Source organism: Galbibacter sp. L-19 (assembly GCF_056857615.1).
In genome coordinates, this window is the sequence record NZ_JBSXNL010000072.1 from 288356 (window position 1) to 346026 (window position 57671).

A 57671-nucleotide genomic window follows, 5' to 3' on the forward strand; every position below is an offset into this window, starting at 1 on the left:
ATATATTACTCCAGTAACCGAGAGTAAAAGTATAAATGGAAGCGAAACAAGGCCTGCAATAAAATGCCATTTCCAAAGCCACTTGTTGAGTTTAGTGTTTTTTTTCATCTGTATTAAAATTTATAACGAATTCCTACATGAAAAGCACGCGGATTTCCAATGCTGTAATTATTTTCTTTACTGTATTGGTTAAAAGACGCCCTTGTAGAATAGAGGGTATCGAAAATGTTTAAAGCATGTGCCCAAATTTCAAATTGTTTGAGTTGGTAGCTAGCCCGTAAATTAAAAATATTATGTCCATCATAGGTTGCGGTGCTAAAAGTTCCATCGCCATTATCTATTTGGTTTTCGAAACTAGTATTGTATTTTCCTACCAATTCATATTCTAAACCAAGCATAAAATTTTTAATGAAATTAGGGTGATAATTTATTTGAGTGTTCCCTAAAAGACTAGGAGCCGTTTCTTGGTCGGTGTTAGAGTAATCTATACCCCCTTCGTAAAATTTAATGTAGCGATGCTTTGCAAAACTTCCATTGTGGGTTAAGCTTAATTCTGGAATTGGTTTATAGGTTATTCCATATTCAACTCCGTAAGAGCGTGTTTCTCCAGCATTGGCATTGTAAAATTCATCGTTAGTATCTCGCAAGGTTACTAAGGTGTTTTTTCCGTCTAAAATGTAAAGTGCAGCATCCAGTTTCCATTTTTCAGATACAAAATATCCACCTATTTCATAATTGTCATAGTGGCTAGGCTTTAAGTCAAAAACTTCTCCACCAACACCTACATAACTATTTCTGTATAAAGTAGAAGTCTGCGGGGGTGTAAATCCGTTTGAATAATTAGCATAGACACCAGAACGGTTTGTAAAGTTGTAATTAAAACCAATTTTAGGAGCAAAATTATCATAATTATTTTCTGAATCTTTAGGCCCTGCCTGCCCGTCTAACATATTATTGTAATCATAATCAAAGCGGTCGTAACGTAATGCAGCTGTAATTTTTAAGTTTTCAATAGGGTTAATTTCATACTGAAGAAAACCAGCATAATTAAATATATCGGCATTGTAATTAAGGATGTAATCTCCATTGTTTGAATTATAACCAGTATTAATTCCTGTAGATGGATCCACAAAAACAGTTATAGATTCTGCAACATAAGTCTGCGGAGAATAATCGGCGGTTGCCCCAATAATTAATGATGAGTTTGCAAAATTAAAATCTTTTTTATGCTGAAGTAAACCAACAAAACTATTGTAAGTATTAGAGTTTATTTCTCCAGAACCTTCTCCCGTTAATTGTCCGTTTTGTCTAATTTGACGAATTCGATACGACGGAATTTGATCCATAGTATTGTTTCTGAAAACAAAGTTGAACGAAGTTTTATTTTTTTCATTCCAAACCTTATTTAATGTGGATCTAAAGCGAAAAGCTTTGGCTATCCTTTCAGTAAAAGTTTGATCGCTTTCATAATTTCCTGCTTGATAATCTTCTTCTGTTAAAGAACCAGACATATCTGACCGATAATCTACCATATCAAAAACATTTGTCCATCGAAGCGATGGATCTATTTGATAGACAGTTTTAAAAGTAACCGCAAATTTTTCGTAATCGCTATGTTGTATTGGACCATTATTTCTCTGAATGTATTGTGTGCCGAGGTAGAGTCCTAATTTTTCACTTACATTTTTTGAAGCATCAAAAGAATACTTTGTGAGTCCTAAATCGTTAATTTCAAAACCTAAACTCCCTTGTAATTCTGGAGTAGGTTCTTTGGTGATAAAGTTAAAGCTTCCTCCAATAGCTTCGCTTCCATAGATGCTAGAAGCAGGGCCTTTTAAAATTTCTACTCTTCCAAAAGAAACATCGTTCATTTCCAATAGAGCATTATGGTTAAAAACTGCTGTAGGTCTAATTGGAAGTCCGTCTTCTAAATATAAAAACAAAGATTTTGTCGAGATAGGAGAACGTACAGCCATCATATGTTGTTCGTTGCTCGATGCTTTGGAAGTAGACATATAAATACCTGGCGCTTGATTAACTAATTGCTCAATTCCAAAAGGCTTTGTTTCTTCTATGGTTTTTGCACTAATAACCGAAATAGCACCCGGAACTTCCGAACGCTTTTGTTCTTCACGACTAGCAGAAACTATTATTTCTTCCAAATTCTCGGTGCTTTCTTTGAGAATAATGGTATTAAAATGGTTGTTTAATACGATCCTTCTTGTTTCATACCCCATGTATTTTACAATAACTTTAGGGGCGTTTAGCGTAATGGAAAAATTACCATTTACATCTGTAGAAACTCCTTTATTTTGATTGTTTTCTGATATAATTGTTACTCCATCTAATGGAGTGTTTTGTGAGTCTTTTACTTGCCCTTTAAATGCATTTTGTGCAGTAAGAGTATATCCCATCAAGAAAATGACGGTTGCTATAAATATATTTTTCATTGGTTTACGTTAGCTTATAAAGAATATTGAAGTCCGAAGGTTAATGTTTCTTGATTTTTTAGTTGAATACCATTCATGTTTTGATAGATAGGAAGCGCTGCTTCAAAACCAAAACGTAAATTTTTCAAACTTCCTTTAAAAGCATATAAGTTGAAGCCTATACCTGCTTCTGCATATGTTTTTCCACTGTTTGCAGTGTCTGCTGTTACAACCATCATCGGATTTAAATCTGGATTCTCACCTTCTATTTTTCCGAGAGATGCCCACTTTATACGCCCAGAAAAGCTAAACCATTGGTTAACAGGCATTGCTACCCAGTTATTAATGCTGTATTCGTTTCCTAAGCGGTATTCGTTATCATTTTCTCCAAAACGGAAAACCCCTTTAATTTGTGACCCAAACGATAGGCGCTCCCATTGTTTTAAATAAGTAAGTCCTAAGTTGGTATCAAAAGTGCCGCTTCCAATTTGCATGGGGTAAGGTAGAATTGTTTCGTTTGGAGCAGACATTGGAGTAATGTCTTTTTTGTCTATGCTTCCTGTTGGCAATGAAACACCTACTTGAGCATGTAATTGCTGGCTATTTTTATTGAAAAATGTATACAGAGCCGCAAGTTTAAGGTCTCCAAAACCTGAAGATTCTGTATTAAATTCTCCTCCCATTATGTTGCCTAATGTCATCTCTTGGGCAGTATAATTTGCCATTGCCATTAACGTAATTTTGTTGGACGGCGCATACATAATTCCTAGCATATGCATATTCATAGGCATACTCTTTGGGGTAATCATATATTGTGAAAGTGCATCGCTGTATGGAGCATCGCTACTTCCGCGGTTTAAGTCTTCCATATTCATATACATATACCGGTAGGAAAACATCCATTCTCCTTTAGAGTGAGTGTGGTCTCCCATTATCGATATTGGCGCATGTCCATCTGGTCGTCCAGATGTCCATTTTGTAGCTTCTTCCTGTGCTTGTACTATTGAAATTGCCATGAAGAGCATGGTAGCTATATATTTTTTCATTTTTTTCTTGATACAAATGTGTTATTGTGCTAGTCCTAAAAGTAATTTGTAATTGTCAAGCTGAACTTGTTGAACTGAGCTTGTCGAACTGAGCTTGTCGAACTGAGCTTGTCGAAGTTTCACAACGAGCTTAGGACGATATTTATAGTTTTGATACTTTTTAGACAGACACTTTTTTTTAAATGTTAGTGTGCTGTTTTATACTCCAATAATTATGAAATAACCATTATAAACCTTCTCAACCTTGTTGGAGGAGAGCGCTTTTTGGGTATTCAAAAAAACGTAGTTAAAACAACTGTTTTAAAATCAAACTTGTGATAGAATCAACTACCTCGGGGCAAGCCCACAAGGTATTCAAAGGATACAAATTTAATTAATATCGACGCAGAGCCCTTAGGTAAATTCAGCACAGGCTCTGGGTAATTAGACCCTCTATGAGGGATTAAATATTCGAAAGAGGTGTTTTTTAATAAATTGTTTTTAGTTTGGGAGTTCTCCCTTTTGCGTTAGGGATTGAAGCAAGCTACCGCGTAGCGCGAAAAGCCCGCCCGAAGGGAACGCCCAAATAAAATAATTGTTTCGAATAAATAATATGATTAAGAAAAAATAGGAGGGTGGAAATATTGGTAGCTATTAAGAAAGCTATATTTATTGGTATAATTGTTTGTATTTTTTAAATCTGATGGAGAAAAAGTGGTGTTTTCTAATGTTAAAACGGTAACAAACCCTATTGGATACTCTCTTAAATCTATAGAAGGTAAGTTTTGCTTTTTCTCATTGCGTTGCTCTTCTAACATCTGCATTAAATAACATTTCCCATCACAATGCATTTCGGGTTTGTCTTTATTAATACATAAATACTCGGCAATATAATCTTGATTTACCACATAATCGAATACTGGCAAAACTGGTTTTAGCATGGCCAGCATGTACAATAAAGTAAATAATATTGGGTAAATTCTTAACATCAATGTTATTGATTATGCAATTGCAAAAATATATAAAAAAGCGATAGAATCTACTTTAAAAATCTCAATTTTGCGACTTCAAAAAAATGTGTTGGATGGATACGAATCGGAAAAAATGGATTTATTTAATTGTACTTTCTCTTATTTGGGGAAGTTCCTATATCTTAATTAAGAAGGGATTGGTTGGATTAACACCAATTCAACTTGGAGCGGTACGTGTACTATTTTCTTCTATTTTTTTATTTCTGATTGGTTTTAAGTGGTTGTGGAAAATAGACAAATCAAAATGGAAATGGATTGCAGCCTCTGCAATGAGTGGGACTTTTATTCCTGTATTTTTATTTGCATATGCCGAAACGGAAATTGATAGTAGTATTGCGTCAATATTAAATTCTTTAGTGCCTTTATTTACAATTTTTATTGGGTTTTTGGTGTTTAAGGTTGATTTTACAAAAAATCAAGTAGTTGGTGTGGTTGTGGGATTACTAGGTGCGATTTTACTTATTTTTCAAGGTGCGAATGTGAATCCAGGGCAGAATTACTTTTTTGCACTTTTGGTGGTAATTGCAGCAGTTTGTTATGCTATCAATGCTAATATTGTAAAATCTAAATTGCAAGAAGTTCCTGTAATGGCAATCTCAGTTGGGATTTTTGCGGTTATGATTTTTCCTGCAATTATTGTCTTACTTTTTTCTGGAGTTTTTAAAACGGAAACATTACAGAATGAAGCTTTTCAAACTTCCTTACTTTATATAGCAGTTTTAGCTGTATTTGGGACTGGGATGGCTAAAATTTTATTTAATAAACTCATTCAAATCTCAAATGCTGTTTTTTCAACATCTGTTACTTATTTAATTCCTGTTGTTGGTATTTTTTGGGGAATTTTGGATGGAGAAAAGTGTACATCTATTCATTTATTAGCCTCAGGAATTATTCTTTTAGGAGTTTATATTGTAAATAAGGGGAGAAAAAAAGAAACCCCAAAAACATAATGCTTTTAGGGTTCTTTAACTCGTGAATTGAGATTGTTATAAAAAAATCTTATTGAAATCTCTATTCAAAATCTGCTTCGGTTAATTCAGGATTTATTATTACTTCTGTAAGAGTGCTTTCTACAGTTTGTCCGCCAAGAGCTGCCTTTTTTACGGAAGGGAATTTAATTCCTTCATAGTCTTTATAGTCTAAAAGCAAGGCTTCTTGATTTTGAGTTTGTCCTCCCATATTAATTACCGCTAATTCTTTTACTTTTAGACCACTTTCAGTATCATAAAAATAAAATGCTTGAACGGCTTCTCCAGGAACTTCAACTTTATAAGCATCTTTTCCTTCTACTTTTTCAATTCCAACTACTTTAACAGCGTCATTAGTTAGCAAAGTAAGTTCTGGAAATATTCCAACAGCATTTTTCATATCGTTAACCATTGCTGGAGGAAGTGGAACTTTATTACCGCCTTGTTTCATAAATACTTCCGTTTCGTTTGCCACAACAGCCATCATCGGACTCCCATTCATGTAGGTAGTTTGCGCATATTTATTGGCAGTTCTTTTTTCTTCAGCCTTAATTGTTGCACCATTAAAACTTCCTTCGTAGGTAAATGAGATAGAATTTAAAGCTGAAACTTTATCTTTTCCTCCAATGGCTTCGATGTATTTATTTAAAACACTTTCTGCAGTTACATCTTTTGGAATAGCAACATTATAATTTGGCTTTTCAATTTTATTAGCCTCTTTGTCATAATAAGTAACAGGGTAATTTAAAGCTTCTAATTTGTCTGCTACCTCATTACCTTTTCCTGTAACTACAATACGAGCATTGTCTGCTTTAAAATATTTGTTGGCCACTCTTTGTACATCTTCAACAGTTACTGCATTAATTTTTTCAAGATAGTTTACATAGAAATCATCTGGTAAATTTCTAGTTTTAATATTTAGGGCATATCTAGCAATAGTTCTTGGGTTTTCTAATGCAATTACAAAATCTCCAACATATTTAGCCTTAGCATTAACCAAATCTTCCGCACTAACAGGTTCAGTTCTAATACGTTTTATTTCTTTCATAAACTCAACAACTGCACTATCTGTAACCGCATTTCTTACACTTGTAGAAGCAGAAAAATTTGATGCATTGTATTCGTCTGTATCTAAATAAGACCTAGCTCCGTATGTATAGCCATGAGCTTCGCGTAAATTCATATTAAGGTAACTGTTAAAGCTTCCTCCAAAAATATGATTTGCAATAAGTGCTGCATGGTAATCTTTGTCAGACATTTTAAGGTCGATCATATTTCGAACTTTAATTTCCGACTGCACAGCGTTAGGCATGTCTATAAAATCTATTTGAGTATACTGCACGTTTCTTGGAGCTCCGTAAGTTACTCCAGGAGCACTGTCTTTTTTCCAAGAAGAAAAGTTGTCTCTTACTAATTTCTCAACTTCCAAAGGTTTAACATCTCCAACAATAACTAAATAAGCTTTCTCTGGTTTGAAGTAGGTATTGTAAAAATTAGTAGCATCTTCTAAGCTTACATTATTAAGTGTTTCTTCTGAAATAAATTCCCCATAAGGGTGGTCCTTTCCATAAGATAAAGCGTTGGTAACTCTAGAAGCAATAGAAGAAACATCGTTTTCTGAAGATTTGATACCTTCTTCCAATTGCTTTTTCTTTTTATCAAATTCCTCTTGACTGAAAACAGGATTAAGAGCCCCATCTGCCATTAAAGAAAGTATCTCAGGAAAATATTTAGATAAACAACTAGCATAAGCACTTTGAGATCCAAAATTAATATTGGCGCCTAGAAAATCAATTCTTTCGTTGTACTCATCTTTTCCAATAGATGTAGTTCCGCTTCCCATAATATCACCTGCAAGTTGAGAAACTCCAGCTTTTTTACCTTCTAAAACAGGAGAATTGTCTATTGTTAGTGTTACGGAAACTCTTGGTAATTTATGGTTTTCTACTACCATAACTGTAAGGCCATTTTCTAAAACAAAAGTTTCAGGTTCCTCTAAATTAATAGTAGGTGCTGGTCCTGGAGCAGGTTGTTTTGAGCGATCTATTTGTGCAAAGGTAAAACCTACACAAAATAATAATAGTATCGATAAAATTTTTGTCTTCATAAGGATATTTTATTTTTCTTCTTGAGTAGATTTTGGTAGATACTCAATACGAACACGTTGATTTTTATTTAAATATTTATTGGCAACTCTTTTGATGTCTTCTTTGCTGATATTTCTATAAATTTCAATTTCAGAATTAATCAAGTTTGTATCGCCATAAAGCATATAATATCTAGCTAATGAATTTGCAACCCCAGAAATACTAGCATTGGAGTTTACAAAATCGTTTTCCATTTTATTCTGAAGCTTGGTATAATCGTTATCAGAAATTAAAGAAGTTTGTAGCTTTTTTATTTCTTCGTCTATTTCAGTTTCAAGCTTTGAAAGCGGAACATCTCCTAATGGAAGCGCAAAAATATTATACATACTATAATCTTCTTGAGATCTATTAAAAGCAAATACTTGTAAAGCTGTTTTGTTTTCATCTACCATTTTTTTGTAGAGTTTAGAGGTTTTTCCGTCACTCAAATAGGTGGAAATCATGTTAAGAACATAGGCATCTTTGTCTTTCATTGAAGGTGTTCTATAGGAAAGTGCTAATGCAGGAATTTGAATGTTGCTATCATATTCCGTAGCTGTAATTTCTTGAGTAATAGGGTCTTCTTTAGGATGATTTCTAACGATAGCTGCTCCTTCTGGAATAGGACCGAAATAGTCCTTAATCATTTTTTGAGTCTGCTCAATATTAATATCTCCAGCAACCACTAAAACAGCATTGTTTGGAACATAGAATTTTTTATTAAACTCTTGGAATTCTTCTAATGTAGCGGCATCTAAATGATTCATAGACCCAATAACACTCCATCTGTAGGGGTGTTTGGTAAATAGATGCGGCTGGATAGCCGTACCGTAGCTAAGTCCGCCATAAGGAGCGTTGTCTACACGCTGTCTCTTCTCTTCTTTAACTACCTCATTTTGCGTTTCTACCCCTATTTCGTTTATAATTGGATGCATTAATCGTTCAGATTCCATCCAAAGTCCTAATTCTACTTTGTTAGAAGGGAAAACTTCATAATAGTAAGTTCTATCTGCCGTTGTATTTGCATTGTTGCTTCCGCCGTTAGAGCTCACTATTTTAAACCATTCGCCTCTCCCGATATTTTCGGTTCCTTCAAAAAGTAAATGTTCAAAGAAATGTGCGAAACCAGTACGTTCCGGATTTTCATCTTTAGATCCTACATGATACATAACAGAGGTTGTTACTACAGGAGCTGTGTTGTCTTGATGAAGAATAACATGCATGCCATTGGCAAGATCATATTCTTGGAATTTGATTTCTTGAGCATAGGAAGTAGCGCAAATTGCAGTACCTAATGCTAAAGAGAGTAATTTTTGTTTCATAATGAAAAATTGTTTTAGTAGTTATTTGACAAATTCCATGCGGAAATGTTACAAAATATTTTTTTAAAGTTAGAAAAATACTGATTTTATTCTATAAAAAAAATGGATTGAATGAAAATTAAAAAATCTTTAACTTTCTTAAACTGTTTTTTTTGTAACTTAATTGTCTATAAACCAAATATTAATCACATGGATTCAAATAAGTTGTATTTAAAATATGGTATTTATATAGCAATAGGTCTTATAGCTTATTTTTTAATTATTAAATTAATAGGACTTCAAGAATACATATGGTTACGTTTGTTAAACGGACTTATAGTGGGGTATGGGATTTATTCAGCAATAAAAAAACGCAAATTACTAGAAGGAGATAAGTTTGATTATTTTAAAGGATTCAAATCTGGTTTATATTCAGGATTTGTAGCAACTGTAATTTTTGTGGTTTTTATGGCTATCTATATGTATCATTTAGATCCAGAATTCCCAAATTCTATCATGGATTCTTGGATAGAAGATTACAATCAAGGGCCTGGAATACTGATATTTATCTTGTTTATAGAGGGCTTGGCTTCCAGTGTGGTACTTACCTTAACCTTTATGCAGAAATTTAAACCAAGTTGGAATACAAAAAAAAGTGTGCAAAACGTATAAAAACATTTGTTCTTTAATGATTTAGCAGTATATTTGCACCCGCTTAAATTTTATTTAGGCAAGGTTTATATTAGTTAAATTAATTAATTATTACGCTATGTACGCAATTGTAGAGATAGCAGGGCAGCAATTTAAAGTTGCGAAAGACCAAAAAGTTTTTGTTCATCGTTTGGCTTCTGAAGAAGGAGATAAAGTATCGTTTGATAACGTACTTTTATTAGATAATGATGGCGATGTTACTTTAGGCGCCCCGGCTATAGACGGAGCTTCTGTTGAAGCAAAAGTCGTTAAGCACCTTAAAGGTGATAAAGTTATTGTTTTCAAAAAGAAAAGACGTAAAGGTTACCGTAAGAAAAACGGACACAGACAATCTTTAACGGAAATCGTTATTGAAAGCATCGTAGCAAGTGGAGCTACAAAAAAAGCAGCTCCTAAGAAAAAAGCAGCACCAAAAGCTAAAGAAGAGGCTAAACCTGCAGCAAAAAAAGCTACAACAAAAAAATCTGCTTCTAAAAAAGGAGACGATTTAAAGAAAATTGAAGGAATTGGACCAAAAGCAGCTGAGGCTTTAACAAATGCAGGCGTTGATACGTATGCTAAGTTAGCTAAAAAATCTGCTGATGAAGTTAAAGAAATTTTAACGGAGGCTAGTTCTACTTTAGCTCACTTAGATCCAGGAACATGGGCAGATCAAGCAAAACTTGCTGCTGATGGAAAATGGGACGAGCTACAGAAATGGCAAGACGAATTAAACGGTGGTAAATAATCCATCGAGAGTTTTAAAATAAAGTATAATTTTCTTGAGTTAAATCAAGAGCATTAAAACCGAAAGAAATGGCACACAAAAAAGGTGTTGGTAGTTCTAAGAATGGTAGAGAATCAGAATCGAAACGCTTAGGTGTTAAGATTTTTGGTGGTCAAGCTGCTATCGCTGGGAACATCATCGTAAGACAAAGAGGTACCTCTCACAATCCAGGTGAAAATGTATATATGGGGAAAGACCATACATTACATGCTAAGGTTGATGGTATCGTTAAGTTTCAAAAGAAAAGAGATAACAGATCATACGTTTCAATAGAGCCTTTCGAGGCCTAGTGAGCTCAATCTCTTATGGTACTAAACCCTTTCTAATTTAATTAGAAAGGGTTTTTGTTTTTAATACAACATTTTGTTAACACTAGTTTAATCATTTCAATTTCCTAAAAAAGTACTTTTCAAAATTTTAAAGTACTTTGATGAATCTTTATAAATACTTTTTAGTTTTCTTCTTATGTTGCTCTTGCTTTATACAATCGCAAGAAATTAGTAATGATTCTATCCTTTCTCAAACGGTTGATAGCGTTTTTTTTAAGCTGAAAAAAGAACTCACTCAGGCAATAGATGCAGATAACGATACTATTGTTCTTCAAAAATATATTGAGTTCGCCGATTTTTATAAGAAGTCGGGTGCCGTAAACGAGGCAATAGTTAATTATCAAATAGCAGATACTATATTAAAAGATAAAAAGGACACTTTGAGAGTCTATTTAAAACTTCAAATTGGAGCTGTAAACTTTTCGGTTAAACAATTTGAAATTGCTAAATCTGCTTATAAAGAAGCTCTTGAGATTTCAGAAAAAATAGATTATATAAAAGGAGAAGCTTTAGCGCAAAGTGCTATTGGAAGTTGTTTTGAAAAGCAAGGAAATTATAATAAGGCGCTCTTTCATCAGTATAAAAGTTTACCTCTTTTTGAAAAAATACACGATAATATTGGACTAGCGCTTGTAAATGAGAATATAGGTAGTATTTATGAGGATAAATTGGCTTTTGAAAAAGCATTTAATTATTTCCAGAAAGCACTTGACTATATTGTTTTAACTGATGATGTTGATAGGAAAATTAATATTTTAAACAATTTAGGAGACGCTAAAAGGAAAGATGGAAAATATGAGGAGGCTTTAATTTATACGCTCCAAGCTAAAGAAATGGCTAGTGAAACTTCTAATAAGCATCAACTAGAAAGCGCTTACAAAGACTTGTCTAAGAATTATGCCCTTACTAATAATTATGAAAAAGCATATCTAAATTTAGGGATTTCAGATTCCATTAGAGATGAAATTTTATGGCGGCAAAATGTACAGCAGGTAAATGCATTACAAGCGCTTTATGGAGCAAAAAGTAAGCAAGCTAAAATTGATTTATTAGTAAAAGAGAATCAGGTTAAATCTGCTCATGAAAGTTTGTTGATACTAGTTATTGTTGTGCTCCTTGTGCTAGCTGTTATTTTGTATTTCTATTTTAAGAAACGAAAAGAGAATGCTATTAAACTTCAGCACTATAAACAAAAGGCGCTTCAGGCTGATTTGGAGAAAAAGAAAATAATTGAAGAGAATCTACAAAGGGAAATTCAGTTAAAAACATCCTCATTATCAAAATATAGTCTCCATTTAGCGCATAAAAACAAAACACTTTCTGAGGTTGCACATACCTTGAAAAACTTGAAAGGGAGAAAACAAATGGATATTCAAGGAAAACTTACAGAAGTAGTAGGGGTAATAAATGAAGATTTATCTGAGAAACAAGAGTGGGAACAATTTATGGGGTATTTTGAACAAATACACCCCAGTTTTTTTAAAAAACTAGAAAAAAAGTCTGTAGAGGAATTATCTCCTTCGGAATTAAGACTATGTACACTTTTAAAACTGAATCTTTCTTCTAAAGAAATAGCTTCTATTTTAAGAATAACTCCAGATAGCATTCGGATTGCAAGATATAGATTGCGTAAAAAGTTAACCATAGCTTCTGGAGATAAATTAACCCGTTTTTTACATCAGCTTTAGTGAATATTAAGGCAATTGCTTTTTTTGTTAATTCAATGTTACGTAATCATAAATGTTGCCTTTGTATACTATCTAAATATGCATTTTAATTACATTTTGTTTTCATCAGTTTTACCTCCTAAAGTATTGTTAAATATAGATTTGCATAAAAACAAACCTAATTTTATGAAATCATTTAAATTAATTTTTACAATCTTAATTGTTGCCTTTTTTACGAGCAGTATGAGGGCTCAAAATGGGAATGTTCAAGGAACTATTACCGATGAAAACGGTATTTATGTTCCAGGAGCTACAGTTTTAATACAAGACTTAAATAAAGGAGTAGTTTCCGATATGGATGGTAAGTTTACTTTTATTGCACTTCCTGCCGGAAAGCATCAACTTTTAATTAAATATCTAGGATTTACAGATTATTTTCAGGAAATAGAAGTGCTAGCAGGGCAAACTATTTCCGTAGCTGTAAACCTTAATTCTGAAAGTTTAGAACTTGAGGGAGTGGAAGTATCTGCATATGGATTAAGTGGACAATCTAGAGCCTTAAATACCCAAAAAAATAATACAAATATTACAAATGTGGTTTCTACAGATCAGATTGGTAAATTCCCAGATGCTAATATAGGGGATGCTGTAAAACGTATTCCAGGTATTACCATGCAGGTTGATCAAGGAGAAGCTCGAAATATTATTGTGCGTGGTTTATCACCTCAATTAAACTCTGTAACCTTAAATGGAAGTAGAATTCCTTCAGCAGAGGGAGATAATAGAAACGTGCAAATGGATTTAATCCCTGCAGATATGATTCAAACTGTGGAAGTAAGCAAGGCTGTAACTCCAGATATGGACGGAGATGCTTTGGGAGGGTCTGTAAATTTAATTACTCGTACCGCTCCACAGGGTTTTAGAGTTTCTGCAACTGCTGGATCGGGAATCAATTTTATTACGGATAAAAGAATCCTTAACGGATCTCTGTTAGTAGGAGATAGAACTAAAGATGGAAAATTTGGATGGATGGTTTCTGCTTCTGTAAATGATAACGATTTTGGTTCTGATGATGTGGAAGCAGAATGGAGTAATGAGTTTGAATATAATACAGGAACTCAAGATGCCGATGGGGAGGATATTATTGAAGAAATGGAGGTAAATCCATATGCTACAGATTATGAAGTAAGAACGTATTTGGTACAAAGAATTAGACGTAGTTTCTCTGCTAACCTTGATTATAAGTTAGATGAAAACAATAGTGTGTACTTAAAAACAATGTACAATTGGAGAGACGATCGAGAGAATAGATATGCATATAGCAACGCAATTTTAGATGGAGAGGATATTTCTTCAAACGATTTTACAATTGATAGTAATAACAACTTGGTAAGCTTTCCAGTGGAAGCAAAACGAGAAACAAAAGGAAGTATTCCTGGCGGAAGAAATCAGAATGCGCGTTTAGAAGATCAGAGAATGCAAAACTACAGCATTGGAGGGGATCATTTATTCGGGAAGTTAAAGTTTGATTGGATGACTTCTTATGCAAAGGCTTCTGAGGAACGCCCGCATGAAAGATATATTACGTATGCAAGTGAGTTTGGAATCAACAGAAATTTAGATACTAAAAAGCCTTTATTTACGCCTCAAAATATAGATGATACAGCGCTAAGTAATTATGAGCTTGATGAGCTTACAGAAGAATATCAATATACAGAAGAGGAAGATTTAAATGCTTTTTTAAACTTTGAATTACCAGCAGATTTCTTCGGAAATGGAGACGGAACTATTAAGTTTGGTGCTCGTACTCGTTTAAAAAACAAAAATAGAGATAATAACTTTTTCGAGTATTCTCCACTAGGTTCTCAATATGACACTATGGATATGGTTGGAACTAAAGACTATACAGATCCAGACTACCTTGCTGGAAGTCAATACCAAGCAGGATATTTTGTAACTCCAGAATTTTTAGGGGACCTAAATCTTAACGATGGGAGTCAGTTTGAAGGGGAATCTGTTCCAGATGAATTTTTAAGAGCTAACTTTGATGTTGATGAGGATGTGTATGCTGGATATGTAATGACTACACAGCAATTAACAAATAAGTTAAGTGTTTTGGCGGGACTTCGTGTGGAAAACACTAGAGTTACTGCAACAGGAAACAGCATTATGGATGAAGAAGACTTAATTGGTCAGATTACAGAAAAAAGCTCTTATACAAATGTGCTTCCAGGAGTTCACTTTAAATATAATTTTACAGATAAAACTATTTTACGTTTAGCTTGGACAAATACCTTGGCTAGACCAAATTATGTAGATCTTGTTCCGTATGTAGATGTAATTTCTGAAGACGAAGAAATTGTTTTAGGAAATGCCGATTTGGATCCAACAACTTCAATGAACTTTGATTTAATGGCAGAGCATTATTTCCAATCTGTTGGGATTTTGTCTGGAGGGGTATTTTATAAGGATATAGATAAGTTTATTTATACATCTGTAATTGAAGCTACCGATAATACATATGGAGATGGAACTACAGGTTTTGATTTATACCAGCCACAAAATGGAGATAATGCTTCTATTTTTGGTGCAGAACTTTCCATACAAAGGCAATTAGACTTTTTGCCAGGCTTTGCAAAAAACTTCAATATTTATCTTAATTATACGTATTTAGCTTCAGATGCTAAAGGAATTAAAAATGAAGATGGAGATGAGCGAGATGATATCGATTTACCAAACACTGCTCCAAATATGTTCAATGGTTCTTTAGGGTATAATGATAAAAAGCTAAGTATCCGTTTATCTGCTAATTATTCCGATTCTTATATTGATGAAATTGGTGGAAATCCTTTTGAAGATCGTTACTATGATGAGCAGTTTTTCTTAGATTTTAATATTAGTTATGCTATAACAGATAATCTTAGAATTTATGCCGATTTAAATAATATCACCAACCAACCATTGCGTTACTATCAAGGACAAAAAGATAGAACAATGCAAATGGAGTATTATGAGAAGCGATTAACTTTCGGACTTAAATACGATTTGTTTAAAAAATAAGAATTGAACTCATCTTGACTTTTTGCTCAAACACAAAAAATCAAGATGAGTTCATTTATACAATTTTCGGGAGAGAAGCAATCGTATCGATTTTAATTCCAATTCTTCAGATTGCTTCGCCCGTTTTTGTTAAATATAAATCATTAATGTCTGAGTAAATATACAAGACCGTTTCACTGTAAGAGAAAAGAACAAAGACGAAACCTTAACTATTATAAAATGAGTAGTTTAAAGAAAAAACATTACTAACTCCTCTTTTTATTCATTTTTCTTGATAGTAAGGGGACTATTTTTAAAAACCTCTTTTAAACCTTTGTATTAGTGGAGTCTAATAAATTCCGTTAACTTTTATCGGACAATAATAAAAATAAATAAAATATTCAAAATGAAAATATATAGAGTTTTAGCATTGACAGCACTTGTGGTAATTGGGTGTAAAAAGAATAATTTACCAGCTATAAGTCCAGATGTAATTACAGAATCTACATTACACGATACAGATGATCCTGCAATATGGGTTAACAAAAAAGATCCTTCTAAAAGTATTGTTTTTGGAACCGATAAAGATACCGATGGCGCTATTTATGCTTTTGATTTAGAAGGAAAAATAATAGAAAGTAAAACAATAAGAGGATTAAAACGTCCAAATAATGTTGATCTTAGATACGATTTTCAATTAAACGATTCTACAAAAGTAGATGTATTAGCTTTTACTGAGAGAGAGCGTCAGCAAATACGATTGTTTTCAATTCCAGATATGAAACCTTTAGATGGTGGTGGTTTTCCTGTTTTTACTGATGTAACAGCGCCAGAACAAAATTTACCGATGGGGATAAGTTTATACCATTCTGAAGTAGATGGGGCTATGTATGCAATTGTAGGACGTAAAACAGGTCCGTTAGATGGTTATTTATATCAATACATCTTAAAGTCGGATTCATTAGGAGTAAAAGCAGAACTAGTTCGAAAGTTTGGAAAATTTAGTGGGAAAAAGGAAATCGAAGCCATTGCTGTAGACGATAAGGAAGGAATAGTTTATTATTCTGATGAAGGTGCTGGAATACATAAGTATTATGCAGAGCCATCTAAAGGGAATGAAGAGTTAGCCTTTTTTGGGGGTGAATATTTTCTAGATGATATAGAAGGACTTTGCATCGCAGATTTACCTAATGGAGAGAGCTATATTATAGTTTCGAATCAGCAAAACCATAGTTTTGTAATTTTTAATAAAAACACGCATGAGTTTGTTAAGGAGTTGAATTTAAGTACACAAGAAACAGATGGTTGTGAGATTGTTACTACAAGCTTAACCCCTGTGTTTAAAGACGGTTTGTTCGTTGCAATGAATAATGATAAGCGATTTTTCTTTTATAACTTAGGAAAATTACTATAAAAAAGTGATGTTATTTCTAATTTTATTAATAAATTAGATTAACTAATAATCAAAAAATTTTTTTATTATGAAAAAAGTTGTCATTTCTGGTGCGTTAGCACTTACTATTTTATGTTCAAGCTGTTTAGGGTCTTTTAGCGCTTTCAATGGTTTGAAAGATTGGAACCAAGGAGTAACAGGAAATAAGTTTGTGAACAACCTTATCTTTTGGGGTTTAAACATTATTCCAGTATACGGTTTATTCTTTTTGGGTGATGCAATTATTTTTAATGTAATTGAGTTTTGGACAGGTTCTAATCCAATTGCAATGAAAGAGGGAGAAAAAGAAACTCAGATTGTCGAAAGAGACGGAAATACTTATGAAATGACAGCTACTAAAAATAGAATGCAAGTATCTGTTGTGGAAGGGCCTAAAAAAGGAGAAAAAGTAGATTTAGTTTATAGCCCAGATGCTAAGTCATGGAGTGCTATTAAACCAACAGGAGAAGTTATTGAACTTTCTTCATTCAAAGAAGGTATGTATATTGTACACCTTCCAAATGGAGAAGAAGTTAAGATTGATCCTGCAACTCCAAGAGCAGAAGCTGTAGCTTATTTACAAGAAAGAGTAGCTTGTAACTATAGTGATGCAATGGTTGCTTCTTTAGAAGATTAATTATTATACATAACACTTATTAAGTGGCTGTTTAAAAAATGTTTTGTAGTTGTCAAACTGAGCTCAGGATGACACTTAGCGTATAAATATTTTTTAGACAGCCACTTTTTGTTGCTATAAAATTGGAGTTTTTAAGCAGCTTTTTGGAATCCCGAAGCCATCAACAAGCGTATTTACATGTGGCCTTAATTCCGAACAAATCCGTTCTACCTGCTTTCTAATAGCCTTAGATTTATTAGCACTAATATATCCATGTTCTAAATACCAAGCGGCATGGTCGTTTATCTCACTCAAAGCAAATAAAGCGCCTAATTTTTTAAATAAGAACCGAAGTTCTTCTTCCTGTATTTTTTCTACAAAATTTAAAAATTCATTATAAGATAATTCTTCACTATATGCTTTTCCTAGCATAACCATATGTGTTTGAACTTTAAGAAATGCTTGGTATGATGGAATTCCTTTTTTTATGTATTTCTGAACTCTAGAAGCAACAGAAAATGTAAGTCTACGGGTTCTGTATTCAAAAGCTTCTTTATGGAATTCAGTATCAAAGAGGTGTTCTTTATCTGTTTTATTGGTAAAAATAGGATTAATTGTAGTGAGTCTGTCGGATAATTGTGTGCCTACGTATTTGAGCACATCCATAAAATTATCACTGTTAAATTCAGTTTTGAAATTAGTTAAAATACCTTTGGCAGCTAATTGAATCAATACCGTGTTATCTCCTTCAAAAGTGGTAAAAATATCTACATCTCCTTTTATATGCGGAATTTTATTTTCTATTAAATACCCTTTCCCACCACATGCTTCTCTACATTCTTGAATTGTTTGGTTAGAAAACCATGTAATTGATGCTTTTAGCGCAGCTGCTTGGGTTTCTATTTCTCTCCGCCCGTCTTCTTTAGAATTGGCATAATCCTTAATGAGTTTATCTAAAACAGTATGGTAAACATAAGATTTTGCTATGGGTTTAATTAAACGTAGTTGATGCGTAGGATAATCCATTATTAAATCCTCTTGGATTTTTTCATTACTGTTAAATTGTCGTCTTTGTAAGGCGTACTTTACAGCAATAGACAAAGCCTTTTTTGCACCACTTAATGCACCTTTTGCAACACAAATTCTACCACCAACCAAAGTGCCGAGCATGGTAAAAAAGCGTTTATTAGGATTTTCTATTGGGGAGGTGTAATTTCCATCTTTGTCAATATCTCCATACCTGTTTAATAAGTTTTCTCGTGGTACAGCAACGTTAGAAAACCATATTTTTCCATTATCAACACCGTTAAGTCCCAGTTTGTAGCCATTGTCTTCCACTTTTACACCAGGCATTAAATTGCCATCCTTATTTCTTATTCTGGTTAAGATAGCATGCACGCCTTCGTTTTTTCCGTTTACAATTAGTTGTGCAAAAACAGTTGCCATTTCCGCATGGAGTGCATTCCCGATGTATTCTTTATTATCGTTTTCTCCAGGAGTTTCAATAACAATAGAATCGGTTTCTTTTACATAAGTAGCAGTAGTTTTTACTCCTCTTACATTAGAGCCATGTCGGGTTTCGGTCATAGCGAAACAACCTAAAAGATTGGCTTCTCCAGTTTCTTTTAAATATTTGTCATGATGCTTTTTTGTTCCTAAGTTCTGGATACTTCCTCCAAAAAGACCAAACTGAACGCCAAATTTTATGGTTAGACTTCCGTCTACATACATTAGGTTTTCAAAAATACTTGCGTAAGTAGGCATGTTTCCAATACCTCCATATGCATTGTCATATGCCATAGCGCCATAGCCATCTTTTGCTAAAAATTTAACTTGTGCTAAAACATGATTTCTAAATTCTTCTTTGTTTCTTATAATTTGAAAATCAAAAATGGGATCATTTAATTTCTCTCGAAATTTATCAACATATGGAGCGTGTTCTCCTTTAAGGAGCGTGTCTATTTTTTCAGCTGAATAAAAAGCAGCGCTACTAGCAGTTTCTATTTTTACATCAAATAGATGATGATAATGATTGGGTTGAATCCCTAAATTAATCTCTATATATTTTAAACTTTCATCATAAATTTCTGTAGATTGACTATTGCTTGCCAACCTCATACTAAATGAGGTTAAGGGGTAAGCATCGTTTTCTATTAATTTTAATCCAGAATCATCAATTATTTTTTTCCAAGAAACAAGAGTTTCATCTAGAGGAGATTCTTCAGCGTTAATCCATTTTTTAAGTGTGGTTTTGGCTGCTTCAGAAATAGAATCGGTTTCTATAGATTTTTTAAATACAGAAATCTCCGAAGGCGAAAGGAGTTCATCAGACCAAATAACATATAAAAAGGGAATATATTTTAGTATTTCGGCGGTATATGTAGTTTTCTTCATAGCTACAAATTACAAATTTCTATTTCAGAAAAATAAAATTTAACCAATTTATAACTTGGTAGCTTAAATCTTATTGGTCTTTAAATTATAGCCACAAATTCACGAATATATAATACTCTCTATACTTGGAGAAGTTCTTAATAGTAGGGAAAACAAAAAATATTAGTGAATTCGTGGCTATAATTTTCAATCTCCATAGACTCTAGTTTAGAACTTTCTTAATTCTAAATACTTTGTACTTAATACTTCATACTAAATATCAAAAATAACATTAGTGAATTCGTGGCAGTAATTTTCTATAGTTTAAGTCGCAGATACACGGATTTATATAGCAGAATTTTCTAAATACTTTGTACTTCATACTAAATACCAAAAATAACATTAGTGAATTTGTGGCAGTAATTTTTAATTTCCATAGGCTCTATTTTAGAATTACGTTGATTATTTGTTAGCTCTAGTATCAATTCAAATGCCAGCGACTTTATGCTTTTCATTTCTTTTGCTCGCCCAAAAGAAACGAAACAAAGAAAAAGGCGCCTTATCCAATAAATTTTTTCGACAACGGGGTCGAAAAACCGTAACCGAAACGCTGCGTCGCTGCACTCCTGATCTCAGAGCTTTCGGTTACTATTCTGCGGATAAGGGTTTTAGCTTCGCTAGCCATCAACGCTGTTTTTAATTAAAGGCTTTCTACATTTTAAGTCGCAGATACATGGATTTATATAGCAGAATTTTCTAAATACTTTGTACTACATACCAAGAACGAAAATAACATTAGTGAATTTGTGGCAGTAATTTTCAATTTCCATAGACTCTAGTTTAGAACTTTCTTAATTCTTAATACTTTGTACTTCATACTAAATACTAAGAACGAAAATAACATTAGTGAATTCGTGGTAAGCATATTCTTATTTGATGCAGATAAATGCTTCCCCGCAGTCGGGAAGCATTATAAGGTTGCGGGGAAAGCATTCCAAGTCTGCAGGAAGGGTAACAATGCCTGGGGGAAGCTATACAAGAACGGCAGGAAGGGTAACAATGTTTGGGGGAAGCTATACAAGTTCAGCGGGAAGGGTATTTACCATGTGGGGAAACCTTTTTTTTAGTGCAGGAATACTTTTTAACCCCTTATTGAGGGTTTTTCCTCGATGTTTTTATAAATTACTTATTTTGTACTAGTTGCTATTTAGTCTTTATGCTGCTTTCTTGCGGCAAAATGACCTTGTATATTTACCTGTACATAAATGAAGAAAAATATAGTTTTTTTATTGACAGTTAGCGAGCATTATCAATGAAAAAAAATCACGTACTTTTGTAATCTATGAACGAATATTTAGATCCTACAGGCGATAATTTTTCTGCGGAAGAAGTAGATATAGAAAAGGCATTACGACCGTTAAGTTTTGATGATTTTGCTGGTCAAGATCAAGTATTAGAAAACTTAACTGTTTTTGTGCAAGCGGCTAATCTACGTTCCGAAGCGTTGGATCATACTTTGTTTCATGGTCCTCCAGGGCTAGGAAAAACAACTTTGGCGCATATTCTGGCAAATGAGTTAGGGGTAGGAATAAAAGTAACCTCTGGACCAGTGCTTGATAAGCCTGGAGATTTAGCGGGATTACTTACTAATTTAGAGGAGCGCGATGTACTTTTTATAGATGAAATTCATAGATTGAGCCCTATTGTAGAAGAGTATTTGTATTCTGCAATGGAAGATTATAAAATCGATATTATGATTGAAAGTGGTCCTAATGCAAGGACGGTACAGATTAATTTGAATCCGTTTACGCTTATAGGTGCTACTACACGCTCTGGATTATTAACAGCGCCAATGCGTGCTAGATTTGGAATTAGTAGCCGACTCCAATATTATTCTACGGAGTTATTGGCAGATATTGTTCAAAGAAGTGCACAAATTTTAAAAATGCCAATTTCTATGGAAGCGGCTATAGAAATTGCAGGACGTAGTAGAGGAACGCCTCGTATTGCAAATGCACTTTTACGCAGGATTCGAGATTTTGCTCAGATAAAAGGTAATGGAAAAATAGATATTGAAATTTCTAAATTCGGACTCAAAGCGCTTAATGTAGATGCCTTTGGTTTGGATGAAATGGATAATAAAATTCTAACAACTATTATTGATAAATTCAAAGGAGGGCCAGTGGGAATTACTACATTGGCAACTGCGGTATCCGAAAGTGCGGAAACTATTGAAGAGGTGTATGAGCCTTTTTTAATACAACAAGGATTTATCCATAGAACTCCACGTGGGAGGGAGGTTACCGAGCTTGCTTATAAACATTTGGGAAGAGTAAAAGGAGGGATTCAAGGAGGACTATTTTAAAGTATTCCTTATTGGAAATAACAAAAATTCGAGATTTTTATGCATAAATTACCGAAAGTTCCACATTGGAGAGTGATTTTAAATGCAAAGCGGATTTTAAAAAATCCTATTTCTTTTCATAGAGAGATTTTTGAAGAATTAGGAGCAATCTTTACGGTTCGGACGCCTGCTGGAGAACCAGTTGTTTTTACAAAAAATCCAAAAATTATTCGACACGTCCTTCAAAAAAATCATGGGAATTATAAAAAATCACCATTACAAACCGAGGATTTAGCAAATTATATTGGTCGTGGTTTATTAACTTCAGAAGGGGAACATTGGCTTGTGCATCGAAGAATGATACAACCAGCATTTCATAAAAAGAAGCTAGCAGATTTGCTTCAAATAATGTGTCAAGCAATAAAAGGAGAGCTTCTTCAGATTAAAGAAAATACTACATTGGATGTTTATCCGCTAATGGGCGACTTAGCATTTCAGGTGGTTGCAAAATCGTTGTTTAGCAGGTCGGATATCCGAGAGGCTATGGCAAAACTTCAGCATATAACAGAAGTGAATCAGCAAATGGTAATTCGAGAAATGAGGCAACCTTATCTTCAATGGTGGTTTTCTTTATCAGGAATGAAAAATAGACATCTTGGATATGCTAAAGAAGGAAGGGATATTCTAAATACCATAATCGAAGAAAGGATTTCTTCAGAAAAAGAAGAAAATGATCTTCTCGATATGTTGCTAAATGCTAAATATGACGATGGAACTTTTATGTCGAGACAGCAATTAATTGATGAGGTTTTAATTTTATTTACTGCGGGACATGAAACAACAGCAAATGCGCTGAGTTTTACATTATTTCTCTTGGCTAAAAATCCTGAAATTCAAGAGAAACTTTATCAAGAAGTAAAAAATATAAATATTGATAAAGGTAATTTAGCTGAAATTTTTGGGAAACTACCTTATGCAAAAGCCTGTATTGAAGAGGCAATGCGTTTGTATCCGCCCGTATATGTTATAGATAGAGTAGCTGTTGAAGATGATGAGGTAGAAGGACATACTTTTAAAAAGGATACACTTATATTATTGTCTATTTATGAGTTGCAAAGGGAGCAGAGTTTTTGGGAATATCCAGACGAATACCGTCCAGAACGATTTTTAGATATCGATAAAAAAGAATATTCAGCATATTATTATCCATTTGGAGCGGGTCCACGAATGTGTGTTGGAAATAACTTTGCTATGTTTGAAATGATACTTGTTTTGGTAGAAGTAATTAAAAAGTATGAGGTGTCTTCTAAATTAAATGCCATAGAGATAAACCCACTTATTTCGTTAAAGCCTAAAAACGTTCCACTTTATTTTAAAATGAGAGTTAATAATTGACAATAAAAGAAAAACATACAGCCCTAATTAAAACGGAAGCTAAACGCCTCGGATTTTTGTCGTGTGGAATTTCTAAAGCAGATTTTTTAGAAGAAGAAGCGCCTAGATTGGAGAAATGGTTGAAAAATAATATGCATGGCGAAATGCAGTATATGGAAAATCATTTTGATAAGCGTTTAGATCCGCGACTTCTAGTAGAGGGGTCAAAATCTGTAATATCGTTATTGCTAAATTATTTTCCTTCGCAAACCCAACAAGATCCAGAAGCGCCTAAAATATCAAAGTATGCTTATGGAACCGATTACCATTTTGTAATAAAAGATAAATTAAAGCAACTTCTAGCTTTTATAGAAACGGAAATTGGAGAAGTTGGTGGGCGAGCTTTTGTAGATTCTGCACCTGTGCTTGATAAGGCTTGGGCAGCAAAAAGTGGATTAGGATGGGTAGGTAAAAACAGTAATTTACTTTCTAAGCAAGTGGGGTCTTTCTTTTTTATTGCTGAATTAATAGTAGATTTAGAGTTGGATTACGACGCTCCTGTAACAGATCATTGTGGGAGTTGTACTGCCTGTATAGATGCTTGCCCTACAGAAGCAATTACAGAGCCCTATGTGGTGGATGGCAGTAAGTGTATTTCTTATTTTACGATTGAATTGAAAGACCAAATTCCTACAGAATTTTCAGGTAAATTTGATGATTGGATGTTTGGTTGCGATGTGTGTCAAGATGTATGCCCATGGAATCGTTTCTCAAAACCTCATAACGAACCCCTTTTTAATCCAAATCCTGAACTTCTTTCTATGTCGAAAAAAGATTGGGAAGAAATTACACAAGAGGTTTTTAGTGAAATTTTTAAAAAATCACCCGTAAAGCGAACAAAATTTGCTGGATTAAAACGAAATATTGAGTTTTTGAAGGATAAATAATCCATTCAAACAGACATAGTAGAAAGAGAATTATTTTAAGCTAGGATTTTACATCTGCACATAACTTCTTTCTTCAAATTGATTTGGGATGCTTTCTGGATCTTCGCCTAGATTCTGTCTTAAATCTATTTCGATTCCTCTTGCAATGGTAAAAATAGGCACGTCGTTTGCAGAGCCTTCAAATGGATTTTCACCAACTCTTCCTATCCTATTCATAGTATGAAAAACCCACATTACAGCTATTGAAAAAGGAACAGATAACCAAACAAACCATTGATCTAAACCAACTGTTTTTTCTGCAAGGGTTTCTCCTAAATCATGAAATTGAGCGGCAATAGCTATAGGGATTGTCAAAATAAAAAGCCAAGTAAAGTAGTGTAAAAGAGAGGCAAACTGTCTTGGATATGGAAAGTTTTTTATCCTTTCAGATTTACCTTGGTGTGTAAAAAGTTCTTCTATTACATTTTCTAATTCTAAAAAAGAAAACTCCCAAATAAGCCCCTTTTCTTTTAATTTTTTTAAATGCTTGGATTGTAAATATAAAATTGCAGTTTGTTTGTTGCTTTTATTTTGAAGATGTTCAATTTCTTCTTTAGATAGGTAAGGGGTAATAGCTTCGTTGAAAGGGATATTAAATTCAGGAACATAAATTTTATTTGCCCACTCTTTATTAGTGTTTTCCTTCATTACGTATTCCCATGGTTTGGGTTGCCGCATTGCATAACGCAAAGCGGTCATCCAAGCAATATGTCTGTAGGTTATTGTTTTAATTTCTTGTTGAAGATCCTCTTCACTTATAGGATTTTGCGCATGTTCATTATTGATAAAGTCTTTTGTCATCATTCCAAAAGTTCTGGAAGAATTAACTATAGAACCCCATATTTGTCTTGCTTCCCAAATTCTACCATAAGCAGAATTACTCTGAAAACCAATAATAAAAGCAACAGCAGTACCTACTAAAGCAACTGGAGTAAAAGGGATTTGTACAATCCCATCACTTAAATTAAATATAAGAACTTCTACAGTGGCAATAATTATAAATTTGTAGAGTTCAAAGCGTGTCCAAAGCAACATATCCTTTGCACCAAATATCTTTTGTGTATACATGAAGTATTATTTAGCTTGATAATTGTTAAGCGTTAAGCAATTAAATATAGTAAAAATATTATATATCTAAATGCAGCGCTAAGACATAATTAATTGTAATTTAAGAGATGTATAATTATTTAAAATTTACAAAAACATTTCACTTTTGAGGTGTTTTATTAGAACAAGTTTCTTATACCTTTGTATGATAAAATGAATTGTCGTTTTTGATGTTATAAATTATAAGTAAATAGGAGTCTAGATATTCAGTATCCAATTAAGGATTAAAATAGCAACTATGAGTAAAGAAAGTAGAAGAAGAGAAGCTTTAGTATACCATGCTAAGCCCCAGCCGGGAAAAATAAAGATAGTCCCAACAAAACGTTATTCCACACAAAGAGATTTAGCGCTAGCATATTCTCCAGGAGTAGCAGAGCCTTGTTTGGAAATTGCAAAAAATAAAGACAACGTTTATAAATATACTGCTAAAGGAAATTTAGTAGCTGTAATTACTAATGGAACAGCAGTTTTAGGACTTGGAGATATTGGGCCAGAAGCCTCTAAGCCTGTCATGGAAGGAAAAGGATTGCTATTTAAGATTTTTGCAGATATAGATGGAATGGATATCGAATTAGATACTAAAGATATCGATAAGTTTATTGAAACTGTAAAAACAATAGCCCCAACTTTTGGAGGAATTAATTTAGAAGATATAAAAGCTCCCGAAGCTTTTGAAATTGAGCGTCGTTTAAAAGAAGAGTTGGATATTCCTGTAATGCACGACGACCAACATGGAACAGCAATTATTTCTGCAGCAGCATTGTTAAATGCATTAGAAATTGCTGAAAAGAAGATAGAAGACGTAAAAATTGTGATTAGTGGGGCTGGAGCAGCTGCAGTTTCTTGTACAAGACTTTACAAAGCATTTGGTGCTATGCCAGAAAATATTGTAATGCTAGATAGTAAAGGGGTTATTAGAAAAGACCGAGAAAATCTTTCAAAAGAAAAATTAGAGTTTGCTTCCGATAGAAAAATAGATACTTTGGAAGAGGCTATGGTAAACGCCGATGTGTTTATAGGTCTTTCAATTGCCGATATTGTTTCGCCAGCAATGTTAAATTCAATGGCAGATAATCCTATAGTTTTTGCAATGGCAAATCCAGATCCAGAAATAGATTATGAGCTTGCAATGAGCACTCGTAAAGATATTATTATGGCAACTGGAAGATCCGATCATCCTAATCAGGTAAATAATGTACTAGGTTTTCCTTTTATTTTTAGAGGGGCTTTAGATGTTCGTGCTACAAAAATTAATGAGGAAATGAAAATGGCTGCTGTAAAAGCATTAGCCGAGTTAACAAAAGAGCCAGTTCCTGAACAAGTAAATATTGCATACGGAGAAACCCGATTAAATTTTGGTCGCGATTATATTATTCCTAAACCATTTGATCCAAGACTTATTGCGTCTGTACCGCCAGCGGTTGCAAAAGCTGCAATGGATAGTGGAGTTGCCAAAGAGCCAATAGAAGATTGGGCTAAATATGAGGAAGAGTTATTACAACGTTTAGGAAACGATAATAAAATTGTTAGGTTACTACACAATAGAGCAAAAACAAATCCTAAAAAAGTAGTTTTTGCAGAAGCAGATCATTTAGATATTTTAAAAGCTGCTCAAATTGTTTTAGAAGAAGGAATTGCAGAACCTATTTTATTAGGAGATAAAGAAACGATTCTTGAATTGATGAAGGAAATCGATTTCGATGCGGACGTTTTAATTATCGATAATAAAACAAATGAGTGTAATGAAAAGAAAAATCAGTACGCAAAAAAATATTGGGAAGCTAGAAAGCGTCATGGAGTAACCTTCTACGATGCGCAAAAGAAAATGCGCGACCGTAATTATTTTGCTGCCATGATGGTAAATGAAGGAGATGCGGATTGTTTGATTTCTGGGTATTCTAGAGCGTATCCAACCGTTGTTCGTCCGATGTTAGAACTTATCGGAAAAGCAAATGGGGTAAGTAAGGTTGCAGCCATGAACTTAATGATTACAGAGCGTGGACCAATGTTTTTATCAGATACTTCAATAAACATAGAACCTACCTCAAAAGAGTTGGCTAAAATAGCGCAAATGACAGCAACTGCAGCAAAAATGTTTGGGATAGAACCTGTTATTGCAATGCTTTCTTATGCAAACTTTGGTTCTTCTAGAGATGATAGAGCAAACAAGGTTGGAGATGCCGTGGCATATTTACACCGCCATTATCCAGATATTACGGTTGATGGAGAGGTGCAATCAGATTTTGCTTTGAATAAAGAATTGCTTCAGAGTCAGTTTCCATTTTCAAAACTTGCTGGAAAAAAAGTGAATACATTGATATTTCCAAACTTAGATTCGGCAAATATTACTTATAAATTAATGAAAGAATTGAATCAATCAGATTCTATTGGACCAATCTTACTTGGAATGAATAAACCAGTACATATTTTACAGTTAGGTGCTGGGGTTGAGGAGATTGTGAATATGACGGCTGTGGCGGTTGTAGATGCTCAAGAAAAAGAAAAGCGACAGAAAGCAGCCTTATAGTAAGAAATTTAAATTCAAAATAAGATTAAATGCTCTAAGTGTAATTAAATTTGTTACATTTGGAGCATTAACGTTTTATTAAGAATGATTACACAGATCAAAGGAAAACTTGTTGAAAAGAATCCAACCGATGTGGTTATCGAGTGTAATGGAGTAGGATATCAAATACATATATCTTTGAATACCTATTCGAAGATATCCTCCAATGAAAACTTACAGTTGTATACCCATTTACAAGTAAAAGAAGATTCACACACCCTTTACGGTTTTGCAGATAAAGCAGAAAGAGAAATTTTTAGATTGCTAATTTCTGTTTCAGGAATTGGGGCAAGTATTGCTAGAACAATGCTAAGCTCTTTAGAACCTGTGCAAATACGAGATGCAATTGCTTCTAGTGATGTTGCAACCATTCAATCTGTAAAAGGAATCGGTGCAAAAACTGCACAACGTGTAATTATAGATTTGAAAGATAAAATACTTAAAATTTACGATATTGATGAAGTTTTTGCTAAGCAGGACAATACAAATAAAGATGAAGCGTTATCAGCTTTAGAGGTTTTGGGATTTGCCCGAAAACAAGCTGAAAAGGTGGTGGATAAGATTGTGAAAACTGAACCCGATTTAAGTGTTGAAAGCATAATAAAAAACGCGCTTAAAAACTTATAACTGGCTTGAAAACTATAACCAGCCCTAACTTAATTAATAAACAGTTGAGAATATTTATTGTTGTTTGCTGTTTATTTTTAACAACTACTGTATTTTCCCAGGAGGAGTCCGAGCAAGAGCAAGATTCCACCCAGGCAGGGGTTTCCTTGGGTAGAATTAAAATGCAGAAGTTAGAAAGCGTTTCTTCAAAATATACCTACGACCCAGTAACAGATAAATATATTTATACAGAATCTATAGGGAATTATGATATCTCTTATCCTGTTATTCTAACTCCTGAAGAGTATGAGCGACTCATTTTAAATGAGCAGATGAGAGATTATTTCAAAGAGAAAATCGATGCTGTTTCTGGGAAAGAAGGAACAGAAGAGGCTCAGAAAAATCTTTTACCTAATTTTTATGTGAATTCTAATTTCTTTGAAAGTGTTTTTGGAGGGAATACTATAGAAGTAATTCCACAAGGATCCGTGGCGATGGACTTGGGAGTGCGTTTTCAAAAAAATGATAATCCAGCCTTATCACCAAGAAATAGAAGTAATGTTTCCTTTGATTTTGATCAGCGTATTAGTTTGAGTTTATTAGGGAGAGTAGGTACGCGGTTATCAATTAATGCAAATTATGATACAGAGGCAACCTTCGATTTTCAAAATCTTATAAAACTTGAATATACTCCAAATGAAGATGATATTATTCAGAAAATAGAAGTTGGTAATGTAAGTATGCCACTTAATAGCTCTTTAATAAATGGAGCACAAAGTCTTTTTGGAGTAAAAACAGAATTGAAATTTGGTAGAACTACTGTAACTGGTGTTTTTTCGGAACAACGCTCTCAAAGTAGAAGTGTAACAGCGCAAGGAGGAGGAACTATCAATGAATTTGAGATATTAGCGTTAGATTACGATGAAGATAGACACTTCTTCTTATCGCAATATTTTAGAGATCAATACGATCAGGCCTTAGAAAATTACCCTTTTATTAGAAGTCAAGTTCAAATTACGAGAATTGAGGTATGGGTAACAAATAGAGCACAGCGTACAGATAACGTAAGAAACTTAGTGGCACTTCAAGATTTAGGAGAACCAGAGCCAGCCAATACACGTATTAATCAGAATGCGCCTCCAGGATTTTTTGGTACTATTAATAACTTACCCCGAAATGCCTCCAATGCTTACGACCCTTTTAATATAGGGGGAGCTGGTTCTGCGTTGACAGAATCTATTAGGGATATAGCTACTGTTCAGCAAGGATTTAATGTTGCTGGCTATAATCCGAGTCAGGGGTTTGATTATTCTATCTTAGAAAATGCTAGAAAATTAGAGCCAAATCGTGAATACACAGTAGATACACAACTCGGTTATATCTCCTTAAACCAAAGATTAAGTAATGATGAGGTTTTAGCTGTTGCATTCCAATATACTTATCAAGGGGAAGTGTATCAAGTGGGGGAATTTGCAAATGATGGGGTAAATGCTACTGAGTTTGAAGAAACAAATGGGGTGGTAACGCAAGTAAATCCTCAGGCGTTAGTTTTAAAAATGCTGAAAAGTAATATTACCAATGTTAGCGACCCTATATGGGATTTAATGATGAAAAACTTCTACTCAACAGGAGCATATCAGCTTTCTCAAGAAGATTTCAGAATGAATATTTTATATACAGATCCTTCACCAATAAATTACATCACTCCGGTAGACGATGCTACTTGGCCGCAAGGATTGGAAGATAGAATATTGCTAGATGTTTTTAATTTTGACAGATTAAATGTGTATAACGATCCGCAGAATGGTGGAGATGGTTTCTTCGACTTCCTGCCTGGTGTAACTGTAGATGTACAAAATGGCTTAATAAAGTTTACAAAAGTAGAACCTTTTGGAGAGTTTTTATATGATGTTTTAGGAGGAGGAAATAACTATGATGATCCTAATTTTACTCCTAATAATGACAATCAAGCGCAATATGTGTATCGAAACATGTATAAACTTACAAAAGCTGCTTCTTTAGAAAGTGCTGAGAAAAATAAGTTTATGCTTAAAGGGCGTTATAAAGCAGAAAGTTCTGGAGGAATTCCATTAGGTGCTTTTAATGTTCCCCGAGGTTCTGTAAGAGTTACTGCTGGCGGAAGAGTGCTTCAAGAAGGAATTGATTATACAGTAAATTATCAGGCGGGAACAGTTCAGATTTTAGATGAAGGCCTACGAGCATCCAATGTTCCAATTGAAGTGTCTGTGGAAAACAATGCCGTTTTTGGACAGCAAACTAGAAGATTTTCAGGAGTTCATATAGAGCATCAATTTAACGAAGACTTTATGTTAGGAGGTACGTTTTTAAATATGAGTGAGCGTCCGTTAACACAAAAGTCAAACTTCGGAATTGAACCTGTAAATAATACCATTCTTGGTTTAAATGGAAACTATTCTAAAGAGCTTCCTTTTTTAACTAGGTTAGTAAATAAACTTCCGAATATAGATACCGATGTAGCGTCTAACCTGTCTGTACGTGGAGATTTTGCTTATTTATTGCCAGGCTCACCAAAGAGTTCCGACTTTGATGGGGAGACAACCTCATATTTAGACGATTTTGAGGGAGCTCAGGCATTTATAGATATTAGATCCTCTTTAGCTTGGTCTTTAGCTAGTGCTCCAATAGGATATGGAGGAGAAATTGAAAATGATAATATAGCCTCTAGAGCAAAACGGGCAAAAATGGCATGGTATACTATTGATCCAATTTTTTATAGTAACCAACGTCCAGGAGGAATTACGGATGATGATATCTCTACAAATCAAACACGACGAATTTTTATTGATGAAATTTTTCCTCAGCAAGATGTAGCGCAAGGTCAAACATTGGTACAGCCTACTTTAGATGTTGCATATTATCCTGGAGAGAAAGGACAGTATAACGATAATGCTAATTTCGAAACACTTCCAGCTCAAGAACGTTGGGGAGGAATTATGCGCTCTGTTAATAGTACAAATTTTGAGCAATCTAATGTTGAGTATATCCAATTTTGGCTTTTAGATCCTTATTATGAAGATGGTCCAACAACGGGTGGAAGTGGAGAACTTGTATTTAATTTAGGGAATATAAATGAAGATATTTTAAAAGATGGAAGGAAGCAGTATGAAAATGGATTGCCAGTAGAAAGTAACCCTGCATTAGTAAATACTACCTCTTTTGGGAGAGTACCTTCAACACAATCTTTAGTCTATGCTTTTAATGCAGATACTTCCAATAGAAATATTCAAGATGCTGGTTATGATGGACTTTTAGATGATCAAGAGGCTAATTTTTATAATAATCCAGGGCCAGATCCAGCTTTAGATAACTACCAGTTTTATTTAGAAGCTACTGGAGACATCTTAAATAGATATTATAATTATAATAATCCGCAAGGAAATTCTCCTGTACAAGTAGGAAATAATAATAGAGGTTCTACAACTTTACCAGATGTGGAAGATGTTGATCGTGATTTAACGATGAATACGGTGGATAGTTATTTTCAGTATAGAATTCCAATTGGACCAAATATTCAACGTACCGACCCTTTTGTTACAGACATTAAAGAGGTTGAGGTGGAAACACCAAATAATGATAATTACCGTGTGCGGTGGATTCAATTTAAAGTTCCTATTGATGAATATGATGAGGCTATAGGAGGAATTACCGATATCCGATCTATCAGTTTTATGAGAATGTTTATGACAGGATTTAATGATCCTATTGTATTGCGTTTTGGAACCTTAGATTTAGTACGTGGAGATTGGAGGAACTACTCTCAAAGTTTACAGCCAGAAGACGATCCAGATCCAGATGACGATGGTACTTTTGTGGATGTAAATACCGTAAATATTCAAGAAAACGAACAAAGAGATCCTATTCCATATAGATTGCCGCCAGGGGTTGTTAGAGAACAATTAAATAATAACAATACAATTATACGTCAGAACGAACAATCACTTTCGTTTGCCGTTTGCGACTTAGAACCAGAAGATTCTCGAGGAGTATTTAAAAGTATTAATATTGATATTAGACAATATAAGCGCTTAAAAATGTTTATTCATGCAGAGCAATATAAAACCAATCCGGTAGCAGATGGAGATTTGGTTGCTTTTTTAAGAATAGGAACAGATTTTACAGAGAATTATTATCAAGTAGAAGTTCCTTTACAGATAACTCCTGGAGGGACTACAGATCCATCAACAATTTGGCCTGATATAAATAGTATTGACTTACCGCTTTCTTTACTTTCAAAAATTAAAGCTGCCGGAATAGCTAATGGATCGCTTCAAGAGGTAACTTATTATGATGAAGAAGGGAATGAAATTGATGAATTTGCACCTCGGGAGCTTGGAGATCTGCGAGTTGCGGTAAAAGGGAATCCTAGTTTAGGAAATATTAGAGCCGCTATGGTTGGGGTAAAAAATCCAAGTTCGGCTGTTGGAGATGATGTTTGTGGAGAGGTTTGGTTTAACGAATTGCGTTTGGCAGAATTAGATAACGAAGGAGGATGGGCGGCAATAGCAGCAATGGATTTAAACGTGGCTGATTTTGCGAATGTTTCGGCTACTGGGAATATGAGTACTTCTGGATTTGGAAGTATAGATCAGACTCCAAATGAAAGAAGTCGTGAAGATGTGGTTGGTTATGCACTTAATAGTAATGTTAATTTGGGACAATTACTACCTAAAAATTGGGGGGTTCAAGTGCCTATGAATTATAGTGTTTCTGAAGAATTAATTACTCCAGAGTTTGATCCTTTATACCAAGATATAAAATTAGATGATAGACTGGATGCAGCAACGAGTACTCAAGAAAGAGAGCAAATAAGAAATCAAGCTGAAGATTACACAAAAAGAAAGAGTATAAACTTTATTGGAGTTCGAAAAAATAGAGGAGAAGAGCAAAAACCAACGGTATACGGTATTGAGAACTTCACTTTTAATTTTGCTTACAACCAAGTAGAGCATAGAGATTATGAAATTGAACGATTAAGGGATCAAAATGTAAGAACAGGGTTTTTATATAATCATAACTTTAAGCCATTGGAGGTGGTGCCTTTAAAGAATTCGGATTCTATTTTAAAAAGTAAGTATTGGGATTGGTTAAAAGAATTTAATTTCAATTTACTTCCAACAAGTGTTTCTTTAAATTCAAATATAACAAGGACTTTAAATAGACAATCTTTTAGACAAGTTTTAGCTGCAGGAGATTCCTCTAATTTATTAGGATTACCAGAAGTGCAGCAACGAAATTATTTATTCGATTGGCAATATGCAGTAAATTATAATTTGACAAAGTCGTTGCAGTTTAATTTTACAGCTGCCAACAATCATATTATAAAGAATTATTTTGAAGAAGACGAAAATGGAGATCAGATTGTAAATAGAGATCTCGCTCTGTGGGATGGTTTTTGGAATGTTGGAGATCCAAATAGGCATATGCAGCAACTTCAATTAAATTATGATATTCCGCTGGATAAGATTCCGTTTTTAAATTTTATTACTGCAACTTATGCCTATACGGGAGATTTTGATTGGCAACGTGGAAGTGAGGTTTTAAATGAAGTAGCAGGCGAAGATTTAAATACAATTCAAAATGCAAGTACTCATAATTTAAATGCTTCTTTTGGAATGGATAAACTCTATTCTTATCTCGGGTTAAAAAGAAAAACAGGTACTACTGCAAATCAGTCTTCTAGAGGAGCTTTACCAATTGCCGATCCAGATCAAGAACAAGCGCCAGCGGAAATTAAGACTAAAAAGTATGGAGGTTACAATACAATGATAGACTTGGTAACCATGGTTAAAAGAATCAATCTTAGTTATACTTCCAACACAGGAAAAGTGTTGCCGGGATATACGGAGTCGGTTGGTTTTATAGGAACATTGCGTCCTTCATGGGGGTTTGTTTTCGGAAGTCAGTCTGATGTTCGTTATGAAGCCGCCCAAAAAGGATGGTTAACTACCTTTCCAGAATTTAACCAGCAATATATGTCGAGAGAAGCTACGCAATTGAATATTTCTGCAAACGTTCAGCCCTTTAGAGATTTAACTATCGATTTGGTAGCAGATAGGCAGTATTCCGAATCGTATGCTGAAAACTATAAAATTGAAGATATAAATGGAGATGGGATTTTTGATTATAATGCGCTTATTCAAAATCAATATGGAGATTTCTCAATTTCTACAATAATGATAGGTACTTCTTTTGATCAAACTAAAGAAGAATCATCAGAAACATTTAATCAATTCAGTAAAAATAGAATTTTAATAGCCCAACGCTTGGCTGGAGAACCAGAAAACCCAGATGCTGCTGACTATCCTGTTGGGTATGGGCCAACCAATCAAGCTGTATTATTACCTGCATTTATAGCCGCTTATACTGGTAAAAATGCAAGTAGTGTCTCTTTAGGAGCTTTTAGGGATACTCCAATACCAAATTGGACGGTAAAGTATACTGGACTTATGCGGATGCAATGGTTTAAAGATAATTTTAGACGTTTTTCTTTGGCGCACGGGTATCGTTCTAGTTATAGTATTAATAGTTTTAGATCAAATTTGGATTACGGAAAAGGAAGTCAGTTTGATCAATCAGGAAACTATAAAAATGAAATTTTATACACCAATGCAACCTTGGTAGAGCAATTCAATCCACTGATTAGAATGGATTTTGAAATGAATAATTCTGTAAGTGTTTTAGCAGAAATGAGAAAGGATAGAGCGCTTTCTTTAAGTTTTGATAATAATTTACTTACTGAAATGGCAGGGAATGAATATGTTGTTGGTTTAGGATATAGAATTCCAGATCTTAGGTTTGTAACTAATATTGGAGGAAGAAGAAATGTACTGAAAGGCGATTTAAATTTAAAAGCAGATTTATCGTTACGAGACAATATAACGGTTATTAGAAATTTAGATATCAATACAAATCAAGTAACAGCAGGGCAGAATATTTGGGCACTTAAGTTTACTGCAGATTATGCGCTTACCAAGAATTTAACAACACTTTTCTTTTACGATCATACGTTCTCAGAGTTTAAAGTTTCCACTGCATTTCCGCAAACTACTATTCGTACAGGGTTTACATTACGATATAATTTTGGAAATTAACAACTTTCTGTTTGAAATCATTAGTATAAAGAATTACATTTGTCGAGCTAATATTATAATATTTTATTTTTTATGAACATTCCTTCAGAATTAAAATACACAAAAGACCACGAATGGGTTAAAATAGAGGGCGATGTAGCTACCGTAGGAGTTACAGATTTTGCTCAAGGTGAACTTGGAGACATCGTTTACGTAGAAGTAGAAACCGTAGATGAAACTCTAGAAAGAGAAGAGATTTTCGGGACAGTTGAAGCTGTAAAAACAGTTTCAGATTTATTTTTGCCACTTTCTGGTGAAATTATAGCGTTTAATGAGTCTCTAGAAGATGAGCCAGAAAAAGTAAATTCAGATCCTTATGGAGACGGTTGGATGATTAAAATTAAAATTTCTGATGCTTCTGAAGTTGAAGATTTATTGAGCGATGCCGATTATAAAGAACTTATTGGAGCTTAATAAAAATTGGTATCTTTTTTTAGCCGTTTTATGGCTGTTTTGTATTACAGTAGCAAGTTTAGTTTCCGTTGAAATTGTAAAAGAAGTCGAATCGGGGATTGAAGTTTCAGATAAACTAGTACATGGTATATTTTACTTTGTAAACACAGTTTTATTCTATTGTTACTTTAAAAGAATCAATTTAAAAAGAGCAATTTCTAAAGTTTCTCTGTTTTCTTTTGCTTATGGTATAATTATTGAGTTATTACAATATGTATTACCATACGAAAGATCCTTTGATTTGAGAGATATTATCGCAAATTTAGTAGGAATTTTAATAGCTATCTTTTTGATAAACTTTTATTTAGCAAGAAGATTGCGTTAAAAAAGGAAATTTAATTGGAAATTACACAAATAAATAATTAAATTAGCAAACAAATATATAGATTATGGAACCTAAAAAGAATCCAAAAGCTGACTTAACTCGTAATAGCGGTTTATACTTTGCTATCGGGCTAGCTATCATCTCGTTTGTGTGTTGGCAAGCAATCGAATGGAAAAAATACGACAAAGTAGAAGCTTTTAATTATACTATGGATGTTGATGAGCAGTTAGAGGAAGAAGTGCCTTTGACGGAGCAAATTAAAACTCCACCACCTCCACCGCCACCAGCGGCACCAGAGGTTATTGAAGTTGTAGAAGATGAAGAAGAAGTAGAGGAAACAGTTATTGAATCTACTGAAACTACTCAAGAAGAAGAGATTGCAGAAGTTGAAGACATTGTTGAGGTTGAAGAGCCTATTGATGTTGATGTACCTTTTACAGTTATTGAGGATAAACCAATGTTTGAAGACTGTAAAGGTGTTCCTAAAGCACAGCAATTTGCTTGTTTTAAAGAAAATCTTGATAAGCACGTAAGAAAAACATTCCGTTACCCTGATATGGCTCAAGAAATGGGGATTCAAGGTAGAGTGTATGTAAACTTCCGTATTAATAAAGATGGTACTATTACTATTCTTAATACAAGAGCTCCAGATAAGAGTTTAGATGAAGAGGCAAGAAGAATTATTAATAAATTGCCTAAACTTATCCCTGGTAAACAAAGAGGTAGACCAACACCAGTAACATTTGCTTACCCAATTGTATTTAAATTAAACTAATTTAGTTTTATATAATATTTTTAAAAGCCTGAGTTTAAAACTCGGGCTTTTTTATTTTTGGTACGTTTCTTGAATATGGTTTTGAAGTTAACTATTTTAAAACCATATATTTATGAAAGATTTTACAAAAAAAGAATCCGAAGTTGTTAAAGACCGCTCATCAAGAGCTTCTAAAAAAGATTTTAAGATTAAAGGTGGAGTAATTCGTTTTCAGATAGGATTGTTAGTAGCCTTGGTAGGATGTTATTTTTTAATCGAAACTGCATTTGCAATTCCAGAAGCGGCTAATTTACCTGAAGTATCTATGTTAGAAGAGGAGAAAGTGTATGTAATGCCTGCTTTTGAAGTAGAAAAGGTTAAAGAAGTTACACAGAAAAATGACCTTCCGAAAATTTCAAAATTGATTGATGAATTGAAAGTGGTAGATGATGATACTAAAATTGATGCTAAAGATGAGTTTTTAAATAAATCAGAAGATAAAATAGAAGTATCAGTAGACGATATAGTTAATGCGGAGCCTGTGGAAGACATAGGTCCTATCTCAATAAATACTGTTGAGTTTGTTCCTGTTTTTCCTGGTTGTGAAACTTTGGAAACAAATAGCGAGCGTAGAGATTGTATGAGTGATAAAATTAATAGGATTGTTCAGAAAAATTTTGACGCATCAATAGCTTCAGATTATGGGTTGAGTGGGACATTAAGGATAGATGTTCAGTTTAAGATTAATAAACAAGGAGAAGTTTCTGATGTTAAAGTTCGAGCTCCTCATAAATCATTAGAGAAAGAAGCGGCGCGAGTTACAGGGCTGATACCTCAGATGAAGCCCGGGAAACAGGGTAATCAGGAGGTTGATGTTGTTTTTTTAAAACCTATAATTTTTAAAGTGCAGTAATTTAACTGGATGCGATTTTTAAATTGTAGTGCAATGCCTTTTTTGTGTTTAATTCCTTATGGAGGGTTTGATCCCGAAGAGCTTGTCCTGAGTATATTAAAGAACTTTACATTGAAATGAGTTAAATTTGTTTCAATTCATACCTCGTGGGTTTGCCTCGAGGTATTTTTTTTGAGTAACATAGCAGTGTTGCAGAGCTGGAAAAGATAAAAAGCGAGTACAAAAAGGTGTTTTTTTAGTTAATTGGGAAAATCAGGATGAGTTCATTAGTTAAATCATTGCATAAAAACCTTTTGTGAGTTATCTTTGCACCCGATTTAGAATGGATTGATGAAAACCGCGTTGGATACAACTACAAATACAAATACATTTTCCCTGATTTTTGATGATTTTAAACAAATTACAAAAGCAGGTCTCGCATTTAGTGTGGTTTTTTCTTCCATAGCTGGATATTTATTGGGTGCAGAGACTTTTAGTTGGAAAGTTTTACTTCTTTTAGCTTTCGGAGGCTATTTTATGGTAGGAGCTTCAAATGCTTTTAATCAGTTAATAGAAAAAGATTTAGATGCGTTGATGAAGCGTACGCAAAACAGACCAATTCCTTCTGGAAGAATGTCTGTTAATGTAGCCTTTACAATAGCAATTACTTTTACCATTTTAGGAGTAATTACACTTTATGTAGTTAATCCTAAAACAGCAATGTTTGGAGCTATTTCTATTTTTTTATATACCTGTGTTTATACACCTTTAAAGACAAAAACACCGCTGGCGGTGTTTGTTGGAGCCTTTCCAGGAGCAATCCCTTTTATGTTAGGCTGGGTTGCTGCAACAAATGAATTTGGAATAGAGCCAGGGACTTTATTTATGATTCAATTCTTTTGGCAATTCCCACATTTTTGGGCTATAGGTTGGCTCTTAGATGAAGATTACAAAAGAGCTGGTTTTAAAATGTTGCCTACTGGGGAAAAAGACAAAGCAACTGCTATTCAAATTATAATGTATACTATTTGGATGTTATTAGCATCTGTGTTTCCAGTGACGGGGCTTACGGGGAGTTTAACACTTTCTGTTCCAGCCGCAGTTATTATATTTTTAATGGGAATTGGAATGCTTGTTTTTGCATTTAGGCTGTATCAAAAAAGGGATAATAAATCGGCAAGAGCATTAATGTTAGCAAGTGTAAGCTATATATCGTTAATGCAAATTGTATATGTAGTAGATAAATTTTTAAGTTAATGGATTTAACGCAAGGTAGTAGCGAATTAAAAAATGCTAGAGCTAAAAAGATGATGCTTTGGTTTGGGATGATTAGTATTGCAATGATGTTTGCTGGTTTAACCAGTGCATATGTGGTAAGTAAGTCAAGACCAGATTGGGTGTCGAGTATTGAAATTCCGCCAGCATTTTTTATCAGTACCATTTCAATAATAATAAGTAGTATTACTTTTTATATGGTAAAAAAATCCATTGAGAAGAATAATCGTAGTGCTGCAACTGGGTTTTTATTAGCAACTTTTGTATTAGGATTGTTGTTTGTATATTTTCAGTTTAAAGGATTTTCAGAAATTATAGATGCAGGTTATTATTTCACAGGAAGTGAAAGTACAATTACCACATCTTTTTTATATGCCATCGTGTTTTCGCACTTAGTACACGTATTTGCTGGTTTATTAGTGTTGATTATTGTAATTTATAATCATTTTAAAGAAAAATATATACCCGGTCAAACCCTTGGTTTAGAACTCGGTGCGATGTTTTGGCACTTTTTAGACTTTTTGTGGGTATATTTGATTTTATTTTTCTATTTCTTTAGATAAATAAAAAACGTAAATTTGAAAAATTTTAAAATAAGAATACTTTAACATTTATGGAAGCTACTGTTACAACAGGTTCTGAAGAAAAAGTTTGGGGTGGAGGAAATGAGCCTCTAAGCGCAAGTTATGGTAAAATGATGATGTGGTTTTTTATCGTATCGGATGCACTAACTTTTTCTGGATTTTTAGCCGCTTACGGTTTTTCTCGATACAAGTTTATCGAAACATGGCCAATTGCCGATGAAGTGTTTACTCACTTTCCTTTTTTACATGGCGTAGACGCACCAATGTACTATGTGGCATTGATGACGTTTATCCTGATTTTTTCTTCTGTTACTATGGTGTTGGCAGTAGATGCTGGTCATCAATTAAAGAAAACTCGCGTTATATGGTATATGTTTTTTACTATTATAGGAGGGATTATCTTTGTTGGTTCTCAAGCATGGGAGTGGAAAAACTTTATTAAAGGTGAATTTGGAGCAGTAGAATTAAAATCAGGAAGAATACTTCAATTCCTAGATGCTTCAACTGGAGAGCGCGTAGCGTTAGCAGATTTTGCAAAACCATTACATAGAGAACGTGTTACGCAAGAATCAAATCAAGGAATTTGGTTTATGTCGGAAACTACATTGCCATCTTTTTCAGTAGAAGAAGTAAAAGCAGGTTTTGAAGCAAATCATAATATTGTAGCTAGAACAGAAATGTCTGATGAAACTGGTAAGAAAGTTGTTCTTACGCGTGAGCAGACAGCAGAGCGCCTAGCACAAGCTGCAATGGTGGTAGAAGGAGCAAACCTAGTGCATAATGAATATGGAAATCGGTTATTTGCAGATTTCTTCTTCTTTATTACTGGATTCCACGGTTTCCACGTACTTTCTGGAGTTGTTATCAATATCATTATATTTATCAATGTTATTTTAGGAACTTACGAAAGAAGAAATAACTACGAAATGGTTGAAAAGGTTGGTTTATACTGGCACTTTGTAGATCTTGTTTGGGTATTTGTATTTACCTTCTTTTACCTTGTATAAATTATATAGTTAAAAAAAATGGCACACGCACACGAATCGAATACAAAAAGAATTTGGGTAGTTTTCGGAATCCTTTCCGTAATTACTATTGTAGAAGTTATATTAGGTATTATACGTCCAGCAGTTCTTGATAATTATGTATTAGGAATGAAATTATTAAACTGGATTTTTATCATCTTAACTCTTGTTAAGGCATATTATATTGCATGGGCATTTATGCACTTAGAAGGAGAAAAAGGAAGTTTTAGATGGTCTATAGTTTTGCCACTACTTATTTTAATTCCATACTTAATGTTTATCTTATTAGTAGAAGGTAATTACATTCATGATGTCTATCATGATGGCTTTATAAGTTGGGATTTTTAATACTTTAACAATACTCATAAGGCGGTTTTTAACCGTCTTTTTTATTTTTGTACTGTTTTTAATTACATGCTAGATGAAGAAATATATCGTTCTTGGAGTTTTGTTTATACTTCCTATTGCTGTTTATCTTTTTTTTGCTTCAGGAGTAAATAATTTTGGAAAATTACCTGTTTTAAACGAGCAAGTCCAAGATGTGAGTTCGTTCTCTTCTGAAGGGAATAAAGTTAGTCTTCACGGTAAAATAACAGTTCTTGGTTTTTTAGGGCAGAATGTGAGTTCTAAAAAACTAAATGCCTTCAATTTAAATCAGAAAATATATAAACGATTTAACGGATTTAAAGATTTTCAATTTGTTTTTCTCTCTCCAGAAGGAACACAAGAAGCAGTTAAAGGTTTAAAAGAAGAATTAAGTCCGTTAGCAGATGTTTCTAATTGGCATTTTATTTTTACTTCAGAAGAAAACATAGCTTCGGTTTTTAATAGCTTGCAAACCCCATTTTCATTGAATGAAGATTCCTATAGTCCTTATGTTTTTATAATTGATAAAGAGGTTAATCACCGAGGACGTCTAATAGACGACCATACAAACAGAGAGTTGTATGGCTATGATGCTACTTCTGTAGCTGTTTTGAATAATAAAATGATAGACGATATTAAAGTTCTTTTAGCTGAATATAGAATGGCTACCAAGAAGAATGGTGTAAGTGATAAGGAGTCGTATTTAAAATATAACAAGAAAAGCAATGAAGAATAAGTCTTATATAGTTGTTGGGTTTGTAATTTTAGTTTTCGGGATAATTTTTATTCCAAAAATTATTGATCGTGTAAAAAGCGGTACGGTGGTGGATATGGATCGTCATGCTATTGGTGAAAAGAAATTAGAAGCTGATGATTTGTTAAAGATGGGGAAAGTACCTGGCTTTGAATTTGTAGATCAACACGGAAATACTATTACAAACGAAGACTACAAAGGAAAGGTTTATGTGGTAGAATTTTTCTTTACTACTTGTCCTACTATTTGTCCTGTTATGACAGGGAATATGGTTAAAATTCAAAATAAATTTAAAAGAAATGAAGATTTTGCAGTAGCTTCTTTCTCTATAAATCCAGAACATGATACTCCAGAAGTTTTATTGGCATATGCTAAGGAATACGGAATTACAAGTCCAAACTGGCATTTGTTGACAGGAGATATGGAGCAAGTTTATGAGTTGTCTAACACAGGATTTAATTTATATGCAGGGCAAAATGCAAATGTTAATGGAGGTTTTGAGCACTCAGGGCTTTTTGCTTTAATTGATAGAAATGGATTTATTAGATCTAGAGCAGACAATTTTGGAAATCCTATTGTATATTATGATGGCACAACCGATGAAGGTGTTAAAATGATAGAACAAGATATTGCAACGCTTTTAAATAAATAAGATGAGTACAAAAACACCAGAAGAAAAAAAATATAATAAGTGGATTGTAATTTTATCAATTGTAATTCCTGTAGTAGTAGCTGCTTTATTTGGAATAAAAATTCCAAATGTTGAGCCTTTATCCTTTTTACCGCCTATTTATGCTAGTACAAATGGGTTAACCGCTATTTTTTTAATAGCCGCTTTTATTGCTATTAAAAAAAGAGATTATGTATTACATGAGTGGTTAATGAAATTTTGTATCGGACTTTCAGTAGCTTTTTTGGTAATGTATGTAGTATACCATATGACCTCCGATTCTACCGTTTTTGGAGGAGAAGGCGTTATAAAATATATCTATTATTTTATTTTAGTAACACATATTATATTATCCATTGCAATTATCCCGTTGGTATTAATTACCTATGTACGTGCGCTTTCTAAACGTTTTAATAAGCATAAGAAAATTGCAAGAATTACATTTCCGTTATGGTTGTATGTTGCTGTAACAGGGGTAATAGTTTATATTATGATTTCTCCATATTACGCCTAAAATTATTTAAATGAAGAGCTTTAAAATTTTAATACTGATTGTTGCTTTCATACTGTTGCCAGATTTTATTCATGCACAATGTGCTATGTGTCGTGCTGTTTTGGAAACAGGAGAAAATCAAGAGGTAGCAGAAGGAATTAATAATGGAATAGTCTATCTTATGGCGGTACCATATATCTTAATTGCTGTATTAGGTTACTTTATTTTTAAGCGAATGAAATAATTTGTATCTGATAATCAGTTGTTTATTGCTGTTCGTCAATTTTTTTTAATTTATTCTGTAACATTTCATTTGTTTGGTAGTCATATATGTGTAAGTAAGTTTTAATCGAGCTTATATTTTTGTATTTTCACTAAGTTTTTAGTGTCTTACTTAAGAAAACTAACCATCATGATTGAAATAAAAGACCTTCACAAGTCGTACCACATGGGGAGTAATTCACTTCATGTATTAAAAGGAATAAACTTTTCTGTAAAAGAAGGAGAGTTAGTTGCCATCATGGGGTCCTCAGGATCTGGAAAATCTACTTTGTTAAATATCTTGGGAATGCTCGATAATTTAGATGAAGGCGAGTATCTTTTAGATGGAGTTACCATAAAAAATCTTAATGAAACCAAAGCGGCTAATTACCGCAATAAATTCTTAGGTTTCATTTTTCAGTCTTTCAATTTAATAAATTATAAATCTGCTTGGGAAAATGTAGCACTTCCGCTATACTATCAAGGAGTTAATAGAAAGTTGAGAAAGGAGCGTGCTATAAAGCATCTTGAATCGGTTGGATTAGGGCCATGGGTGGATCATTTACCTAGCGAACTTTCTGGAGGGCAAAAGCAAAGAGTTGCTATTGCAAGAGCTTTGGCAGCAGAACCAAAAGTAATGCTGGCCGATGAGCCTACAGGAGCTTTGGATAGTAAAACGTCTCATGAGGTAATGGATCTTATCCAGAAAATTAATGATGAAGGAAAAACCATTTTAGTAGTAACTCACGAAGACGATATTGCACATATGTGTAAGCGTATTGTGCATTTAAAAGATGGTGTTATAGTAGAAGATAAAGTAGTTGATCAAGTAAGAGTTACTCCGTATGTTCAGTAGAGATCTTTGGTCGGAAATATTCCATAGTATAAAAAGCAACAAGCTTAGAACATTTTTAACAGGGTTTTCTGTGGCTTGGGGTATTTTTATTTTAGTATTGTTGTTGGCTTCTGTAGATGGTATGAAAAATGGATTTACAAAGCAGTTTAATGACGATGCTACTAATTCTATTTTTATATATCCTGGATCTACTACAAAACCTTATGGAGGTTTTGAAGCAGGAAGAAGAATACAATTTGATAACGAAGATTTAGATTTTATAAAACAGAGTTTTACAGGGTATTTAGAATATATAACTCCTAGATTTTCTAAAAGTGTTACTGCAAATTTTGGAAAAGAAACAGGAACTTATTCTATTAGAGGTGTAAATCCAGATCATCAAATAATAGAGCGTACGGTAGTTGAAAAAGGACGTTATATTAATGAAAATGATATTCAAAACACTTTAAAAGTTGTTGTTATTGGGAAAGTAATAGCCGATGAACTTTTTAAAGATGTAGACCCAGTTGGTCAAAATATAATTTTAAACAAATTATCTTATAAGGTAATAGGGATTTTTTCTGATGATGGAAATGAGCGTGAGGAACGAAATATGTATACGCCTGTAAGTACGCTTCAGCGTTTGTATGGAAATACTCGCAACATTGATCAGATTGCTTTGACCTATAATCCAGAATTTAATTTTGCGGAGGCTATAAATTTTTCAGACAATATAGAAGTAGCTTTAAAACGAAGATTAATTATAGACCCTGAAGATCAAGGAGCACTGTATTTTAATAACTACGCAGAACAATTCTCTAATGTTTCCAACTTTACTACAATGCTTTCAGTAATAAGTATTGGTATTGGAATGTTAATTCTAATAGCTGGAATTGTTGGGATTGGAAACATATTAGTTTTCATTATAAAAGAAAGAACAAAAGAGATTGGGGTTAGAAAAGCATTAGGAGCAAAACCTTTTGATGTAATTAAATTAGTCTTGTTAGAATCGGTATTTATCACTTCTATATCTGGACTAATAGGAATGTTGTTTGCTATGGCTGTGGTTGCATTAATTTCTCCAATTATAGATGCTCCTGCCTTTTCAAACCCATCCGTAGATAATGTAACTATTATTACCGCTACCATTGTATTGGTTGTAGCGGGAGTATTAGCAGGATTGATTCCCGCAATGAAAGCGGCAAGCGTTAAACCAATTGTAGCACTAAGAGCAGACTAACTATGGGAATATTTGACAGAGACCTTTGGAGCGAAGTTTTTAGTACGCTAACTAAAAATATGCTTAGAACATTCCTCACAACACTTGGGGTTATTTTTGCAATAGTTATTTTAATTCTTTTGTTAGGCGGTACAAACGGAATGTCTAATGGATTTAATAGAATTTTTGCAGGAACCGCTACAAACAGTATGTTTATGTGGACTCAAACTACCTCTATGGCTTATAAAGGTTTTGAAAGAGGAAGGCCTATAGATTTTACCTTAGAAGATGTAGATTTAATAAAACAACAGGTTAGTGAAGTAGATATTATTGCACCTAGAATTCAACTAGGCGATTTTGGAGGGACAGCAACCGTAATTCGTAATGGTAGAACTAGCGGTTCTGGAGTTTATGGAGATTACCCAAGTATAGATTTAGTATCTAAAAAACGTATTGTAGAAGGAAGATTTATAAATCAAAATGATATTGAAGACTCTAAAAAGGTATGTGTTATTGGGGTTGATGCTTATAAATTGCTGTTTGATAAAGGGGAGAATGCAATAGGGAAGTCTATTAAAATAAATGGAATCTACTTTTCTGTGGTTGGGATTTATAAGAAAAATGATAATATAAATTTTGAAGGAGAGAATGCAATATTTGTTCCTTTTACCACCTTTCAGAATGCATTTAACAGTGGTAATAAAATAGGTTGGATGGCTATTTTAGTAGATCCTGATAAAGAAGTTGCTGTTGCTGAAAAAAAAATAAAAACACTCTTAAAAAGGAAATATAACATACATCCAGATGATATAAGAGCAATTGGATCGTTTGATTTTTCTGAGATTTTTAAAGGAATTAGTGCTTTTACACTAGTGCTTCAAGGGTTCTCGTTTTTTGTGGGGACATTCACCTTGTTAGCAGGAGTAATAGCTGTGAGTAATATTTTACTGATAACTGTAAAAGAGCGAACCAACGAAATTGGAGTTAGACGTGCTTTAGGCGCTACGCCAAAAATAATAAAGCGTCAAATAATATTAGAATCTATTGTACTTACAACTTTTGCAGGCTTAATAGGTTTTGTAATATCGGTAGCGGCATTGCATTTTTTGGATTATAAATTTGGACATACAGATGAGTATCCTTTTGTGAACCCAACGGTGAGTATTCCGCAGATATTATTTTCATTTATCCTTATGATAGGATTGAGTGTATTAATAGGATTGATTCCAGCCAATAGAGCTGTAAAAATAAAACCAATAGAAGCATTAAGAGAAGAATAAACTAAACAACTATGAAAAAAATTTTAAGATACGTTTTAATTGGAATAGGCGTAATTTTGGTTCTATATGCCGTTGCAAGAGTTTTAAAAACAAATAGCAAACCAGCTGTAACTTTTGATACGGCAACTGCAACAGAAGAAACTATTACAAATAGAGTTGTTGCAACAGGAAAAGTTATTCCTGAAGATGAAGTATTGATAAAACCACAAATTTCTGGAATTATCGAATCTATTTTAGTAGAAGAAGGAGATAAATTAAAATCTGGAGATTTAATTGCAAAAATTAAAGTAGTTCCAAACGAGCAGTCGTTGGTAAGCGCTAGAGGACGTGTGAGTAATGCTCAAATAGCACTCAATAATGCTAAAATTGAGTACGATAGAAACAAGAAACTTTTTGACAAAGGAGTTGTTGCTAGTCAGGATTTCCTTTCTGTAGAACTACAATACAATCAAGCAAAGCAAGAATTGCAAAATGCACAAAACGATTATCAAATTATCCGTGTAGGATCTGCTGGAGGATCTGCAACTGCAAATACAAACATTCGTGCTACTGTAGACGGAACTGTTTTAGAGATTCCAGTTAAAGAAGGAGATCAGGTTATTGAGGCTAATAATTTTAATGATGGTACTTCTATTGCTACAATTGCCGATATGTCTAAAATGATTTTTGAAGGGCAAGTAGATGAAGCAGAAGTAGATAAATTAGAAATGGGAATGCCAATCTCTATTAATTTAGGAGCTGTGCAAGACAAGGAGTTTGATGCTAAGTTAAAATTCATCGCTCCAAAAGGGGTTGAAGACCAAGGAGCGGTTCAGTTTACCATAAAAGCAGATCTTTCTCTTCCTTCAGATGTTTTTATCAGAGCAGGATATAGTGCAAATGCTTCTATTATTTTAGAGAAAAAAGAAGGTGTTCTTGCTATAAAAGAAGCTTTACTTCAGTTTGATAAAGAAACAGAGAAACCGTATGTTGAAATTGTTACTGGAGAGAATGAGTATGAGCGTCGCGATTTAGAGCTAGGTGTTTCAGATGGAATTAATGTAGAAATCTTATCTGGAATAACAAAAGATGATAAAATTAAGGTTTGGAATAAAACTGAACCTATGGACGATGAAAAAAAAGGTGATAGCTAATTAATACTGAAAATTTAAAATGAGCTTTATGAAGTTTAAAATATTAATTTTAGCATTAACGTGCTCTGTTGTTGGCATTGCTCAAGAAAAAAAGCTGTGGACACTTGAAGAATGTGTAAGGTATGCTGAAGAGCACAATCTTACTATTCAACAAGCAGAATTAGATTTAGAAAGTGTTAAGCTTGACAAATCGGACGCTATAGGGAACTTTATACCTTCTTTAAATGCGCAAGCGTCTGCCTCTTCAAGTACAGGGTATTCTATTGATCCAACTACAAATAGTTTTGTGAATCAAAAGTTCTTTAACGTTACACCGTCTATTTCTTCTTCTTTAACTTTATTTGATGGGCTTCGTAATTTTTATCAGTTAAATAGAGCTAAATTAAATGCAATGGCTGTTCAATATCAATCGGACGACATTCGAGATGATATTAGACTTTCTGTAGCAAATGCATACCTACAAATATTATCTAATAGAGAAACGCTTAATGTTTTAAATGCTCAATATAGAGCTACACAACAAGATTTAGAGCGTACCAATGAGTTAGTAGAAAATGGAGTGTTGCCAAAAGGAGACCTTCTAGAGATCCAAGCTACTGCTGCAAATCAAGAACAACAAATAGTTGCTGCTGAAAACAGTGTGCTTATAGCAAGAATAAGTTTAGCGCAATTGCTTCAAATAAGCGATTATGAAAATTTTGATGTAGTAGATGAAGGGTATGCTATTCCAGATGATGCTGTATTGGAGATTACCCCAAGAGAAATTTATGAGAAAGCTTTGACTTTTAGAAATGATATAAAAGCATCAGAAGCAAATGTGGATTTAGCAGAAAAAGATCTTCAGATAGCAAAAGGAGCTAGGTATCCTACCATAAGTGCTTTCTTTCAATATAATACCAGATATTCTGATAACGCAAGATATCCAAGTACTATAGATCCTAATACGCAACAAATAATACCTGGAGCAGAAATTTCTTTTAAAGACCAATTGTGGTTGCAAGATGGTTTTGCGTATGGTGCGCAAATTAATATTCCAATCTTGAATGGGTTTTCTGTAAATAATAATATCAAGAGAAGTCAAATTGATGTGGAGCGCGCTAAATTACAGTTTACACAAGAGAAATTAAATTTAGAAACAGATATTAATCAGGCTTATGTAGATGTAAAAGGTTCTTATAAAAGTTATGAAGCAGCAGGAAAAACAGTAGAAGCTAGACGTCTGTCTTATGATTATGCTAAAGAACGCTACAATGTTGGATTAATGAATAGCTTCGATTTTAGTCAGGCGCAAGCACGTTTAGACGATGCAGAAGCTACTTTAATTCAAACAAAATATGATTTTATCTTCCGTTTAAAGGTGCTTAAATTTTATTATGGAATTCCTTTGGAAGAATGGTAATATAGCTAGTATTTTTGCATAATGGCAAAGATTCTAAATATAGAAACCGCAACAACCAATTGCTCTGTGAGTATAAGTGCTAACGGAAAAATAGTAGCATTAAAAGAAATTAATGATAGCGGTTATACGCATGCTGAAAATTTACATGTATTTATAAAAGAAGCGTTGAAAGACGCTTCTTTGTTGTTTTCAGAAATAGATGCTATTGCGGTAAGTAAAGGTCCTGGTTCTTATACAGGCTTGCGCATAGGAGTTTCTACTGCAAAAGGATTGTGTTATTCTTTGGATAAACCATTAATTTCTGTTCCTACACTGGCTGTTTTAGCCGAAAATAATAATGAAAAAACCGATTTTGTAGTCTCTTTGCTAGATGCAAGAAGAATGGAAGTTTATGCTGCTATTTTTAAAAATGGAGTGCAAGTAAGGGCTACAAAAGCTGAAATAATTACTCCAACATCTTTTTCTGAGTTTTTAGAGGAGGGAAGCGTTTATTTTGTGGGCGATGGTGCTGAGAAATGTAAGACTGTAATTACACACGAAAATGCTATTTTTTCTTCTGAAGTAAAATATCCTTCAGCAAAAGATATGGCAGTTTTAGCAACCGAAAAATATAAAATAGGCGACTTTGAGGATGTCGCCTATTTTGAGCCTTATTATTTAAAAGATTTTGTAACTACAAAACCTAAAAAATAAACTAACTCGCAGGACAAGCCCACGAGATATTCGAACGAAACAATTTAACTTCTTTCCCTGCAGAACCCTATAGTTAACTTATAAAAGAAAAGGCTCTGGGAAATTAAACCCTTCTTGAGGGATTAAGCTTGTTTTTGAATCTCCACTTGATGAGGGTAAGGAATTTCAATACCTTCTGCATCAAATCTATTCTTTATTTCTTCTAAAACATACCAACGGCAATCCCAGAAATCATCGTTTGTAGCCCAATATCTTAATGATAAATTTACAGAGCTATCTGCAAGTTCTGCAACCATAACAGCGGGTTCTGGATGCTTTAACACCTTGTCATTACTACTTACAATATCAAGTAAAATTGCTTTTGCTTTTTTAATATCAGAATCATAGCTAATTCCAGCTGTTATATTTTCTCTTCGGGTGCTCTCTGCACTATAGTTTACAATGTTTTCATTGGAGAGCTTTCCGTTTGGAATAATAGCTTGTTGGTTTCCGAAAGTATTTAAAACGGTATTGATAATTCCAATTTCTTTAACGGTACCAGAAAGCCCTTGTGCTTCTATAAAATCGCCTACTTTAAAAGGCTTGAAAATAAGAATAAGAACTCCTCCAGCAAAGTTTGCTAAAGAACCTTGTAGTGCCAAACCAACAGCTAAACCAGCCGAGGCAATAATAGCAGCAAAAGAGGTAGTTTCAATACCTAATGTTCCTAAAATAACAATAATTAGAAGTATTTTTAGCGCCCAATATAAAAGGGTTCCTAAAAATTCACGAAGACTTATTTCATAGTTTCTTCGCTCCATTATTTTTCGTGCGTATTTTACTACTCGGCTAAATATTATAGAACCAATAATCCATATTAAAATAGCCATTACAATTTTTGGAGCGTATTCTACTACTAATGCAATTCCTTGCTCTAACCACTTGTCTGTTTCCATATTAATTTTTTTTAATTTTTTCAAAATTAGAACCTATAATTCTAAATAGAAAAAATATCAGGTGCTTTATGATGTTTATTTTCATAAAAATAAAAAAAATCTGTTTAACGGCTTTTAGCAATTAAACAGACTTTCTATCTTTTTAAGACTTAATCTATTTCGAAAGTGATTTTTAGATTTACCCGATAATTATCAATTTCTCCATTATTTACCGTTGCACTTTGTTCGTTCACATAAACCGATTTAATGTTATTAACCGATTTAGATGCTTTCTGTATTGCATTTTTTGTAGCGTCTTCCCAACTTTTGTCAGAATTAGCTAATACTTCAATTACTTTTAAAACTGCCATAATATTACATTTTGATGTTAATTATTCGTTGTACCTAAATATAATTTATTTTTATCAGTATCTAAAATTCATAGCAACTAACTTATGGATTCATAGTTAGTTATTAATTTCAAAGTAATATTTTGGTAACTTTAAATTAACTTGGCTTTTAAATTGTTAATAGACTTTTGCTTTTAGTTAAAAGTTTATATGGAGCAGTTTTATATTTTTATGTTGGTGGTACTTTTTGTATTGGCCATTACAGATTTAACAGTAGGTGTGAGTAACGATGCGGTGAATTTTTTAAATTCTGCCGTAGGTTCTAAAGCAGCGTCCCTTAAGACCATATTAATTATTGCTAGTATTGGGGTAGCAGTAGGAGCTATATTTTCGTCTGGATTGATGGAGGTTGCTAGGAAAGGTATTTTTAATCCGGGACAGTTTTATTTTGATGAAATCATGATCATCTTCATGGCCGTCATGATAACAGATATTTTGCTTTTGGATCTATTTAATTCACTTGCATTACCAACTTCTACTACAGTTTCTATTGTATTTGAACTGTTGGGCGCATCTGTAGCAATTTCTATTCTTAAAATTATAAAAGCTAATGATGCTATTGGGGCTTTAGGTAATTATATTAATGGAGATAAAGCCGCAGAAATTATCTTTGGGATTTTACTGTCGGTTGTTATTGCATTCATTGTAGGTGCTTTTGTACAATGGATTTCTAGATTTATCTTTTCTTTTCATTATGAAAAACGTATAAAATATGTTGGCGGAATCTTTGGGGGGATAGCTATAACTGCAATTACTTATTTTATTCTGATAAAAGGAATAAAGGGAGTTTCTGTAATTCCGCAATCTTTTTTAGATTTTATTGATGGTAATAAATTATTAATAGTAGCTTTCTGTTTTGTTGTTTTTACAGGGATTTCGCAAATAATTATCAGCTTTACTAAACTGAATATTTTAAAAATAATAATCCTTATTGGAACTTTTGCATTAGCATTAGCTTTTGCTGGAAATGATTTGGTGAATTTTATAGGCGTTCCAATTGCAGCATATCAGTCTTATGAATTATGGCATGGAGCCTACCAAGCTTCTGGGGTTTTACCAACAGAATATACAATGAACAGCCTATCTGGGCAAGTGGAAACGCCAACTTATATGTTGATATTGGCAGGTTTGGTAATGGTTGTTACGCTTTGGCTTTCTAAAAAAGCACGTTCGGTAATGTATACAGAAATTAATTTGGCAAGAAGTGGAGAGGGGTCAGAAAAATTTCAGCCTAATTTTTTATCTAGATTTATTGTACGCGCTTCTGTCAATTTAAATCAAGCTATAGCGGTAGTGCTTCCTGATGAAATTCAACAGCGTATTGAAAAGAGATTTTCAAAACCAGAAAGTAAAAGAACAAAAAAGAATGCAGATGAACCTGCGTTTGATATGGTTAGAGCAGCCGTAAATCTTATGGTTGCAAGTATTTTAATATCTATGGCAACATCCTTAAAGCTTCCATTATCTACCACATACGTTTCTTTTATGGTAGCAATGGGGACTTCTCTTTCCGATAAAGCTTGGGGTAGAGAAAGCGCTGTTTATAGAGTTGCTGGTGTTTTTAATGTTATTGGAGGCTGGTTTATAACGGCAATTGTAGCGTTTGTAGCGGCTGCAATATTTGCCACGGTTATTTATTATGGAAAAGGAATTGCACTAGTAGTTTTGTTGATTATTGCTGTATTATTAATTACTCGTAGCTTTTTAAGCTACAAGAAAAAGGAAAAGGAGAAAGAAGCAGCAATTCAAATTGATAGAACATCTCTAATTACAATTAATGAAATTATAAGCGATAGTTCCGATAATATCTCTAAAGTAATAAGACGTATAAGCAAAGTTTATGGAGAAGTGGTAGATAATTTAGGTTTGCAAGATCTTAATAAACTTAAAAAATCTAAAAAACAACTCAGTAAATTAGAAGATGAAGTTGATACGCTTAAAAGTGACATCTTTTACTTTATAAAGTCTTTAGATGAAAGTTCTGTTGATGCAAGTAAATTCTATATCCTTACCTTAGATTATTTGCAAGACATGGTACAGTCTATTAGTTATATTACAAAAAATAGTTACTCGCATGTAAATAATAACCATAAGAATTTAAAATTTAATCAAATTAGAGATCTTAAGAGAATTGATGAAAGATTGGAGGTTCTTTTTGAAAGAATAAAAGTTGATTTAGACGGAAATACTTTTGAAGATATTGGTTTTATTATTGAAGATAAAAAAGAATTGCTTGATAATGTTTCAGCATTAATTCAGAAGCAAATAGACCGCATTCGAAGCACAGAAACGAGTCCAAAAAACACGAAGTTATATTTTAGTTTATTGTTAGAAACAAAAGACTTAATTACAGCTACTATTAATTTACTAACACTCTTTAAAGAGTTTCATGACGATTATAAGCGCATAAAAAGTTAAGAAATTTGTTATGAAGAAGAACAAAGCCCGAGTTAAATCGGGCTTTGTTTTTTTAATATTTAAAATAAATTGTTATTTACCCGTTAATGGCAACTACTTCATTTACTTTATCTACTAGCATGCTTTTTAACATACTCTCAATTCCATTTTTTAAAGTGAATGTAGAAGAAGGACAGCCGCTACATGCTCCCTGAAGAATTACACTTACAGTTTTAGATTCTTCATCATACGATTGAAAAAGAATGTTTCCACCGTCACTAGCTACAGCAGGTTTTACATATTCTTCTAAAATGTCAATAATTTGTTTAGAAGTATCATCCAAATTAGAAGTGTCTACGCTTTTATTGTTATTAGGAGTTTCTGCTGCATCTGTAGTCTTGCTTTGTGCGTTGTCAGATACTATGTCTTTCCCTTCTTCAATGTGTAAACGAATGTATTCTCTTAATTCAACTACAATATCATCCCATTCCGCAATATCATACTTTAGAATAGAGATGTAATTTTCGTCAATAAAAACTTCTTTAACAAAAGGAAAATGGAAAAGACCACTTGCTAAAGGAGAATCTTTAGCTTCTTCAATATTTTTAAATTCGTAGGTTGATAAAACTAATTTTTTGTTGGAAACAAATTTTAAAGCAGCTGGATTTGGAGTGCTTTCTGCATAAATGGTTACTGGAATTTTAGAAGGAGTAGTATCATCTTCTATAATAACAGGTTCTCCAGAGTTTAAATAATTTTCAATCTGCTCAGCTACTTCATCTTGAACATCTGCCCACTCAACAATATCATAACGTTCTATAGCAACAAAATTACCAGAGATATATACTGTTTTTGTAAACGGAAGATAGAAAAGCTGCTTTGCCAAAGGCGAATTCTTAGCGTCGTCTACGTTTTTAAACTCATAATTTTGCTTACGAGTTAAAAACTTATTGGCTTCAAACTTTATAATTGCTGGCCTATTTGTTGGCTGTATGTTTATTTTATATGGCTCCATTTCATCGATTTTGTTGCAAAATTACAAAACGTAACTCATCTTTTGATATCTTTGAGCCATTAACCTACCAAATAAAGGTACTTTCATGAAGTTCTTTCAGAAAATCTATTTTTCTTTACTTTTTTTACTTGTAACATCTTCCTATGCTCAAGAGGGAATCCCCGTGTATTTTGACTACCTATCCGATAATTATTACCTTGTATATCCATCAATGGCTGGAGTTGGTCAAGGTGGAAAGGTTAGAATGACTGCAAGAAAGCAATGGTTTGATGTAGAAAAAGCGCCTGCATTACAAACACTCAATGCACATATGAGAGTGGGCGATAGAAGTGGGGTGGGAGCTATATTATTTAATGATAGAAATGGATACCATTCTCAAACAGGAATGAAATTAACATATGCGCATCACATTACGTTGTCCGAATATAGAGATGGAGTTAATCAATTATCGTTTGGAGTAAATGTAGGTTTTTTGCAAAGTAGGTTGGATGAGTCTGAGTTTGTTTCTATTATTCCAGATCCAATAATAACAGGTACTAGCAACAACGTAAATTATTTTAATGTTGATGTTGGGATGTCTTATAATTTTTTAGAGTTTTATGCTCATTTTGCTGTTAAAAATATGTTGGGAAGCGGGAGAGATTTGTATTCTGCGGAAGAGATAGATAATGTAAGACGCTATTTGTTTTCTGCTGGTTATGTTTTTGGAAAATCTCAATGGCAATTTGAACCTTCTTTTCTATTTCAATTTTCAGAATATACAGAAGAGTCTGCTGTAGATGTAAACGCAAAGGTATATCGAGAAATGGATTTTGGTAAAATATGGGGAGGACTTTCATATCGGAGAAGTTTTGATGGCGCCGAATATGAAATTAATGGGAACTCTGGAAAACAAAAGTTACAATTATTCACTCCAATAGTAGGTGTGAACATTAAACAATTTATGTTCTCATATAATTATTCGTATCAATCTGGAGATTTAAGATTTGATAATGGAGGGTTTCATCAAATAACTTTAGGATACAATTTCCTTCAAGGAAAACCACGTTATAAATGTAAGTGTCCTGCTGTAAATTATTAAACTCCAAGTATCTTTGTAGAAATTCTAATTATGATTATTAAAGAAGTAAATGGAAAGCATCCAGTTTTTGGCGCGGATATTTTTATTGCCGAAAATGCCACAATTGTTGGAGATGTATCAATGGGAGCTAATTGTAGTGTATGGTTTAATGCAGTAATTCGTGGAGATGTGCATTATATAAAAATAGGCGATAAGGTAAATATTCAAGATGGAGCTGTTATTCATTGTACCTATAAAAAACACCCTACTACTATTGGAAATAATGTCTCTATTGGTCATAATGCAATTGTTCATGGTTGTACCATAAAAGATAATGTGTTAATTGGAATGGGGAGTATTGTAATGGATAATTGCATTGTAGAAAGCAACTCTATTATAGCTGCAGGTGCTGTGATTACTCAAAACACGCATGTAGAAGCGGGTTCTATATATGCTGGCGTGCCTGCAAAAAAAGTAAAAGAAATTAGTAAAGATTTAAGTAAGAATGAAATTGAGCGTATAGCTAATAGTTATGTTATGTACGCTTCATGGTTTAAGGAGGATTAATTATAGCGGTTTTTATAATTAGTTTCTATTGAATGCCTCGTTGCTTGCCTTTATGCTAGTTAATTCTTTTTGAAATATAATTTCTATTTTTGCTGAAAACCTGTAAATAATAAAACACATGAATGCATATATTTTTCCTGGACAAGGAGCACAATTTGTTGGAATGGGACTTGATTTATACGAGAAATCCGATTTGGCAAAAGAATTGTTTGAACAAGCAAATGAAATATTAGGTTTTAAAATTACTGATATTATGTTTGAGGGTACTACGGAAGATTTAAAACAAACTAAAGTTACTCAGCCAGCTGTATTCTTACATTCAGTTATATTAAGTAAAGTTATAGGGAATACATTTAATCCAGATATGGTTGCTGGACATTCTTTAGGAGAACTTTCTGCTTTAGTTGCCAATAAAACTTTAAGTTTTGAAGATGGTTTGAAATTGGTGTCTCGTAGAGCATTGGCAATGCAAAAGGCTTGTGAACTTAAGCCAAGTACAATGGCTGCTGTTTTAGGATTAGACGATACCATTGTTGAGCAAGTATGTAAAGAAATTGAAGGAGTGGTTGTGCCTGCAAATTACAATTGCCCTGGGCAACTTGTTATTTCTGGGGAAGTAGAAGCAATTAATGCAGCCTGTGAAGCACTTAAAGAAAAAGGAGCTCGTAGAGCTTTGGTTTTACCTGTTGGTGGAGCGTTCCATTCTCCATTAATGGAACCAGCTAGAGAAGATTTAGCAGCTGCCATAGAGCAAACAACTTTTAGTAAACCTATTTGTCCTGTTTATCAAAATGTAACTACAACAGCAGTTGTTAATCCGGATGATATTAAAAAGAATTTGATGGCTCAATTAACGGCACCAGTTAAATGGACTCAAAGTGTTGAGAATATGGTAAAAGATGGTGCATTATTATTTACCGAAGTTGGTC

General features: G+C 33.5%; 47 protein-coding genes (2 of these 47 running past the window's edge). 36 read left to right on the plus strand and 11 right to left on the minus strand.

Features of this window, described 5'->3' with window-relative positions:
• The 4 genes from AC13CQ_RS17230 to AC13CQ_RS17245 form a co-directional block, all read right to left on the minus strand.
• Nucleotides 1-108: the beginning of a PepSY-associated TM helix domain-containing protein gene (locus tag AC13CQ_RS17230; RefSeq protein ID WP_482882974.1), read on the minus strand. It extends 1152 nt beyond the left edge of the window; only the first 108 of its 1260 coding nucleotides appear in the window; the start codon lies at nucleotides 106-108; the stop codon falls past the left edge of the window.
• Between the two features lie 5 nt (nucleotides 109-113).
• Nucleotides 114-2450 carry a TonB-dependent receptor gene (locus tag AC13CQ_RS17235; protein ID WP_474506542.1) on the minus strand — a complete coding sequence of 779 codons (2337 nt, stop codon included), beginning with the start codon at nucleotides 2448-2450 and terminating at the stop codon, nucleotides 114-116.
• 14 nt (nucleotides 2451-2464) lie between these two features.
• On the minus strand, nucleotides 2465-3475 hold the full coding sequence (locus AC13CQ_RS17240) for a transporter (RefSeq protein ID WP_474506541.1): 1011 nt from the start codon (nucleotides 3473-3475) through the stop codon (nucleotides 2465-2467).
• A gap of 596 nt (nucleotides 3476-4071) precedes the next feature.
• Complete coding sequence (locus AC13CQ_RS17245) at nucleotides 4072-4443, minus strand: hypothetical protein (RefSeq protein ID WP_008611962.1); 372 nt, start codon at nucleotides 4441-4443, stop codon at nucleotides 4072-4074.
• Between the two features lie 95 nt (nucleotides 4444-4538).
• On the opposite strand from AC13CQ_RS17245, the gene AC13CQ_RS17250 reads away from it, so the two are divergent.
• Nucleotides 4539-5435 carry a DMT family transporter gene (locus AC13CQ_RS17250; RefSeq protein ID WP_474507641.1) on the plus strand — a complete coding sequence of 299 codons (897 nt, stop codon included), beginning with the start codon at nucleotides 4539-4541 and terminating at the stop codon, nucleotides 5433-5435.
• Nucleotides 5436-5496: 61 nt separating this feature from the next.
• Here the strand turns inward: AC13CQ_RS17250 and AC13CQ_RS17255 are convergent, their stop codons facing one another.
• Together AC13CQ_RS17255 and AC13CQ_RS17260 are read right to left on the minus strand one after the other, a co-directional pair.
• The gene (locus AC13CQ_RS17255) at nucleotides 5497-7560 is read right to left on the minus strand and encodes a M16 family metallopeptidase (protein WP_335587674.1); all 2064 of its coding nucleotides are present in this window, start codon (nucleotides 7558-7560) and stop codon (nucleotides 5497-5499) included.
• Between the two features lie 9 nt (nucleotides 7561-7569).
• Complete coding sequence (locus AC13CQ_RS17260) at nucleotides 7570-8901, minus strand: M16 family metallopeptidase (RefSeq protein ID WP_456868215.1); 1332 nt, start codon at nucleotides 8899-8901, stop codon at nucleotides 7570-7572.
• A gap of 189 nt (nucleotides 8902-9090) precedes the next feature.
• Here AC13CQ_RS17260 and AC13CQ_RS17265 point away from each other — a divergent pair, with 189 nt between their 5' ends.
• The 7 genes from AC13CQ_RS17265 to AC13CQ_RS17295 all read left to right on the plus strand — a co-directional run bounded on the left by AC13CQ_RS17265 (nucleotide 9091) and on the right by AC13CQ_RS17295 (nucleotide 17461).
• The gene (locus AC13CQ_RS17265) at nucleotides 9091-9552 is read left to right on the plus strand and encodes a DUF4199 domain-containing protein (protein ID WP_040879953.1); all 462 of its coding nucleotides are present in this window, start codon (nucleotides 9091-9093) and stop codon (nucleotides 9550-9552) included.
• A gap of 97 nt (nucleotides 9553-9649) precedes the next feature.
• Entirely contained in the window at nucleotides 9650-10318 is a 669-nt protein-coding gene (gene rplU / locus AC13CQ_RS17270; RefSeq protein WP_008611970.1) for a 50S ribosomal protein L21, read from the plus strand.
• A gap of 68 nt (nucleotides 10319-10386) precedes the next feature.
• Nucleotides 10387-10647, plus strand: a complete 261-nt coding sequence (gene rpmA, locus AC13CQ_RS17275; protein ID WP_008611971.1) for a 50S ribosomal protein L27 — start codon at nucleotides 10387-10389, stop codon at nucleotides 10645-10647.
• Between the two features lie 140 nt (nucleotides 10648-10787).
• Entirely contained in the window at nucleotides 10788-12374 is a 1587-nt protein-coding gene (locus AC13CQ_RS17280) for a tetratricopeptide repeat protein (RefSeq protein ID WP_335587677.1), read from the plus strand.
• 165 nt (nucleotides 12375-12539) lie between these two features.
• Entirely contained in the window at nucleotides 12540-15413 is a 2874-nt protein-coding gene (locus tag AC13CQ_RS17285) for a TonB-dependent receptor (protein ID WP_335587678.1), read from the plus strand.
• A 385-nt stretch (nucleotides 15414-15798) separates the two neighbouring features.
• On the plus strand, nucleotides 15799-16806 hold the full coding sequence (locus tag AC13CQ_RS17290; RefSeq protein WP_008611973.1) for a phytase: 1008 nt from the start codon (nucleotides 15799-15801) through the stop codon (nucleotides 16804-16806).
• Nucleotides 16807-16873: 67 nt separating this feature from the next.
• On the plus strand, nucleotides 16874-17461 hold the full coding sequence (locus AC13CQ_RS17295) for a DUF3332 domain-containing protein (RefSeq protein WP_008611974.1): 588 nt from the start codon (nucleotides 16874-16876) through the stop codon (nucleotides 17459-17461).
• 114 nt (nucleotides 17462-17575) lie between these two features.
• On the opposite strand, the gene AC13CQ_RS17300 is transcribed toward AC13CQ_RS17295, so the two are convergent.
• Entirely contained in the window at nucleotides 17576-19834 is a 2259-nt protein-coding gene (locus tag AC13CQ_RS17300; protein ID WP_456868217.1) for an acyl-CoA dehydrogenase family protein, read from the minus strand.
• 1321 nt (nucleotides 19835-21155) lie between these two features.
• Between AC13CQ_RS17300 and ruvB the strand changes: the two genes are divergently transcribed.
• From ruvB to queG, 3 genes are read left to right on the plus strand one after another with little or no spacing between them, the layout of a single operon-like run.
• A complete protein-coding gene (gene ruvB, locus AC13CQ_RS17305; protein ID WP_008611976.1) occupies nucleotides 21156-22178 on the plus strand; it encodes a Holliday junction branch migration DNA helicase RuvB in 1023 nt (340 codons plus the stop codon).
• A gap of 39 nt (nucleotides 22179-22217) precedes the next feature.
• Nucleotides 22218-23552, plus strand: a complete 1335-nt coding sequence (locus tag AC13CQ_RS17310; protein WP_474506539.1) for a cytochrome P450 — start codon at nucleotides 22218-22220, stop codon at nucleotides 23550-23552.
• Nucleotides 23549-24478 carry a tRNA epoxyqueuosine(34) reductase QueG gene (gene queG / locus AC13CQ_RS17315; RefSeq protein WP_474506538.1) on the plus strand — a complete coding sequence of 310 codons (930 nt, stop codon included), beginning with the start codon at nucleotides 23549-23551 and terminating at the stop codon, nucleotides 24476-24478. The genes AC13CQ_RS17310 and queG overlap by 4 nt, the downstream gene beginning before the upstream one ends.
• A 48-nt stretch (nucleotides 24479-24526) precedes the next feature.
• On the opposite strand, the gene AC13CQ_RS17320 is transcribed toward queG, so the two are convergent.
• The gene (locus tag AC13CQ_RS17320) at nucleotides 24527-25585 is read right to left on the minus strand and encodes a bestrophin family protein (protein WP_474507642.1); all 1059 of its coding nucleotides are present in this window, start codon (nucleotides 25583-25585) and stop codon (nucleotides 24527-24529) included.
• A gap of 277 nt (nucleotides 25586-25862) precedes the next feature.
• Between AC13CQ_RS17320 and AC13CQ_RS17325 the strand changes: the two genes are divergently transcribed.
• The 21 genes from AC13CQ_RS17325 (at nucleotide 25863) to tsaB (ending at nucleotide 50379) form a co-directional block, all read left to right on the plus strand.
• Entirely contained in the window at nucleotides 25863-28151 is a 2289-nt protein-coding gene (locus AC13CQ_RS17325) for an NADP-dependent malic enzyme (RefSeq protein ID WP_474506536.1), read from the plus strand.
• A gap of 84 nt (nucleotides 28152-28235) precedes the next feature.
• Nucleotides 28236-28817, plus strand: coding sequence for a Holliday junction branch migration protein RuvA (gene ruvA / locus AC13CQ_RS17330; RefSeq protein ID WP_008611980.1), 582 nt, complete (start codon nucleotides 28236-28238; stop codon nucleotides 28815-28817).
• Nucleotides 28818-28822: 5 nt separating this feature from the next.
• Complete coding sequence (gene sov / locus AC13CQ_RS17335; protein WP_474506535.1) at nucleotides 28823-35929, plus strand: T9SS outer membrane translocon Sov/SprA; 7107 nt, start codon at nucleotides 28823-28825, stop codon at nucleotides 35927-35929.
• A gap of 72 nt (nucleotides 35930-36001) precedes the next feature.
• Nucleotides 36002-36382 (plus strand): glycine cleavage system protein GcvH, encoded by a 381-nt coding sequence (gene gcvH / locus AC13CQ_RS17340; protein ID WP_008611982.1) that lies wholly within the window; start codon nucleotides 36002-36004, stop codon nucleotides 36380-36382.
• Nucleotides 36372-36746: a VanZ family protein gene (locus tag AC13CQ_RS17345; protein ID WP_474506534.1), complete on the plus strand. Its 375-nt coding sequence runs from the start codon at nucleotides 36372-36374 to the stop codon at nucleotides 36744-36746. The genes gcvH and AC13CQ_RS17345 overlap by 11 nt, the downstream gene beginning before the upstream one ends.
• Nucleotides 36747-36810: 64 nt before the next feature.
• Nucleotides 36811-37521 carry an energy transducer TonB gene (locus tag AC13CQ_RS17350; protein ID WP_456868223.1) on the plus strand — a complete coding sequence of 237 codons (711 nt, stop codon included), beginning with the start codon at nucleotides 36811-36813 and terminating at the stop codon, nucleotides 37519-37521.
• A gap of 112 nt (nucleotides 37522-37633) precedes the next feature.
• On the plus strand, nucleotides 37634-38413 hold the full coding sequence (locus tag AC13CQ_RS17355; RefSeq protein ID WP_335587687.1) for an energy transducer TonB: 780 nt from the start codon (nucleotides 37634-37636) through the stop codon (nucleotides 38411-38413).
• Between the two features lie 330 nt (nucleotides 38414-38743).
• Nucleotides 38744-39649: a heme o synthase gene (gene cyoE, locus AC13CQ_RS17360; protein ID WP_335587688.1), complete on the plus strand. Its 906-nt coding sequence runs from the start codon at nucleotides 38744-38746 to the stop codon at nucleotides 39647-39649.
• Nucleotides 39649-40230 carry a cytochrome c oxidase subunit 3 gene (locus AC13CQ_RS17365; protein ID WP_335587689.1) on the plus strand — a complete coding sequence of 194 codons (582 nt, stop codon included), beginning with the start codon at nucleotides 39649-39651 and terminating at the stop codon, nucleotides 40228-40230. Before cyoE ends, AC13CQ_RS17365 begins: the two co-directional genes overlap by 1 nt.
• A gap of 50 nt (nucleotides 40231-40280) precedes the next feature.
• Nucleotides 40281-41258 (plus strand): cytochrome c oxidase subunit 3, encoded by a 978-nt coding sequence (locus AC13CQ_RS17370; RefSeq protein ID WP_474506533.1) that lies wholly within the window; start codon nucleotides 40281-40283, stop codon nucleotides 41256-41258.
• 18 nt (nucleotides 41259-41276) lie between these two features.
• On the plus strand, nucleotides 41277-41624 hold the full coding sequence (locus AC13CQ_RS17375; protein ID WP_008611990.1) for a cytochrome C oxidase subunit IV family protein: 348 nt from the start codon (nucleotides 41277-41279) through the stop codon (nucleotides 41622-41624).
• 73 nt (nucleotides 41625-41697) lie between these two features.
• Entirely contained in the window at nucleotides 41698-42378 is a 681-nt protein-coding gene (locus tag AC13CQ_RS17380) for a hypothetical protein (protein ID WP_008611991.1), read from the plus strand.
• Nucleotides 42368-43048 carry an SCO family protein gene (locus AC13CQ_RS17385; protein ID WP_008611993.1) on the plus strand — a complete coding sequence of 227 codons (681 nt, stop codon included), beginning with the start codon at nucleotides 42368-42370 and terminating at the stop codon, nucleotides 43046-43048. The genes AC13CQ_RS17380 and AC13CQ_RS17385 overlap by 11 nt, the downstream gene beginning before the upstream one ends.
• Before the next feature lies 1 nt (nucleotide 43049).
• Entirely contained in the window at nucleotides 43050-43580 is a 531-nt protein-coding gene (locus AC13CQ_RS17390; protein ID WP_474506532.1) for a DUF420 domain-containing protein, read from the plus strand.
• 10 nt (nucleotides 43581-43590) lie between these two features.
• The gene (locus AC13CQ_RS17395; RefSeq protein ID WP_008611995.1) at nucleotides 43591-43803 is read left to right on the plus strand and encodes a hypothetical protein; all 213 of its coding nucleotides are present in this window, start codon (nucleotides 43591-43593) and stop codon (nucleotides 43801-43803) included.
• A gap of 168 nt (nucleotides 43804-43971) precedes the next feature.
• The gene (locus AC13CQ_RS17400; RefSeq protein ID WP_008611996.1) at nucleotides 43972-44676 is read left to right on the plus strand and encodes an ABC transporter ATP-binding protein; all 705 of its coding nucleotides are present in this window, start codon (nucleotides 43972-43974) and stop codon (nucleotides 44674-44676) included.
• Complete coding sequence (locus AC13CQ_RS17405) at nucleotides 44666-45895, plus strand: ABC transporter permease (RefSeq protein ID WP_008611997.1); 1230 nt, start codon at nucleotides 44666-44668, stop codon at nucleotides 45893-45895. Before AC13CQ_RS17400 ends, AC13CQ_RS17405 begins: the two co-directional genes overlap by 11 nt.
• A 2-nt stretch (nucleotides 45896-45897) precedes the next feature.
• Nucleotides 45898-47154, plus strand: coding sequence for an ABC transporter permease (locus tag AC13CQ_RS17410; protein ID WP_008611998.1), 1257 nt, complete (start codon nucleotides 45898-45900; stop codon nucleotides 47152-47154).
• 11 nt (nucleotides 47155-47165) lie between these two features.
• Nucleotides 47166-48287 (plus strand): efflux RND transporter periplasmic adaptor subunit, encoded by a 1122-nt coding sequence (locus AC13CQ_RS17415; RefSeq protein ID WP_008612000.1) that lies wholly within the window; start codon nucleotides 47166-47168, stop codon nucleotides 48285-48287.
• Between the two features lie 28 nt (nucleotides 48288-48315).
• Nucleotides 48316-49686 carry a TolC family protein gene (locus AC13CQ_RS17420; protein ID WP_008612009.1) on the plus strand — a complete coding sequence of 457 codons (1371 nt, stop codon included), beginning with the start codon at nucleotides 48316-48318 and terminating at the stop codon, nucleotides 49684-49686.
• Nucleotides 49687-49707: 21 nt separating this feature from the next.
• On the plus strand, nucleotides 49708-50379 hold the full coding sequence (gene tsaB, locus AC13CQ_RS17425) for a tRNA (adenosine(37)-N6)-threonylcarbamoyltransferase complex dimerization subunit type 1 TsaB (protein WP_008612010.1): 672 nt from the start codon (nucleotides 49708-49710) through the stop codon (nucleotides 50377-50379).
• A gap of 122 nt (nucleotides 50380-50501) precedes the next feature.
• Here the strand turns inward: tsaB and AC13CQ_RS17430 are convergent, their stop codons facing one another.
• Nucleotides 50502-51314, minus strand: coding sequence for a mechanosensitive ion channel family protein (locus AC13CQ_RS17430; protein WP_008612011.1), 813 nt, complete (start codon nucleotides 51312-51314; stop codon nucleotides 50502-50504).
• A gap of 149 nt (nucleotides 51315-51463) precedes the next feature.
• A complete protein-coding gene (locus tag AC13CQ_RS17435; protein ID WP_008612012.1) occupies nucleotides 51464-51664 on the minus strand; it encodes a dodecin family protein in 201 nt (66 codons plus the stop codon).
• A gap of 189 nt (nucleotides 51665-51853) precedes the next feature.
• Here AC13CQ_RS17435 and AC13CQ_RS17440 point away from each other — a divergent pair, with 189 nt between their 5' ends.
• Nucleotides 51854-54121: an inorganic phosphate transporter gene (locus tag AC13CQ_RS17440; RefSeq protein WP_337901672.1), complete on the plus strand. Its 2268-nt coding sequence runs from the start codon at nucleotides 51854-51856 to the stop codon at nucleotides 54119-54121.
• A gap of 76 nt (nucleotides 54122-54197) precedes the next feature.
• On the opposite strand, the gene AC13CQ_RS17445 is transcribed toward AC13CQ_RS17440, so the two are convergent.
• Nucleotides 54198-55115: a NifU family protein gene (locus AC13CQ_RS17445; protein WP_008612014.1), complete on the minus strand. Its 918-nt coding sequence runs from the start codon at nucleotides 55113-55115 to the stop codon at nucleotides 54198-54200.
• A gap of 85 nt (nucleotides 55116-55200) precedes the next feature.
• Between AC13CQ_RS17445 and AC13CQ_RS17450 the strand changes: the two genes are divergently transcribed.
• The 3 genes from AC13CQ_RS17450 to fabD all read left to right on the plus strand — a co-directional run.
• Nucleotides 55201-56196 (plus strand): PorP/SprF family type IX secretion system membrane protein, encoded by a 996-nt coding sequence (locus AC13CQ_RS17450; protein WP_008612015.1) that lies wholly within the window; start codon nucleotides 55201-55203, stop codon nucleotides 56194-56196.
• 30 nt (nucleotides 56197-56226) lie between these two features.
• Complete coding sequence (locus AC13CQ_RS17455) at nucleotides 56227-56742, plus strand: gamma carbonic anhydrase family protein (RefSeq protein WP_474506531.1); 516 nt, start codon at nucleotides 56227-56229, stop codon at nucleotides 56740-56742.
• A gap of 118 nt (nucleotides 56743-56860) precedes the next feature.
• Nucleotides 56861-57671: the 5' portion of an ACP S-malonyltransferase gene (gene fabD / locus AC13CQ_RS17460; protein ID WP_008612018.1), read on the plus strand. It continues 65 nt past the right edge of the window; only the first 811 of its 876 coding nucleotides appear in the window; its start codon is at nucleotides 56861-56863; its stop codon lies beyond the right edge, outside the window.

Bases quoted from the DNA above. Each gene is read 5' to 3' on its own strand.
- rplU (WP_008611970.1), top strand. From the start codon at position 9,650: ATGTACGCAATTGTAGAGATAGCAGGGCAGCAATTTAAAGTTGCGAAA.
- AC13CQ_RS17250 (WP_474507641.1), top strand. From the start codon at position 4,539: ATGGATACGAATCGGAAAAAATGGATTTATTTAATTGTACTTTCTCTT.
- AC13CQ_RS17410 (WP_008611998.1), top strand. From the start codon at position 45,898: ATGGGAATATTTGACAGAGACCTTTGGAGCGAAGTTTTTAGTACGCTA.
- AC13CQ_RS17245 (WP_008611962.1), bottom strand. From the start codon at position 4,443: ATGTTAAGAATTTACCCAATATTATTTACTTTATTGTACATGCTGGCC.
- AC13CQ_RS17320 (WP_474507642.1), bottom strand. From the start codon at position 25,585: ATGTATACACAAAAGATATTTGGTGCAAAGGATATGTTGCTTTGGACA.
- gcvH (WP_008611982.1), top strand. From the start codon at position 36,002: ATGAACATTCCTTCAGAATTAAAATACACAAAAGACCACGAATGGGTT.
- AC13CQ_RS17435 (WP_008612012.1), bottom strand. From the start codon at position 51,664: ATGGCAGTTTTAAAAGTAATTGAAGTATTAGCTAATTCTGACAAAAGT.
- AC13CQ_RS17405 (WP_008611997.1), top strand. From the start codon at position 44,666: ATGTTCAGTAGAGATCTTTGGTCGGAAATATTCCATAGTATAAAAAGC.
- AC13CQ_RS17380 (WP_008611991.1), top strand. From the start codon at position 41,698: ATGAAGAAATATATCGTTCTTGGAGTTTTGTTTATACTTCCTATTGCT.
- AC13CQ_RS17255 (WP_335587674.1), bottom strand. From the start codon at position 7,560: ATGAAGACAAAAATTTTATCGATACTATTATTATTTTGTGTAGGTTTT.
- AC13CQ_RS17370 (WP_474506533.1), top strand. From the start codon at position 40,281: ATGGAAGCTACTGTTACAACAGGTTCTGAAGAAAAAGTTTGGGGTGGA.
- AC13CQ_RS17430 (WP_008612011.1), bottom strand. From the start codon at position 51,314: ATGGAAACAGACAAGTGGTTAGAGCAAGGAATTGCATTAGTAGTAGAA.
- AC13CQ_RS17390 (WP_474506532.1), top strand. From the start codon at position 43,050: ATGAGTACAAAAACACCAGAAGAAAAAAAATATAATAAGTGGATTGTA.
- AC13CQ_RS17325 (WP_474506536.1), top strand. From the start codon at position 25,863: ATGAGTAAAGAAAGTAGAAGAAGAGAAGCTTTAGTATACCATGCTAAG.
- AC13CQ_RS17300 (WP_456868217.1), bottom strand. From the start codon at position 19,834: ATGAAGAAAACTACATATACCGCCGAAATACTAAAATATATTCCCTTT.
- AC13CQ_RS17375 (WP_008611990.1), top strand. From the start codon at position 41,277: ATGGCACACGCACACGAATCGAATACAAAAAGAATTTGGGTAGTTTTC.
- AC13CQ_RS17265 (WP_040879953.1), top strand. From the start codon at position 9,091: ATGGATTCAAATAAGTTGTATTTAAAATATGGTATTTATATAGCAATA.
- AC13CQ_RS17355 (WP_335587687.1), top strand. From the start codon at position 37,634: ATGAAAGATTTTACAAAAAAAGAATCCGAAGTTGTTAAAGACCGCTCA.
- AC13CQ_RS17385 (WP_008611993.1), top strand. From the start codon at position 42,368: ATGAAGAATAAGTCTTATATAGTTGTTGGGTTTGTAATTTTAGTTTTC.
- AC13CQ_RS17295 (WP_008611974.1), top strand. From the start codon at position 16,874: ATGAAAAAAGTTGTCATTTCTGGTGCGTTAGCACTTACTATTTTATGT.
- AC13CQ_RS17440 (WP_337901672.1), top strand. From the start codon at position 51,854: ATGGAGCAGTTTTATATTTTTATGTTGGTGGTACTTTTTGTATTGGCC.
- AC13CQ_RS17450 (WP_008612015.1), top strand. From the start codon at position 55,201: ATGAAGTTCTTTCAGAAAATCTATTTTTCTTTACTTTTTTTACTTGTA.
- AC13CQ_RS17260 (WP_456868215.1), bottom strand. From the start codon at position 8,901: ATGAAACAAAAATTACTCTCTTTAGCATTAGGTACTGCAATTTGCGCT.
- ruvA (WP_008611980.1), top strand. From the start codon at position 28,236: ATGATTACACAGATCAAAGGAAAACTTGTTGAAAAGAATCCAACCGAT.
- AC13CQ_RS17285 (WP_335587678.1), top strand. From the start codon at position 12,540: ATGAAATCATTTAAATTAATTTTTACAATCTTAATTGTTGCCTTTTTT.
- AC13CQ_RS17415 (WP_008612000.1), top strand. From the start codon at position 47,166: ATGAAAAAAATTTTAAGATACGTTTTAATTGGAATAGGCGTAATTTTG.
- AC13CQ_RS17310 (WP_474506539.1), top strand. From the start codon at position 22,218: ATGCATAAATTACCGAAAGTTCCACATTGGAGAGTGATTTTAAATGCA.
- AC13CQ_RS17445 (WP_008612014.1), bottom strand. From the start codon at position 55,115: ATGGAGCCATATAAAATAAACATACAGCCAACAAATAGGCCAGCAATT.
- cyoE (WP_335587688.1), top strand. From the start codon at position 38,744: ATGAAAACCGCGTTGGATACAACTACAAATACAAATACATTTTCCCTG.
- AC13CQ_RS17280 (WP_335587677.1), top strand. From the start codon at position 10,788: ATGAATCTTTATAAATACTTTTTAGTTTTCTTCTTATGTTGCTCTTGC.
- AC13CQ_RS17400 (WP_008611996.1), top strand. From the start codon at position 43,972: ATGATTGAAATAAAAGACCTTCACAAGTCGTACCACATGGGGAGTAAT.
- AC13CQ_RS17395 (WP_008611995.1), top strand. From the start codon at position 43,591: ATGAAGAGCTTTAAAATTTTAATACTGATTGTTGCTTTCATACTGTTG.
- rpmA (WP_008611971.1), top strand. From the start codon at position 10,387: ATGGCACACAAAAAAGGTGTTGGTAGTTCTAAGAATGGTAGAGAATCA.
- AC13CQ_RS17240 (WP_474506541.1), bottom strand. From the start codon at position 3,475: ATGAAAAAATATATAGCTACCATGCTCTTCATGGCAATTTCAATAGTA.
- AC13CQ_RS17365 (WP_335587689.1), top strand. From the start codon at position 39,649: ATGGATTTAACGCAAGGTAGTAGCGAATTAAAAAATGCTAGAGCTAAA.
- tsaB (WP_008612010.1), top strand. From the start codon at position 49,708: ATGGCAAAGATTCTAAATATAGAAACCGCAACAACCAATTGCTCTGTG.
- ruvB (WP_008611976.1), top strand. From the start codon at position 21,156: ATGAACGAATATTTAGATCCTACAGGCGATAATTTTTCTGCGGAAGAA.
- AC13CQ_RS17350 (WP_456868223.1), top strand. From the start codon at position 36,811: ATGGAACCTAAAAAGAATCCAAAAGCTGACTTAACTCGTAATAGCGGT.
- AC13CQ_RS17235 (WP_474506542.1), bottom strand. From the start codon at position 2,450: ATGAAAAATATATTTATAGCAACCGTCATTTTCTTGATGGGATATACT.
- AC13CQ_RS17455 (WP_474506531.1), top strand. From the start codon at position 56,227: ATGATTATTAAAGAAGTAAATGGAAAGCATCCAGTTTTTGGCGCGGAT.
- AC13CQ_RS17290 (WP_008611973.1), top strand. From the start codon at position 15,799: ATGAAAATATATAGAGTTTTAGCATTGACAGCACTTGTGGTAATTGGG.
- AC13CQ_RS17420 (WP_008612009.1), top strand. From the start codon at position 48,316: ATGAAGTTTAAAATATTAATTTTAGCATTAACGTGCTCTGTTGTTGGC.